The sequence below is a fragment of the Ensifer adhaerens genome (assembly GCF_001270265.1).
GTDB lineage: Bacteria > Pseudomonadota > Alphaproteobacteria > Rhizobiales > Rhizobiaceae > Ensifer > Ensifer adhaerens_B.
Map to the genome: position 1 here is coordinate 168,100 of NZ_LGAP01000001.1, position 56,603 is coordinate 224,702.

Sequence of the window (56,603 nt, forward strand, 5' to 3'; positions counted from 1 at the left end):
CTCTTGATCGCGATCGCAGTCGTCGTCGGTATCGAGCTTCGGCAGTTGTCTGGCCATCCCGTCGCCTCCAGTGCGCGCCGTATCGGCGGGCGCATTACGCCGCTGTTGCTGGCGACACTCGGCATCGTGCTGGCGATCATGCTGGTTCTGTCCAGCGTCACGCCGACGCCGGATGAAAATCTTGCTTTCCTCGAGGGGCTGCTGCCGCTGCCGATCGTCGAGGGCGCGCATTTTCTGGCAAGCCTGCTCGGCCTCGCTCTCGTCATCGTCTCGCGCGGCCTGGCGCAGCGTCTCGATGGTGCCTGGTGGGCGTCGGTTGCAATTGCCATTGCGGCACTGCTGCTTTCGCTGATCAAGGCGATCGCCCTGGTCGAGGCCGGTATGCTCGCCTTCTTCCTCGTCGGTCTCGTCGTCAGCCGCCGCCTGTTCGTGCGGCCGGCTTCCCTCTTCGGCCAGGCGCTGACGCTGCCATGGTTGACGGCGCTCGGCGTCATCTGCCTGGGCGGGCTCGTCGTCCTGCTGTTCGTCTATCGCGACGTCGAATACAGCCATGAACTCTGGTGGCAGTTCGAATTCTCCGCCGAGGCGCCCCGCGGCCTACGTGCGCTTCTGGGCGTCACGATCGGCGCCAGCGCTCTTGCCATCTGGAGCCTGATGCGCCCGGCGGCGTCGGGCGCAGAGCCGGCAACCGACGATGCGATGGAACGGGCATTGGCAATCGTCGAGGCGCAGGACATGTCCGACGCCAATCTGGTGCGCATGGGCGACAAGAGCCTGCTGTTCTCCGCCGATGGCCGCGCCTTCATCATGTATGGCCAGCGCGCCCGCTCATGGATCGCGCTGTTCGATCCGGTAGGGCCGGTCGATGCTTGGCCGGAACTGATCTGGCAGTTCATCGAGAAGGCCCGCGCCAGCGGCTGCCGGGCCGTGTTCTACCAGGTTTCGCCGCTTGGGCTCGCCTATTATGCCGATGCGGGGCTGCGTGCTTTCAGGCTCGGCGAGCTCGCCCATGTCGATCTCACGCGTTTCGAGATGAAGGGCGGCAAATGGGCCAATCTGCGCCAGCAGGTCAGTCGCGCCCAACGGGACGGGCTGGCGTTCAAGATGGTGGCGCCAGTCGACGTTCCGGCGATCATGGGCGAGCTGACGGCGATTTCCGATGCATGGCTTGCCCATCACAACGCCAAGGAAAAGGGTTTCTCCCTCGGCGCCTTCGACCCCGACTATCTGGCCGAGCAGCCGGTGGCGGTCCTGACCTACGAAGGGCGGATCGTTGCCTTTGCCAATATTCTGGTGACGGCGACCAGACAGGAAGGCACTGTCGACCTGATGCGTTTCTCGCCGGACGCCCCAAAGGGAGCGATGGATTTTCTCTTCGCCCAGGTGATGGAATATCTGAAGGCTGAGGGATACCGTACCTTCAATCTTGGCATGGCGCCGCTGTCGGGCATGTCCTCGCGCCAGATCGCACCGGTCTGGGACCGGGCAGGACGAACCTTCTTCGAACACGGCGAACGCTTCTACAACTTCAAGGGCCTTCGTGCCTTCAAGTCGAAGTTCCACCCGCATTGGCAGCCGCGCTATCTCGTGGCGAGCGGCGGCATCAATCCGATCCTTGCCTTGATGGATGCGACATTCCTCATCGGCGGCGGCCTCAAGGGAGTGATGAAGAAATGATGCGGATCTTAAACATCTGGAAGCCCGTGGCGGGAGCCGTCCTTCTGGCGACGGCGGCGCTTGCGCCGGCTTTGGCGCAGGAGAAGCCAGCAACCTACGACACGGGCATGATCCCGGCGCCGCATATCCTCATCCCGAGGGACACGGCATCCGCCCTTGTTGTCCTTTTGTCCGGTGCGGATGGCTGGAGCGACAAGGAGGACGCGGTCGCCCGCACGCTCGTCGACGACAAGGCGGTCGTCATCGGCATCGATCTCAAGGCCTATCTGGCCGCTCTTGCCAAGGACGACGGCGACTGCATCTACACGGTCTCGGATATCGAGGCGCTGAGCCAGCAGGTTCAGCGCGCCCTCAAGAGCGATGCCTATCTCCCGCCAATTGTCGCCGGTGTTGGGGCGGGCGGGGCAATGGCGCGGGCGTTTGCGGCTCAGCCCCCCGCCGCAACCATCGGCCAGACGCTCGCGGTCGACCCGGAAGAAGGCATTGCACTGATGAAGCAGCTCTGCACGCCGGCGGACAAAACCCGGAAGGGCGACCGCATGGTCTACGGCCTGACGGACGGCGCCCTGCCGGATCCGATCTCCGTCGTCTTTACGCCGACGGCATCCGACGAGGGCAGAAACCATGTGGCCGCGCTCACCGAAAAACACCCTGATATCACGCAGGAAGAGAGCGACGACGAAGCCTACGCGGCGCTGACCGGCCATCTGACGGATCTGATCGACAGCGAGGCCGCGGCCGACAATCCGTTCGGCTTGCCCCTGACCGTGCTCGACGCCAAGCCGACGCGCGACACCATGGCGGTGATCTATTCGGGTGATGGCGGCTGGCGCGATATCGACAAGCAGGTCGGCGATGTCTTGCAGCAACAGGGGGTTCCTGTCGTCGGCATCGATTCTCTGCGCTATTTCTGGTCCGAGCGCGATCCGCAGGCGACGGCCGATGATCTCGCCAAGGTGATGGACTACTATCGCAAGCGCTGGAACGTGCGCAATGTTCTGCTGATCGGCTATTCCTTCGGCGCCGACATCCTGCCGCGCACCTTCAATTTGCTTCCGCCCGGTGAACGCGCTCGCGTGCGGCAGGTCACGCTGATGGCGCTGTCGCATCAGGTCGACTACAAGATTTCGGTGCTTGGCTGGCTCGGCGCGGCGGGGCAGGGCGATGGCGGCGACCCGCTCGACGACATCAAGCGCATCGATCCAGCTCTGGTGCAATGCATCCACGGCACGGAGGAAGAAGACGACGCCTGCCCTGACCTGAAGGGGACCGGTGTCGATGTCGTCGCGATCGAAGGCGGGCACCATTTCGACGAGGACTATCCGGCGCTGACCCGGCGCGTGCTCGACGCACTCGACCGGCGGCTGGCTTCGGCTAAGTAATCTGGTCTTAGGCCGCCGGCGAGATCAGGGTCGACGATGCGGGCGCGGGGCCGATATCTTGCGTGACGACCCGCCCGCCTTCCATCCGGACCTTGCCTTCCGCCAGCAGCCGGAGCGCCATAGGATAGGTCCGGTGCTCGACCGTCAGCACACGGGCGGCAAGTGTGTCGGCCGTGTCGCCGTCGACAACCGGTACGACCGCCTGCGCGACGATCGGCCCGTCGTCCATGCCCTCGGTGACGAAATGCACGGTGCATCCCGCCACTTTCACGCCGGCGTCGATGGCGCGCTGATGGGTGTGGAGGCCGGGAAAGAGCGGCAGAAGCGACGGGTGAATGTTGATGATCCGACCTTCATGGCGCTGGATGAAGGTCGCCGACAGCAGCCGCATGTAGCCGGCAAGGCAGATGATATCAGGAGACAGTCGCTCGAGTTCGGCAAGGATCGCCGCCTCGTGCGCGTCCTTGCTGGCGAAATCCTTGCGCAGGAACGCATAGGTCGGGATGCCGAGCGCCGCAGCCTTGGCAAGCCCCCCGGCATCGGCCTTGTCGGCGATTACTGCGACGATCTCGGCCGGAAAACCAGGCTCGGCCGCGGCCTTGGCCAGCGAGAGCATGTTGGAGCCGCCGCCCGAGATGAAGACGACGACTTTTTTCCTGCCTGCCGTCACGTCGTTCATCATAGGGCGAGGCTGCCCTTGTAGATCGTGCCATGAGCACCCTCGGCACGGGCGACCATGCGGCCGAGCGTGAAGACGGTTTCGCCCTCGGCCTCGAGCACGGATGCAACTTCCTGCGCCTTTTCCGCCGGCACGACGGCGATCATGCCGACGCCACAGTTGAAGGTGCGCAGCATTTCATTGGCCGCGACGCCACCGGTCTGGGCAAGCCAGGAGAAGACCTTCGGCGCCTTGATGGCGTCAAGATCGATCTCGGCTGCAAGATGCTTCGGCAGAACGCGCGGAATGTTCTCGGGGAAGCCGCCGCCGGTGATATGCGCCAGCGCCTTGATCGAGCCGGTTTCGCGGATCGCCTTCAGGAGCGGCTTCACATAGATGCGGGTCGGCGTCATCAGCAGGTCCGCCAGCGTGCCTTCGCCAAAGGGGGCCGGGGCATCCCAGGCGAGACCCGACAGCGCGACGATCTTGCGCACGAGAGAATAGCCGTTGGAGTGCACGCCCGACGAGGCAAGGCCGAGGATGACGTCGCCTTCGCCGATGTCGCCGGCCGGAAGCAGTTGGCCGCGTTCGGCCGCGCCGACGGCGAAGCCGGCAAGGTCGTAGTCGCCGCCGGAATACATGCCAGGCATTTCCGCGGTTTCGCCGCCGATCAGCGCGCAGCCGGATTGACGGCAACCGTCGGCAATACCCGCAACGATGGCCGCACCCTGATCAGGATCGAGCTTGCCGGTGGCGAAATAGTCGAGGAAGAATAGCGGTTCGGCACCCTGGACAACCAGGTCGTTGACGCACATCGCAACGAGGTCGATACCAACAGTGTCGTGCTTGTTGGCGTCGATGGCGATCTTGAGCTTGGTGCCGACACCGTCATTGGCGGCGACGAGCACCGGGTCGGTGAAGCCGGCGGCCTTCAGGTCGAACAGGCCGCCGAAGCCGCCGATCTCGCCGTCGGCGCCCGGGCGCCGGGTCGAGCGCACGTGAGGCTTGATTTTCTCCACCATCAGATTGCCGGCATCGATATCCACGCCTGCGTCACTATAGGTGAGGCCGTTCTTTCCCGACTGGCTCATGCTGGTTCTCCAAGGCTGGTCGCGCGACAGGTATTTTGCGGATGCGAATTGCACGGCGGGCAAGGGAGTGCAAGCCGACAGCCTGCCTTCTCGGCCATTTTTCACCATTTTGCCCATATCCCACGGGCAAGAAACGGATCGAGCGTCCAATTTACCGGGCCGGGAAGCGCGCAGACTTGACCGGTGCGCGGCGAGCCCCCTATCTCCTCAAACAGATTATGATGCGGCAAAGGCATGCTTGGCGTGTTACGGGGAACACCATGGACATAAAAGTCAGCGGTTCGGGACTTCAGCGCCAGGTTATTTTCTGGCTGCTGGTGCTTGCGGCCTTTATCGCCTTTCTGATGGTTTTCAGCTCGATCCTGCTTCCTTTCCTGGCGGGCATGGCGCTTGCGTACTTCCTCGACCCGGTCGCCGACCGCCTCGAGCGGCTCGGCCTCAGCCGGCTGATGGCGACGGTGGTGATCCTCATCGGCTTCGTGGTGATCTTTGCCCTGTCGCTGATGATCATCATCCCGGTGATCTTTACCCAGGCCGCCGACTTCATTCAGAAGATGCCCGGCTATATCGCCAAGCTGCAGGCGCTGTTGACCGACAGCCAGTCGACACTGTTACCGGATTGGCTCGCCGATCAGATGACGGCGATTAAGCAGAATTCGGCCAAGCTGCTGGAGCAGGGCGCCAGCTTCCTCGGCACGCTGTTCCAGCAGCTCTGGAACTCCGGCATGGCGTTGCTCGACATTCTGTCGTTGTTCATCATCACGCCGGTCGTCGCCTTCTACCTGCTGCTCGACTGGGACCGGATGGTCGACAGGGTCGATAGCTGGGTTCCGCGCGATTATGTCGGTGTCGTCCGCCAGATCGCCCGCGACATGAACACGACGATCGCCGGCTTCGTTCGCGGCCAGGGCTCCCTCTGCCTCATTCTCGGCCTTTACTATGGCATCGGCCTGTCGCTCGTCGGTCTGAATTTCGGCCTGCTGATCGGCCTCTTTGCCGGCATGATCAGCTTCATCCCCTATGTCGGGTCGATGGTCGGTCTGGTCCTGGCTGTCGGTGTCGCACTTGTGCAGTTCTGGCCCGACTATCTCTGGATCGGGCTTGTCGCCGCCATCTTCTTCAGCGGCCAGTTCCTCGAAGGCAACATCCTGCAGCCCAAGCTTGTGGGCAAGAGTGTCGGCCTGCACCCGGTCTGGCTCATGTTCGCGCTGCTTGCCTTCGGCGCCCTCTTCGGTTTCGTCGGGCTTCTGGTTGCCGTTCCGGCGGCTGCTGCCATCGGCGTGCTTGTTCGCTTCGGCATCCAGCGATACCTTGATAGCGATCTCTACCATGGACATGGAAAGGTCGCGGCGAAGAAGGCAAAGGGCGATCAGCCCGGCTGATAGTCCCATCCTTGTCCCGAGTACAGCATGACAAAACGTCCCTTCGAACAACTGCCTCTGGCATTCGACCACGACCCGGCGACGGGTCGTGAGGATCTGCTCGTTTCCGATCGGCTGAGCGCGGCGATCGCGATCGTCGATCACTGGCCCGACTGGCCGTCGCCCGTCGTCATCATCGCCGGCCCGGTCGGCTCCGGAAAGTCGCATCTCGCCAGCATCTGGAAGGAGAGGGCGGGCGCGCGGACGATCCACCCGGTTGCGGACTCGAACGCCGCACTGATCGCCGCCGAAGGCCCGGTCCTGTTCGAGGATGCCGACCGCCAGGGGTTTGACGACACCACACTGTTTCATGTCATCAACAGCGTTCGTGAGCACGGCACCGGCCTGTTGATGACCTCGCGGCTCTGGCCGATGTCGTGGCCGGTCGTGCTTCCGGACCTGCGCTCGCGCCTCAAGGCAGCAACCGTCGTCGAGATCGGCGAACCCGACGACGAACTGTTGACGCAGGTGCTGATCAAGCTCTTTGCCGATCGCCAGCTTTTCATCGATGAAAGGCTCGTTGGCTACATCGTCCAGCGCATGGAGCGCTCGCTTGAGGCCGCCCAGACGATCGTCGAGCGCATCGACCGGCTGGCGCTTGCCCGTAGCGTCAAGCTGACCCGGTCGCTTGCCGCCGAAGTCCTGGAAGAGCTTGGAAATCAACGCCATTCCGATTGACTGTCACAGTTCCGTCGTCAAACTGTTATAGTTCCTGCATGCGGCGAAATGGGGTCTGATCAGCAATGGATAATGCGACGTCTGCGGTGAACGAGAACAAACAGGCGGCGGAGGAGGTGGATCTGCTCTCCAGCCCCGAGCGGTTCATCAATCGCGAATTCTCGTGGCTGCAGTTCAATCGCCGCGTGCTTGAGGAAACGCTTAACACGGCGCATCCGCTACTGGAGCGGGTCCGTTTCCTGTCGATCTCAGCCGCCAACCTTGATGAGTTTTTCATGGTGCGCGTCGCCGGCCTCGAGGGCCAGGTACGCCAGGGACTGGCCATGCGGTCGCCGGACGGCAAGACGCCGGTCGAGCAGCTCGAAGACATCCTCAAGGAAATCGACAACCTGCAGATGGAACAGCAGGCGTCGCTTGCTGTGCTGCAGCAATACCTCGCCAAAGAAGATATCCTGATCGTCCGTCCGGCATCACTGTCGGCGCAGGACAAGAGCTGGCTTGCCAACGAATTCGACCAGTTGATCTTTCCGGTGTTGACGCCGCTGTCGATCGATCCGGCGCACCCGTTCCCGTTCATCCCGAACCTCGGCTTCTCGATGGGCCTGCAGCTCGTCAGCAAGACCGGCCGCGAGCCGATGACGGCGCTCTTGCGCCTTCCGGTGGCGCTCGACCGCTTCATCCGCCTGCCCGATGTCAAGAACGTCATCCGGTACATCACGCTCGAAGACATGGTCAGCCAGTTCATAGACCGGCTGTTCCCGGGCTACGAGGTCAAGGGCTCCGGCACGTTCCGCATCATTCGAGACAGCGATATCGAAGTCGAGGAAGAAGCCGAAGACCTGGTGCGCTTCTTCGAGACGGCGCTGAAGCGCCGCCGCCGCGGCTCGGTGATCCGCATCGAGCTCGATTCGGAAATGCCCGCGTCGTTGCGCCAGTTCGTGGTTCAGGAGCTCAGTGTTCCGGAAAACCGCGTTGCCGTTCTGCCGGGGCTGCTGGCGCTGAACACGCTGTCGGAGATCACCAAGGCGCCGCGCGACGATCTGCGTTTCGAGCCGTACAATCCGCGCTTCCCCGAGCGCGTGCGTGAACACGCCGGCGATTGTTTTGCCGCGATCCGCGAAAAGGACATGGTGGTCCACCATCCCTACGAATCCTTCGATGTCGTGGTGCAGTTCCTGCTGCAGGCAGCGCACGATCCCGAAGTGGTCGCCATCAAGCAGACCCTCTACCGGACCTCGAACGACAGCCCGATCGTGCGCGCGCTTGTCGATGCGGCTGAAGCCGGAAAGTCCGTGACGGCGCTGGTCGAGCTGAAGGCCCGCTTCGATGAGGAAGCCAACATCCGCTGGGCGCGCGACCTGGAACGTGCCGGCGTGCAGGTGGTCTTCGGCTTCATCGAACTCAAGACCCATGCCAAGATGTCGATGGTGGTGCGCCGCGAGGAGGGCCGGTTGCGCACCTATTGCCACCTCGGCACCGGCAACTACCACCCGGTCACGGCGAAGATCTACACCGACCTGTCGTTCTTCACCTGCAACCCGGTCATCGCCCACGACATGGCGAACATCTTCAATTTCATCACCGGCTATGGCGAGCCGGAAGCCGGCATGAAGCTGGCGGTTTCGCCGCACACGCTGCGCCCCCGCATCCTCAAGCATATTGAAGAGGAGATCGCGCACGCCAAGGCCGGCCGGCCCGCGGCGATCTGGATGAAGATGAACTCGCTCGTCGATCCGGAAATCATCGACGCGCTCTACAAGGCGAGCCGTGCCGGAGCCGAAGTCGACCTCGTGGTGCGCGGCATCTGCTGCTTGAGGCCGCAGGTGCCGGGCCTTTCCGACAATATCCGTGTCAAGTCCATCGTCGGCAGATTCCTCGAACATTCCCGCATATTCTGCTTCGGCAACGGTCACGGCCTCCCATCGGAAAATGCGCTTGTCTATATCGGTTCGGCGGATATGATGCCGCGCAATCTGGACCGGCGGGTTGAGACGCTTGTGCCTCTTATCAACCGGACTGTGCACGAACAGGTACTTTCGCAGATCATGCTGGGCAATCTCATCGACAACCAGCAGAGCTACGAAATCCTTCCCGACGGCACGTCTCGCCGGATGGAAGTCGGCAAGGATGCCGAGCCTTTCAACGCGCAGCATTATTTCATGACCAACCCCAGCCTCTCCGGCCGGGGTGAAGCCCTGAAGTCCAGCGCACCGAAGCTGATTGCCGGCTGGAAGAGCAGCTGGCACAAGTAAACTGGAATTGCATGGTCGAATCTGAAGCGCAGGGGCGTCTGCCCGGCATCCGCCCGGTCTCCGTTGTGGATATCGGCTCGAACTCCATTCGCCTTGTCGTCTACGAAGGCCTGAGCCGTGCTCCGGCCATGCTGTTCAACGAGAAGGTTATGTGCGGTCTGGGCAAGGGCATCGATGCCACCGGACGCATGGACGAGGAGAGCGTCGAGCGTGCTCTGCGGGCGCTGCACCGCTTTCATGCCCTGTCGCAGCAGGCGCGTGCGACCTCCATGTATGTTTTGGCGACCGCAGCCGCCCGCGAGGCGAGCAACGGACCGGCCTTCATCCAGAAGGCCGAGGCCATCCTCGGCCACAAGGTCCGCATCCTTACCGGCGAAGAGGAAGCCTATTTCTCCGCCATGGGCATCGTCAGCGGCTACCACGATCCCGATGGGGTGGTCGGTGACCTTGGCGGTGGCTCGCTGGAGCTGGTCGAGGTGAACGGCAAGAAGATCGGCAAGGGCATCACGCTGCCGCTCGGGGGTATCCGCCTCTTCGAGCACAGTGGCGGTTCGCTGCCGAAAGCCCGCACCTGGGTGCGCAAATTCATGAAAAGCTCGCCGGTGCTGAAGACCGGTACCGGCCGCACCTTTTATGCCGTCGGCGGCACCTGGCGCTCGATCGCCAAGCTGCACATGGAAATCCGAAATTATCCGCTGCACATGATGCAGGGCTACGAGATTTCCTATGACGAGGCGATGACGCTGCTGCCGGAGGTAATCGAGCCGAAGAACATCAAGCCGTCAGCCTATGCGACGATCTCCAAGAGCCGCCGCAGCCTGCTTCCCTTCGGCGCCATTGCGATGCAGGAGGCACTGTCGATTATGGAGCCGGAGCGGATTTCGTTCTCGGCGCTCGGCGTGCGCGAAGGCTATCTCTTCTCGCTCTTGAACGAGAACGAGCGTGCGCAGGACCCGCTGCTGACCGCTGCCGGCGAAATTGCCATTCTGCGGGCGCGGTCACCCGAGCATGCTCGCGAGCTTGCCGACTGGACCGGCCGCATGGTGCCGTTCTTCGGCGTCGAGGAAACCGAAGAGGAAAGCCGTTATCGCCAGGCCGCCTGCCTGCTTGCCGATATCAGCTGGCGCGCGCATCCGGATTATCGCGGCCTGCAGGCGCTGAACATCATCGCCCACTCGACCTTCTCCGGCATCACCCATGCCGGGCGGGCCTATATCGCGCTTGCCAATTACTATCGCTTCGAGGGCTTGAGCGATGACGGTGCGACCGGCGCGCTGACCGGCATTACCACGCCACGACTACTGGAACTGGCGAAATTGCTCGGCGGCCTGCTGCGCGTCGCCTATCTGTTCTCGGCCTCGATGCCGGGTGTGGCAAAGAATTTGACCTTCCGCAAATCGTCTCTGCCGGATGTCGACCTGGAGATCGTCGTGCCTGCGGCCTATTCGGAATTTGCCGGCGAACGCCTCGACGGGCGTCTGCAGCAGTTGGGCAAGCTGACGGGCAGGAGACTGGCATTCCACTTCCAGGGCTGAATGCATCTTGATCTTTGAAGAAGGGCGCGCGGACAAGAATCCGCGCGCCCTTTTTGATTATTCCGCCTTCAGGAATTCGCCGACTTCGAGCAGAACGAACTCGTTGTCGTCGGCCTTATCAAGCGCACGGCCGGCCGAGAACGGCAGGTTGTTGTCGTTGCCGACGATGATGTGCGTGTCATCGACGCGATCGACGTTTTCGATCGTCACGAACGGCATGTCGTAGTAACCGTCGCCGCCGCCCTGGCGCTTCTTGTTATCCGGGTCGGCGATCTTCAGGAGATCGATATAACCGATCTTGCGCACGGCCTTGCCGACATTGCTGTCGTCGAAAGCAATCTTGTAGACACGCTTCACCTTCGAGCCGACGGCAAAGCAATCCGGCTTCGGATCTTTCGGGTCTGCGCAGGCCTCGTCGAGCGTGCCGGCCCCATTGTCGCGCTCGATCACCAGAGCGGTCTTGTCGTCGAGCATGTTGAAGTCGCCGATCGCCTCACCGCCTTCGGCCAGCGGATAGAGCCAGCTGCGGCCCGTCCAGGCCTTGCTGGCGACATCGAGTTCGATGACGCGCAGCGCCGGGCGGCCATCGGCCTGTTCGACGGTTTCGCTGTCGGTCCAGATCGGGCCCTCGAGCAGACCGTAGAGCTTGGTGCCGTCCTTCGACAGTGCCATGCCTTCATAGCCGCCGGAACGCTTCAGGTTGAAGGCGGGCGTCTTCTTCGACGGGTCGCCCTGCAGCGTCAGGGTCGGGTTGTCGGGCGACATCACCGGCTTGCCGTCAACAGCAGTCGCGATGACGTCGGTCAGCTTGCCGTCAACATCGAATTTCAGGATGTAGGGGCCAAATTCCTCGCCGACCCAGAAGCCGTCGGCGACCGGCTGGATGGATTCGACATCGAAGTCTGCGCCGGTCAGGTAGCGCTTGTCGGAACCTTCCATGACGATCGGGAAGGGGGCCTTGCGGTCCGGATCGGTGAGGAACAGGGTCTTCAGCGCTTCGACCTTGCCGGCGTCCCAATCCATCTTCACATGGTGCAGCATCAGCATCGCATCGGTCGAGTTCAGCTTGCTGCCGAAGCCGTTGTCGGAAAGGCTCCAGAAGGTACCGTCTGCCATCGCCTTGATGCCGGAAAAACCCTGCATCGGCTGGCCGTTGAAGGGCAGCGAAAGGCCGGTCGGGCGGACGCCATCCTTGCCCGGCACGGTGCCGATCGCGTCAGCGCGCTTGCGGTCGGCGGGGGTGAACTTGCCGGGTGTCTTCCGGTGTTCCGGCGCGTCGGACGGCGCTGCCAGGATCGTGTTTGCCGGCAGGATCGCATGTGCCTTCAGCGTTGCAGGAAAGGCCTTTTCCTCAGCCAGGACGGTCGTCGTCATCAAAAGTGTGAGCGCCGCGGTGGCGAGAAGCGTTTTGGTCATGAAAGTCACCATGGGTTGGATGCCAAAGTACGCGAACCCGATAGGCGGCTTTGATGACGGTTGGGTGATGTTTGGCTTACAGGCCGGTGAAGCTTTGATGACAGGCGAATTGCGCAGCGCGCCAGGCGGGAATTGGCCGGGTGCAAATTGCTGTGAGCACCCCGGACGCTGACGTCAGCGCCGTGGCGACGCGGCGGCGCCGATGGTTCAGCCGGCGAGGGCCAGGCTTGCCCACCGTCCGGGCGTCACACCATAGGCACGCTTGAAGTGGCGGGGGGAATGGGCCGGGTCGGCAAAGCCGGTTTCCAGCGCCGCCCCCCCCAGGCTGTGGCCGGTGGCAATCATCCGGCGCGCCTGCTCCAGCCGCCGCATCAGGAGGTAGCGGTGCGGGCTGGTTCCGAGAACCTTGCGGAATTGGCGGGCGAGCGTGAAGCGATCAAGGCCGCTGACCGCTTCGAGTTCCTGCGAACCAACCGGGCGATCAAGGTTGGCTCTGAGATAGTCCGTCGCTTCGAACACTGCCCGTTTCGCCGACCTACCGGCAGGCTTGCTCGTCGTCCCAGCATGGCGGCACAATCCCTCGGCAATGCGTGTGAGTATGTCGTCGAGGGCCAGTTCGTCTATGCCGCCGTCGAGATCCATGAGAGCCTCGCCGATCGCCTGACGCAGGGCGACGTCGCCGACAACCGGAGCGGCGATAAATGGCAAGGCGCCACCGTTGTCGCCAAGGGCGGCGATCAATCGCTCCGGCTGCAGGTACATCATCCGGTAGCGAAGGCCCGCTTCGGTTCCCGCACCACCGTCGTGCACCTCGTCGGGGTGAATGATGATAATGCTCCCGGGTGTGCTGTAGCGGCTCTCGCCGCGATACTGGAAGGTCTGGATGCCGCCCAGCGTTACGCCGAGCGCATAGGTGTCGTGGCGATGCGGCTCGAAGACCTTACCGTGCAGTCGCGCCTCGATGCGCTCGATGCCGTCGACCGGTGCGGCGACGCGGATCCCATCGCCCGGCGATCCGCACAATCGTTCAAGATTGATGGCCGCTTCCTCGGCTATGGCCTCCTTGGGCACGCCCTGATGTCCTGATATGGAGATACCCGTCATGTTCGACACCAAGTTCGCGATCGTGTTGCGCGAGGATCTGGCCACCTGGCAGAAGCTGAACGTCACCGCATTTCTGGCAACCGGCATCGCCGGGCAGAAACCGGCGATCATCGGGGAAGCCTATCGCGATGGCGCCGGCAACGTCTACAATGCTCTGAGCGTTCAGCCGATCATCGTGTTATCGGCAGATGGTGCGACGCTCGGCAATATTCAACGCCGCGCGATCGAAAGAGAGATAAGAACCTCGATCTATGTCGATGCCATGTTTTCGACCGACCACGACAGCGCCAACCGCGCGGTCTTTGCCGAAACACAGCCCGACGAAGCGAAGGTTGCCGGCATCGCCATCCATGCCGACAAGAAGCTGGTCGACAAGGTCACCAAGGGGGCGAAGCTGCACGGTTGAAAGTTAGCTGGACGCCAGCTGCGGCGCTGGCGTACCCCCAGCCCGAAGCGCCAGCACGCCGAGCTTCTGCCCGCGTCCTTTGACGGCGTGCTCACCGAGATCCTCGACCCGGACGTAGTGCGGCAGGCGCATCTTGCGGGCAAGGTCGGTGGAGATCAGTACCTGGTGGCCGAGCGTCTTGCAGAAGCCTTCGAGGCGAGCGGTGGTGTTCACCGTATCGCCGAAATAGGTGATCTTGTGCCTGTCGAGGCCGATCTCGGCAGCGACGATGGTTCCGCCGTGAAGGGCCGCACGCAGGCGCGGAACCTCGCCGAATTCCTTCTGCCAGCGGTGCGCTTCCGCGTCGATAATTTCGAGAATATCGAAGACGCAATGGATGCAGGTCGCGTTATTGGTGGCCCGGTCGAAGGGCCAGGTGATGACGGCGGCATCGCCAACATAGTCGTCGATCGACCCGCGATAGCGCAGCACGGGGTCTGCAATCGTCGCGAACAGCTTGCCGAGATATTCCTGCATCCGGAGGTCGCCGTTGCGCTCGGCATAGGAGGTCGAACCGGCGAGATCGATGAACAGAAAGACGCGCTCTTCCTGGATCGGCTTGCGGTAGCGCCCGGTCAGAAGGCTCAGGAAGACATCGCGCCCCAGCAATTCGCGGACTCTGAGAATGAAGACGAGCGATCCCGAAATGGCGAGTGCAAAGAGCAGAACCGTTTTGGACGGCATCATCGCCTCCATCCAGTTATCCCCCATAACACCGCTCACCCGCATGATCAGGCCGGCGGCCGCATAGCCGATGTCGAGAAGCACGAAATAGACCGCGAGCGAGGCGACGAAGAAGACCGGCGTTGAGAAGGAATGGATCCGTCGATTGAGGCGCCGGAAGATGATGCGACGTTCGAAGGCGACGATCGGCATACACATGAAGACTGCGTAGGTCGCGCCGATCAGGCCGCCCGTCCCATAGACAACCCATGCGTAAACAGCTCCGGCACCCGCAACGACCAGCAGCAGGAGAAGTCCTTCGAACGTGGAGAAACGCCAGCGCATGCGGAAAGCCTCAGTCCCGGGAGAAGCGGGCGAACGTGTTAACCGGCAGGGGTGCGCCACATCACGTCGACGTCGTTTTCACGTCGTTTGCCACGATGGTGATTCTATCCCGCCGGCCCTTCAGCTAGAGCCGGATTCGGGCGGAAAGTTGTTTCCGCCCGCCGTTTTCAATCGCCGATTTCCATCGCTTCGATCTTCTTGTCGACGAAGCGCAGAGCCACTTCACCATTGATCAATTTCAGTGCCGTATCGCCGAACAGCTCGCGCCGCCAGCCCTTGAGTGCGCCGACATCGGCGTTTTCGCCCTCGGCGGCGATCTTGTCGAGATCGTCGCTGTTGGCGATGATCTTGGCGGCCACGCCTTGCTTCTCGGCGATCAGCTTCAAGAGCACCTTCAGCATTTCGGTGGCAGCGGCTGCACCTTCGGGCGTGTGGTTCTGCCGCGGCAGCCGCGGCAGGTCGGTCTTGGGGATGGCAAGCGCTTCGTTGACCACCTCGATCAGCGCAGTTCCGGCGCTCGAGCGTTCCCAGCCCTTCGGGATGGTTCGCAGCCGTGCCATCGCCTCGGAGTCCTTCGGCTGCTGTTGCGCGACTTCGTAGATCGCATCGTCCTTGAGGATGCGCCCGCGGGGGACGTTGCGATTGCGCGCCTCGCGTTCCCGCCAGGCAGCGACCTTCTGCAGCACTGCGAGTTCGATCGGCTTCTTGACGCGCATCTTCAGGCGCTGCCAGGCATCGTCCGGGTGCAGGTCGTAGGTGTCGCGAGCCTCGAGAATCGCCATCTCCTCGGAAAGCCACAGCGAGCGGCCCTCGCGCTCGAGCTGCGCATTCAGGTACTGATAGATGTCGCGCAGATGCGTGACGTCGGCCAGCGCGTAGTCGAGCTGTTTCTCGGTCAACGGCCGGCGGCTCCAATCGGTGAAGCGCGAGGATTTGTCGATCTGCTCACCCTTGATGCGATTGACGAGCTGGTCATAGGAGACGCTGTCGCCGAAGCCGCAGACCATGGCCGCGACTTGCGTGTCGAAAATCGGGTGCGGGATCAGATTGCCGAGATGGAAAATGATCTCGATATCCTGACGCGCTGCGTGGAAGACCTTGACCACGTCGGGGTTGGCCATCAGCGCAAAGAACGGCGCGAGATCGATGCCCTTGGCCATCGGGTCGACGATGACGGCCATATCCGGGTTCGCCATCTGGATCAGGCAAAGCTCCGGCCAGAAGGTGGTCTCACGCAGGAATTCCGTGTCGATCGTAATATAACTTGAGCGGGCCAGCTGCTGGCAGGCGGCCTCTAGATCTGCTGTTGTTTCAATCATCGGACTTAAATCACTGTGGCAAAAATGCGGCTATGTTTTTCGTGTAGCCCTTCGTGCCATCCGTCACAATCGAAATTCTCAAACCACCCTGAAATAACCGGTCATGCCGGTCTTCTGGTGCTCGATGATGTGGCAATGGAACACCCAATCACCTGGATTGTCGGCAACGAGCGCGATTTCCGCCTGTTCGTCGGGCAAGAGCAGGATGGTGTCCGTCGGCGGCGGCAGGAAGGTCCGCCTGTTCGAGTTGAGAATGCGGAAGCTCATGCCGTGCAGGTGGATCGGATGGGCATGCGGCGTCCGATTGGCGATCTGCAGGACATAACTCTTGCCGAGCTTCATTTCCTCGATCGGTGCGATCGGATCCGGCGTGTCACCCGGCCACGGCACCTTGTTGATGGCCCAGAAGGTGTAGCCGAGAGAGCCGCAGATCGAAGGCGTCGCCTTGTGTTCGGCGGTGGCCGTCAGGTCGATCGGGATGCGGGTGGCCACCGACAGGTCCGCCTCGGCGATCGGATTGGCGGGAAGGGGAGCGACATCGCGGATATCGCGTTTCAAGGATTGGCCCGTTGCCCGGAAACTTGCGATCGTCCAGGGATGCGAGCCACGCAGATTGCCGAGCTTCACCGTGGCGCCCTCGCTGTCGGGCATCCGCACGACGAGGTCGATGCGCTGGCCCGGGCCGACGTCGCAGCGATCGAGCGGGAAGGGTTTGTCGACCGGGTTTGCGTCAAGCGCCACGACCATGGCGTCTGCCCCCTCCAGCCCGACCGTATAGATCCGCGTGACATCCGTGGCCGCGATGCGGACCCGCACGAGACCGCCGGCGGGCGCGTCGTAGCTCGGCGCCTGCTGCCAGTTCGCGGTGCGAACCGTGCCATAGGTGCCGCCGCGCGCGGCATCCCTCGGCTTGAACGGGTCGATGAAGGCGCCGCCCTTGCCGAGCCGCCAGTCGCGCAGGTTCAGCACGATCTCGGCGTCGAATACCGGATCAACCGGGTTTTCGACGACGATGACGCCGGTCAGCCCGCTTCCCATCTGCGTCAGCGTGTTGCAGTGGGGGTGATACCAGAAGGTGCCGGCATCCGGCGGCGTGAAGACATAGTCGAAGGGGTCGCCCGGATAGACATAGGGCTGCGTCATCTCCGGCACGCCGTCCATGGCATTGGGTATCCGAAGTCCGTGCCAGTGGACGGTCGTCGGCTCGTCGAGCCGGTTGATCAGCCGTGCGGCATAGGTCTCGCCCATGCGCATCCGCAAGACAGGCGGCATGCCGTTGCTGGCGGTATCCCCCAGCCCATAGGTCATGACCTTGGGTGTCACGCCATCGGCGGCGATCTGTGCCTCAGTCAGTTGTGCCGTCAGGATCTGCGGATCCGGCGCGGCGCCGGCGCGCGCCGCCATGCCGGCGCCGAAGGCGAAAGCGCCGCCCAAAGCGGCGGAGCCCTGGAGGAATGTGCGGCGGCTGATCAGGGGCATTTTTGCAATCTCGGCAACTGGATAGGGCGATGGGCCCGGTTCTAAACCTGATCGCCGCAATCAGCAATTATCTCGCGCAGGCACATCTTGCCGCAGGCGTTTCAGTCGTCCTTGCGGGTGTGGTTGCCGCCCGCGAGCTTGTTGAAGAAGGACGAGGTCCGCAGCAGGTTGCGGAAGGGCATGGCGCGCGCTTCTGCGGGAACGCCGCCACGCGCCGTCATGCGTCTCAACGTATAGAGCATGAAGAGGAAGAGGACCGCGGCAGTATAGATGAACAGCGCCTGCGGACCGAAGATTTCGAGCAGAAAGGAGGCAAACAGCGGGCCGATGATCGCACCGAGCGACCAGAAGAACAGCATCCCCGCGGAGACCAGCGCGTGCTGTCCTTCCGCAGCGTGATCGTTGGCATGTGCCGAGCAGAGCGAGTAGAGCGGCATGGCGAAGGCGCCGAAAAGGAAGATGCCGGCGAAATTGAGCCACTCGTCGTTGCCGGCGCCAAAGGCGAGGAAAAGTCCGGCGAGCAGCGACCCGAAGGTGGCGATCAGGATGATCAACCGCCGGTCGATCTGATCGGAATAGTGACCGAGCGGATATTGCAGCACGACGCCGCCGATGATGCCGGCGCTCATGAAGGTGGCAATCGCCGTCACCGAGAGACCGATCCCCTGCGCGTAGATGGGACCCAGCGAGCGGAAGGCGGCGTTGGTGAGGCCGACGACGATGCAGCCGACGGTCGCAAGCGGCGAGATGTTCCACAGCGCCTTGACGTCGAAGCGGATCGCTTCCGGCGCCACCGGGCTCGACCGATCGGCAAAGGAGATCGGCACGAGTGACAATGTGAGCGCCATCGAGATGATCGCGAAGAGTTCGAAACCGCCGATGCCGACGCCGGGAATGACGTATTGCGCCGCGGTGACCGAGCCAAGATCTACCAGACGATAGACGGAAAGCGTGCGCGCGCGATTCGTATTGGTGACGCTGGCATTCAGCCAACTCTCGACGGTGGCGAAAAGGCAGGCGAAGCAGATGCCGGCGACAAGCCGCATCAGGAACCACATCAGCGGGTTGATGACGAGCACCATGGCGATCGCCGCCGCCGACGCGATGGCCGCCATCGCCGAGAAGGTGCGGATGTGGCCGATGGCACGCAGGATGCGGGTCACATACACGCAGCCGAGCGCGAAGCCGATGTTGTAGCCGGTGCCGATGACGCCGATCAATGACGTCGAGAAACCTTCTTCGAGTGCCCGCAGCGAGATGAACGTGCCCTGCAGTCCGTTGCCACCGATGAGGATGCCTGCGGTGACGAGAAGCGGAATGAGCGGACGAATTTGCGACATGGGGCAGGCGACTTCCGAAAGATGCTCGCGAGTCGGGATGAAGGCGGACCCATTATGTGTAGCGACGCATTCCCGTGGCGCACAGTCGCGAATTGTGACGATAATCGTTCTTTTCGCGCCGTTCGGGTGAATGCTTTGTCTCAAGCCGACGAATGGGGTCGAATTTGCGTGGTATCAGCGGCGCTTCCCTCGGGGAGCGCGGAGGTCTCGGCTTGACAAAGCCGGCGCATCATGCGCTTTTCCGCCCGATTTTGATCATGTTGCCGCGCGCCGTTCCGGCGAGCCTGCGCGGCGCTTTGCAATTCCGGGATAACACGATGCACCGCTACCGCAGCCACACCTGTGCCGCCCTCCGCAAGTCGGATGTCGGCTCCACCGTTCGCCTTTCCGGCTGGGTCCACCGCGTCCGCGACCATGGCGGCCTGCTCTTCATCGACCTGCGCGATCACTACGGCATCACCCAGGTCGTCGCCGATCCCGATAGCCCCGCCTTCAAGGCCGCCGAGACTGTCCGCGGTGAATGGGTTGTCCGTATCGACGGCCTCGTCAAGGCACGCATGGACGACACCGTCAACAAGGGCATGCCGACTGGTGAAATCGAGCTCTATGCCCAGGAGATCGAAGTTCTCTCGGCCGCCAAGGAACTGCCGCTGCCGGTATTCGGCGAGCCGGACTATCCGGAAGACGTTCGCCTGAAGTACCGCTTCCTCGACCTGCGTCGCGACACGCTGCACAAGAACATCGTCAAGCGCACGCAGATCATCTCGTCGATGCGCCGCCACATGGGCGATGTCGGCTTCACCGAATACACGACCCCGATCCTGACGGCTTCGTCGCCGGAAGGCGCACGCGACTTCCTGGTGCCGTCGCGCATCCACCCCGGCAGCTTCTACGCCCTGCCGCAGGCGCCGCAGCAGTATAAGCAGCTTCTGATGGTTGCCGGCTTCGACCGCTACTTCCAGATCGCGCCGTGCTTCCGCGACGAAGACCCGCGCGCCGACCGCCTGCCGGGTGAATTCTACCAGCTCGACCTCGAGATGAGCTTCGTCGAGCAGGAAGACGTCTGGTCGACGATGGAGCCGGTGATCCGCGAGATCTTCGTCGAGTTTGCAGATGGCAAGCCGGTGACGGAAAAGTTCCCGCGCATTCCTTATGATACGGCAATCCGCAAGTACGGCTCCGACAAGCCGGACCTGCGCAACCCGATCGAGATGCAGGCGGTTACCGAGCACTTTGACGGTTCCGGCTTCAAGGTCTTCGCCAACATGATCGCTTCGAACCCGAAGGTCGAAGTCTGGGCAATCCCGGCTAAGACCGGTGGTTCGCGCGCGTTCTGCGACCGCATGAACGCCTGGGCCCAGAGCCAGGGCCAGCCGGGTCTCGGCTACATCTTCTGGCGCAAGGAAGGCGAAAAGCTCGAGGGCGCCGGTCCGCTTGCCAAGAACATTGGCGAGGAGCGCACCGACGCGATCCGCACCCAGCTCGGCCTCGACGACGGCGACGCCTGCTTCTTCGTCGCCGGCGATCCCTCGAAGTTCTACAAGTTCGCAGGCGAAGCCCGCACACGGGCAGGCGAGGAACTGAACCTCGTCGACCGCGACCGCTATGAATTCTGCTGGATCGTCGACTTCCCGTTCTACGAATGGCTGGAAGACGAAAAGAAGATCGACTTCGCCCACAACCCGTTCTCGATGCCGCAGGGCGGTATGGAAGCGCTGAACGGCGAAGATCCGCTGTCGATCAAGGCCTACCAGTACGACATGGTCTGCAATGGCTTCGAAATCGCGTCCGGCTCGATCCGCAACCAGCTGCCGGAAGTCATGGTCAAGGCGTTCGAGCTGACCGGCAAGTCGCAGCAGGAAGTGGAAGAGCAGTTCGGCGGCCTTTACCGCGCCTTCCAGTACGGCGCACCGCCGCATGGCGGCATGGCCTTCGGCATCGACCGTGTCGTCATGCTGCTGGTCGGTGCGAAGAACCTGCGCGAGATCTCGATCTTCCCGATGAACCAGCAGGCCGTCGATCTGCTGATGGGTGCGCCATCCGAGGCGACGTCGGCCCAGCTGCGCGAGCTGGCGCTTCGCCCGATCCCGCAGAAGAAGGACTAAGGTCCGAAAAGACCGAAGAAACAAAAAACCCGGCGGTGCTACCGTCGGGTTTTTGCATTTTTGACCAGCCGATCGGGTCAGGGCTTGGCGTAGACGGCGTCGCGCACATCTCGGGTAAACTGTCCCCACATGCCTTCGAACGCCGTGTTGGTCAGCGCCACGACGGTGATGTTCTTGACCGGATCGACGAACCAGTTGTGGCCATAGGTGCCGCCCCACTGGATCGTGCCCTTCGACTGCGGCGTGCCGGCCGCGGAGGGATCGACGAGTACGGCCCAGCCGGAGCCGAAGCCCCAACCCGGACCCTGCGTCTCCGCCTTGGGGCCTGTCTGATCCTGCATCATCGTCTTCACCGTCTCGGGCGAGAGCAACGGGCCGCCGCCCTTGCGGATCGTTTCCAGGAACGTCAGCAGATCGTTTGCCGTGCCGGCCATGCCGGCGCCGCCCGATGGAAATGCTTTATCGTCGAGGATGCGGTCTGGCGAAAAGGTCAGCTTGCCTTCGCCGATCGGCACGGAGGCGTCACCTTGCATGCGCACGGGGGCGGGCGAGCCGTCGAAGTAGGCTGCGGTCAACCTGTCCGTCGGCTTCACGGAAAAGCCGGTGTCGGCCAAAGCCAAGGGCGTCACGACCAGTTCATCGACGGCCTTGTCCAGCGTCTTGCCGCTTGCCTTCTCGATAACGCCGCCGAGTACGTCGATCGCGACGGAGTAGCGCCAGGTCTCACCGGGTCGCGAAACAAGCGGAACGGTGGCGATACGCTTCAGGTTCTCGTCGAGGGTGATATTGGAGAGATCGAGCCCATCGGAAACGCCGGCCCTTGCGTAGGAACCACCCGGCGGCTGGAAGAAGCCGTATTCCAGCCCGGCGGTATGGTTGAGGAGGTGGCGCACCAGGATCGGCGCCTCCTTGCCTTCGAAGCTGGGGCGGAAATCCGGCAGCCATTTGCTGACCGGCTCGTCGAGCTTGATGCGCCCCTGTTCGACGAGCCGCATCGCCGCCACGGTCACCAACGGCTTCGTCACCGAGGCAAAACGGAAGATGTCGTCCTGGCGCGCAGTGCGGTTTGCCTCCCGGTCGGCAAGGCCTGCGGCTCTGGCGTAAACAAGCTCGCCGTCGCGGGCGACGAGGACGACGGTGCCGACAATGCGCTGTTCAGCGATCGCGCGGTCGATCACCGGATCGAGCTGGGCTTTCAGCGCCGATTGGCCATGATCATCCGCAAGTACGGGAAAGGCGAGCAGCGCCGACAGCAGGGCAGCGTTTTTGAGGTGGAGACTCATCGTGGAAAACCTCTTATAATCACAGTGACCGTTCCTGAATACGTCAGGTGCGAACATAATTCTAGAGTGACCATTGTGGAAAATAGCAATTCCTTAGAATCTCCAACTCGTCGGCGCGGCCGGCCACGGGCCTTCGACCGGGATATTGCGCTTGCCGCCGCCGGCGAAACCTTCTGGCGGCTCGGTTATGAAGGGGCGTCGATCGCCGACCTCACCGCAGCCATGGGCATCACGCCGCAGAGCCTCTATGCGGCCTTCGTGTCGAAGGCGGACCTCTATCGCGAGGCGCTTGAGCGCTACCGGCAGCAGGAGGGGGCCGCGGCCGGCCGAAGCCTGAACGGGGAGGGGCATGTTATCGATGTCGTTGCCAAGCTGCTTCGGGTTTCCGCACACGAGTTTTCGGTGCCCGGTCGGCCGAAAGGCTGCATGATCTCGACCGCCGTCTTGACCTGCGCCGTCGAAAATGACGTGATCGCCCGCCACGTGACGGCCCTTCGCAACCAGACGCTCTCCGCCCTGGAGACGCGGCTTCGTCGCGGGATCGAAGAAGGGGAGTTGCGCGAGCATACGGACGCGGCTGGACTTGCCCGCTTCATCGGCGCGATCCTGCAAGGAATGACCGTGCAGGCGCAGGACGGAGCCGGCGAGGCGGATCTGCTGTCGATTGCCGAGCTTGCCATCGCCGAGGTCGCGCGCCACCGGCATCCTGCCGCCTGAGCCGAACGCCGCCGGCTCTTGGGCCTGTTCCGCGCCAGATGGCAGCCTATTGCGCCTGTCGGCTCGCCTTGGAAATTCAGAAGTCCATGCCGGGGCCGGTTGGTGGTTGTGCGGCACCATCCTTCTTCGGCTTTTCGGCGATCATCGCCTCTGTCGTCACCAGGAGCCCGGCGACGGAGGCGGCGTCCTGCAGAGCGGCGCGCACGACCTTGGCCGGATCGATGACGCCCATCTTGAACAGATCGCCATATTCGCCCGTCTGGGCATTCCAGCCATAGGCGAAGTCGGTTTTCTCGCGCAGCTTGCCGACGATGATCGAGCCCTCTGCACCGGAGTTCTCGGCGATCTGGCGCACCGGCATCTCCACTGCGCGCCTGACGATCTCGACGCCGACGCGCTGTTCGGCATTGGCGGTCTTGATGCCGTCGAGCGCATTGACGACCCGAAGCAGCGCGACGCCGCCGCCAGGCAATATGCCTTCCTCGACAGCTGCACGTGTGGCATGCAGCGCGTCATCGACCCGGTCCTTCTTTTCCTTCACCTCGACCTCGGTCGAGCCGCCGACACGGATCACGGCAACGCCGCCGGAGAGCTTGGCAAGCCGTTCCTGCAGTTTCTCCCGGTCGTAGTCGGAGGTGCTTTCCTCGATCTGCGCCTTGAGTTGGCTGACGCGACCGCCGATGTCGGCTTTGGTGCCGGCGCCATCGACGATGGTGGTGTTGTCCTTTTCGATCATCACGCGTTTGGCGCGACCCAGCGTTTCCAATGTCACATTCTCAAGCTTGATGCCGACGTCTTCGGAAACCACCGTGCCGCCGGTCAGGACCGCGATGTCCTCGAGGATCGCCTTGCGGCGGTCGCCGAAACCCGGCGCCTTGACGGCAGCGATCTTGAGGCCGCCACGAAGCTTGTTGACGACAAGTGTTGCCAGTGCCTCGCCTTCGACGTCCTCAGCGATGATCAGCAGCGGGCGGCTCGCCTGGATGACCGATTCGAGGATCGGGATCATTGCCTGCAGGTTCGAGAGTTTCTTTTCGTGGATGAGGATGTAGGGATCTTCGAACTCGACCCGCATCTTTTCCTGGTCGGTGATGAAATAGGGCGAGAGATAGCCGCGATCGAATTGCATACCCTCGACGATTTCGAGCTCGATCTCGGCGGTCTTGGCCTCCTCGACCGTGATCACGCCTTCGTTGCCGACTTTTTCCATTGCCTTGGCGAGATATCGTCCGATCTCCGTGTCGCCATTGGCAGAGATGGTGCCGACCTGCGCGATCTCCTCGTTGTTGGCGATCTTGCGGGCGCGGACCTTGAGTTCTGCGACGATGGCGTCCACCGCGAGGTCTATGCCGCGCTTGAGGTCCATGGGGTTCATGCCGGAGGCGATCGCCTTGACGCCTTCCTTGACGATCGCCTGTGCGAGCACGGTTGCCGTCGTGGTGCCGTCGCCGGCGACATCGCTGGTGCGCGATGCCACCACGCGCAGCATCTGTGCGCCCATGTTTTCGAACTTGTCTTCGAGTTCGATTTCCTTGGCAACGGAAACGCCGTCTTTGGTGATGCGCGGGGCGCCAAAGGATCTTTCGATGACGACGTTCCGCCCCTTCGGGCCGAGCGTCACTTTCACGGCATTGGCAAGGATATCCACGCCGCGCAGCATGCGGTCGCGGGCGTCGCTACTGAACTTGACTTCCTTGGCTGTCATTGTCGGCCTCCCTCAACACAAAACTCGCAGTCACGTGGCCCGCCATCGCGAAATGGCCCTGACGTTACCGATGGTCATCACACCTGTCTCTTCGGACGCTCCAGCGCCCAAAAGGCTATTCTTCGCCGTCGTCGGGCGTCAGGATGTCGATCAATGCGGCGACGCGCCCGGCCGGCAGATGTCGTCCTTCGCCGATCAGCGCTTCGTCGTTGTTGACCCAAGCGATCGCTTCCGCGAGTTCGGCTGCCGTCGCCCCGGTGGCCAGCAGCTCGGCCATCAGCGTTTCGTCGACCGGGCCAAGAATGGCGGTGATATCCGCATGTTTCAGTCCCATGGCGTTCTCCTTCCGTGTGATCGGTCAGGAATGCGGGATGGAGTCTTTCCTCCAGACAAACCTAGATAGGCGACAGCTCGCGGGCATCAAGCGGATGCGATCATAACATGGAACGCGTGCGGGCGAAAAAACCAGACGGAGGTCGTGCGGCCCGCCATGGTCCAAGTCGGATCACTTTGGTCGAAGGGAATTGTCGAGGAAAAACCACTGGTCGAGGTTCGCCCGGACTATCGGTTCGATGGCGTTGTTCAACATCAAGATATCGTCGAGCTGCCGCGCGCCTGGACGCTCCTCGGGCGGAAGCCGAATGGGCGTCAGCGCGCGACATTCGAAGCGGAAACCTTTGGTGCGTAGGTTGTACCACGGGCAGATGGTGGCACCGGTGATGCGCGCCAGACGAATGGCAATGGCAAGGTTGCCTTCCAGATGCGGCTTGCGATCGAAGAACGGTCCCCGGATGAAGCCGCCAAAACCTTCGTCGCAAAAGGTGCTGACGACGCCGCCGCTCTTTAGGATCTTGATTGCCGGCCGGATGCCTTCGGCGCCGGGCGGAAGGAACCGCAACCCGGCCTTGCTGCGAACGCGCTTGGCGATCCAGGCTTTGGCGCGGCCCTTGGGTGGCAGATAGAAGGCATAGGGGCGGACGTTGATGCGCTGCAGAGCAGTCGGGCCGACTTCCCAATTGCCCAAATGCATGCCGACGATGATGACGGGTCCGGCCTTGGCCGCTTCACCGATGATATCGAGGTCGTGGAATTTCAGCCGATCGCGATGGTTGTGCAACCGGTTCATAACGGAGAATTCGGTCATCAGCCGGCCCTGTGCCCGGCAGTTCTCGCGAAAGAGCGCCTCCTGTTCAGTCTCGCTGAGATCAGGTCTCAGTGCGCGGATCGTTTCTCGCGCGCGCCGCGACGCCACCTTGTGAAAGCGCGGCATGGCAAACAGACCGAGCGCTGCACCAAGGTTGGAGCAGGCATCCATCGGCAGCAGCTTCATTCCGAAATGTCCGGCGAGGTGCGCGAGATTCCAGAGATTGTCTGTCACCCAATAGCGCCAGAAGGTGCTGAAGCCCTCGCGGCCGGAAAGGGCATCTGCGAAGGAGGGCCGCCCTTCGCTGGCGAAGGTCCACGCCTTGCGTTTGGCAATTTTCTCAGCCTGGCGCGGCTCTTCAGCGGTCATGCGATGGTCTCTGCCGTCGATGGAGAGTGACCGGAAGACCGCCCTTTGGTCGCAGTGTGAGGCGGCAGATGGGCTCCACCTTGTGACCGTCGACGACGGCCACGCGGAATTGCTGCGCGATGATCGCCAGGCACAGGATTGCTTCCGTCAGGCCGAAATGCAAGCCCGGGCATACGCGTGGTCCGCTTGCGAACGGAATGAAACTATAGGGCGTCGGGCGACGCCCGCCCATGAAACGGTCGGGGCGGAAATGATGCGGGTCCTCGAACAGGCTTTCGGTTCGGTGGAGAAGCCACGGAACGATCAGAACGAGCGAACCGCGTTCGGCGGCGATATCGCCGATCATTTCCGCCTGGCGCGCTTGCCGCGCGAGAATGGGGACGGGCGGGTAGAGGCGAAGCGTCTCCTCGATGATGGCCTTGCACAATTCGAGTTGCGGCACGTCGTCAATCGTTGGAACGCGATCGCCGCAGACGCGGCTGATCTCGTCGTGAAGCGCCTTTTCCACCCATTTAGCGCGAGACAAGAGATACCAGGCCCAGGTCAGTGTGGCGGCCGTCGTCTCGTGGCCGGCCATGAAGATGGTGGCCGCTTCGTTGCGGAGGGCAACCAGGTCGAGCTTCAGTTCCGGATTTCGCTGCTGCCGACGGATCAACAGCTCCACCATCGAATTGTGGTCGCCGCGGCCTTCGAGGTGATCCTCGACCACCTTGTCGATGATCCGGTGAATCCGCTTGACCGAGCGGCGAAGCGTCGGCGTCCGCAAGACCGGCAGACCGTCGTCAAAGCCGAGGAAATAGCCGAGATTGATCGAATCCACCAGCGATTGGTAGCTCGTAAACCCCTCGGTGACGGCCGCCGCGCTGTCGTCGCCGAGCTGGTTTCCGAAGACGCTTCGCGCAATGATCTCGGCGGTCAGTCCAGCCATCTCGTGCAGGACGTTGACTTGCGCACCATCCGGCATCCCATTCCAGCGCTCGACCAGTTCGCTGGTCGTGCGCTCCATGACCGGACCGAAGGCCGGGACCCTTTTGGCATGCACGATGTCGGCAACCAAGGGACGCCGCTGTTTCCAGGTGTCGCCATCCGAGATGAAGAGGCCATCGCCCAGCAGGAACTCAAGCGCCCGACGCATCTGCGGGCTCTTGCGTTCGAAGTTCTCATGACGCTTGACGACGACCTGGCGGATGAGGTCGGGGGAGTTGACCAGAATGACCTGCCGACCGATCAGTCGGATCTGGGAGACTTTCTCGGTAAAGTCGTCGTTTCGCCAGATGGATAGGAAATCCGTTCTCGCCTGAAGCAGAAGTCGGAGCGGCTTGCCCGGCGGCCCCGCATAGTAGTCGGCGCGCGCTGGCTGAAACTTTTCTTCCGACAGTTCTTCTCTGAATTTTACGGGTTGGTGGAACCATCCAGCCATTGACGTCCGATCTGTCAAAAAAAAGAGAAATGAATACTTTTGCGTTTGGTCTTCAGTTCAGCAGGTTGTTCGCAAGAAGGTGTCTTGCGAAATATGAGTCCTGCCGCATCTCTTCTTGGCTGTTCTCCCCAAGTCGCAGTTTTCGATATCTTCGAGGTGAGATATGTTCTCCGGTCGGTATCGGTATGTGGTTGAAAAAACCGCGCAGTACGGGATGGCCAGACAAAATCTGGTTCAAGTCTCATGGTTGTTCGTCATGCTGAAAAAAGATGCAGTCGCTCGTGAGAGACGTGCGAGTAGTAGTGGCCGCGTAGACTTGGGGACGCAAGGCAGGTGAAACAAATCGGCCCATAGAAAGGCAGGTTTTCAACCGAAATGACCGGGCGACAAGAACCTGACACTTGCACGGCCATGTATTTCAACATGGGAGTGTCGGCTTGATCGTCGGTTCAACCGGCGAGGCCGACACCGAGCGCCGATACGAAAACGCCGGCGACTTCGAGGACAACAAGGTCTTGCGAAGTCGCCGGCGCTGATTGTCAGGCCAGGGCTTTAACGATCAATCGTTTGCAGTCACCTTGACGCCGAGCACCGACGGGATGGTGTTCGGTGCGCCCATTGCCGCGCCCATGATCATCGGGAACGGAACTGGCTTTTCCGGTGCGGCGCTGATCGTCAGGCTCTTCGGGCCGTCGAGGTAGGTGTTGACCGCGGACGACACCTGGTTCTGCAGTTCCGGCACGTTGAGCTGGGCCATCATCAGCGGCACGAGGCCCTTCAGCGACTGCGCCAGCTGGTCGCCGGTAACGCCCTGCTGCGAACCGGCGTAGTCGAGCGCCTTCTTGGTGATCGAGGCGTCGTCGAAGCGGATCTCGGCACTGTTGAAGGTCAGTTGCTGCATCAGCCCCATCATCGCCAGGCCCATCGCCTGGTTGGCCTCTTCCTTGTTCGGGTTGGCTTCGGCGGTCTTCATGGCTTCCTGAAGCGACTTCATGAAGGCGAGCGTGTAGCCGGAGATGTCGACGGCGAGGTTCAGGCGGCCGACATTCTTGAAGTCGAAGGCATATTCCTCGAGCGCGACATTGCCGCTTTCGAGCTCCCAGCTGCCCTTCATCGTCACGGCGCCGTCGAGCTTGGTCAGGCCGAGCTTTTCGATCGCGTCCTTGGTCTTGGGGTCTTCGACTTCGGAAAGGTCGGCCTTGAGGCCCGCCGCGGTTGCGTCGAAGTCAAAGCCGGCGTCGTTTTCCTGGCGGGCGAGGTTTGCTTCGGTGCTTTCCAGCGAGAAGACTTCCTTGCCCTTTGCGCTGACCGTGATCGGGCCGGTGCTGGCGCTTTCGTAAAGCAGGATATCGTCGAGCGTGCCACCGGCCGGATTGGCGGGAATGGACAGGCCCGAAATGAGAATGTCCTTGGCGGCAAAGCTGCCCTGGTCCTGCGTGACGTTGACGTCGGGGAAGGAAACCGTTTCGGCGTAGTAGCCGCCGCCTTCGGTTTCCTCGACGCCTTCGAAGGTAATGTCGCCGATCTTCAGCGCATCGCCGGGTTGGCCGGCGAGCTTGATCTGGACGCCCGAGGCAGTGACCGTGTCGCCGCTGACTTCGGCCTTGTCGAAGGTAAGCGTGGTGCCGTTCGAGCTGGTCGCCGCATCAAGCTTCTTCATCAGGTCCGCGCCGTCCAGCGCGAAGGCCGGACCGGTGAGGGTCAGGAGTGCGGCGCTGGCCATCATCAGGCGGATCTTGCGCGTATGCATCATTGTGGAGTTCCTTCGTGAAAATATCTGATTGTTTAGCTGTCTCGAAGATGCGGCGTCGCTAATCTGGTTCATATCGGCAAGCTGCGTCAACTGAGGCGGACAGCCGTGTCGGCCGGCGAAATATGCCATGCCTGCGGCCCCATCCTTCCGTCAGTTCGCGTCCCGCAATAGCCCCCTCGCAAATCATCCAAATCAACAGCAGCCGAACCTAATACGAAACAGGGCGAAATTATATTCGCACGGTGAAATCACACGAGCTTCCGCGCCCGGATGCTTTCCAGGACATTACCGACGCCGATCGCTCACTCATGGCATAACCGTTTAAGCGTTGCACGAACATTGCAGCGCCGGGTCTGCGCCGTTCAATAGCGCGTCGCCGCCCCCAAGCGGTTCTCCACAGCGCGATCCCCTGAAATCCTTGATGTTCCGGGTTTGTTGCGCTAGCAAGAAGATATGGGACAAAGCCTTACTCCCCCGTCTGGCGGGGATGATCATATTCAGCCGGTTGACCTGAAGGCGGCGCTGGAAGAGCGTTACCTCGCCTATGCCTTGTCGACCATCATGCATCGTGCGCTTCCCGACGTTCGCGACGGCCTGAAGCCGGTACATCGGCGCATCGTTCATGCCATGAGCGAGATGGGGCTCAGGCCCAACACCTCGTTCAAGAAATGCGCCCGCATCGTCGGCGACGTCATGGGTAAGTTCCACCCGCACGGCGACGCCTCGATCTACGACGCGTTGGTGCGCCTGTCCCAGGAGTTCGCGATCCGGTATCCGCTCGTGGACGGGCAGGGCAACTTCGGCAATATCGACGGCGATAACGCCGCCGCCATGCGTTACACCGAAGCGAAGATGACCGACGTCGCCTCGCTGCTGCTGGAAGGTATCGATCAGGACGCGGTGGATTTCCGCCCCACCTATAACGAGGAAGACCAGGAGCCGACCGTGCTTCCCGGCGCCTTCCCGAACCTGCTCGCCAACGGCGCGACCGGCATTGCCGTCGGCATGGCGACATCGATCCCGCCGCACAACGCTCATGAGTTGTGCGACGCGGCGCTGCATCTGATCCGTCATCCCGAGGCAACCGTCGAGGATCTTCTCTACGATCCCGCCAACCCGCAAAAGGGCGGTATCGAAGGGCCGGATTTTCCGACCGGCGGCATCATCGTCGAGAGCCGTGCGAGCATGGCCGAGTCCTATCGCACCGGTCGCGGCGGCTTTCGCGTAAGGGCGCGCTGGGCGTCCGAGGAGCTTGGTCGCGGCGGCTATCAGATCGTCATCACCGAGATCCCCTATCAGGTCCAGAAGTCGCGGCTAATCGAGAAGATCGCCGAGCTGCTCGTCGCGCGCAAACTACCACTGCTGGAGGATATCCGGGACGAGTCGGCGGAAGATATCCGCGTCGTACTGGTGCCGAAGAGTCGTTCCGTCGATGCCGGCATCCTGATGGAATCGCTCTTCAAGCTCACCGAGCTTGAAAGCCGCATCCCGCTCAACATGAACGTGCTGTCGATGGGGCGTGTGCCGCGCGTCATGGCGCTCAACGAAGTGCTGACGGAGTGGCTCGCCCACCGCCGCGATGTGCTGCAACGTCGCTCGCGCCACCGCCTGGCTGCGATCGAGCGCCGCCTGGAAATCCTTGGCGGTTACCTCATCGCCTATCTCAATATCGACGAGGTCATTCGCATCATCCGCGAGGACGATGAGCCGAAGGCCGTGATGATGGAGCGGTTTTCGCTCACGGACCTCCAGGCCGAGTCGATCCTCAACATGCGGCTGCGCTCCTTGCGCAAGCTGGAAGAATTCGAGATCCGCACCGAGTTCGATGCGCTGTCGAAGGAAAAGGCCGAAATCGAGGCACTGCTCGCCTCCGAGGAGAAGCAGTGGCAGACTGTCGCATGGGAAATCGGCGAAGTGAAGAAGAAATTCGCCAAGGCGACCGAGATCGGCAAGCGGCGCAGCACCTTTGCCGATGCGCCGGACGCCGACATTGAAGCCATCCAGCAGGCGATGATCGAGAAGGAACCGATCACTGTCGTCATCTCGGAAAAGGGCTGGATCCGTGCGCTGAAGGGCCACATCTCCGATACCTCGACGCTGCAGTTCAAGGAAGGGGATGCGCTGAAGGTCGCGTTTCCGGCCCAGACGACCGACAAGATCCTCGTCTTCACGACCGGCGGCAAGGTCTACACGCTCGGCGGCGACAAGCTGCCCGGCGGTCGCGGTCATGGCGAACCCTTGCGAATTATCGTCGACATGGAGAACGACCAGGACGTGCTGACGGCGTTCGTGCACGATCCGGCGAGAAAGCTCATCGTTTCGTCGGCGGCGGGCAATGGCTTCGTCGTTGCCGAGGGTGATATCGTTGCCAATACCCGCAAGGGCAAGCAGGTGATGAACGTCGCCATGCCCGACGAGGCCAAGCTGGTCGTGCCGGTCAAGGGCGACCACGTCGCGGTGGTCGGGGAAAACCGCAAGATGCTGGTCTTCCCGCTGGTGCAGATTCCGGAAATGGCGCGCGGCAAGGGTGTCCGACTGCAACGCTACAAGGATGGCGGCATCTCCGACATCCGCTGCTTTGCGATTGCGGACGGTCTCGTCTGGGAGGACAGCGCTGGCCGCGTCTTTACCAAGAGCAAGGACGAACTGATCGAGTGGCTGGCCGATCGTGCCTCTGCCGGTCGCGTCGTGCCGAAGGGCTTCCCGCGCAGCGGCAAGTTCAGCGGCTGATTCATCGCTCCCTGCGCGGCTCGGCTGCGCAGGCTTGTTACCCGGCTCCTGCTTAACCGATCGGAAAATTAGTGGAATGCCCCGTTTTCGGCGCTTGAAAGCAACGTGCGGTCGTGGATCAATAATCATCCCAACAGGATGAAGACGATGCCGAATTCTGCTGCCCTTGACGACATTCTCCTCGCGCTCGCAAATCCGGTTCGCCGGCGGATATTCGAAATCTTGCTCGGCGGTGAGACGCGGGTCGTCGAGGTGGCCGCCGCCGTCGCTGTGACGCCTGATGCGCTCGAGCAGCATCTGCGCATCCTTGAGGAGGCGTGCCTGGTTTCGCGGCTGCCTGCGCGCGATGGGGAGGCCGTATGTGGCAATCCCGCGCCTCTTGATGTCGCTGCCGCATGGATCGACATGAACCGCGCGCTCTGGTCGATGCACAGCCAGGTTTCGAATTCTTCGGAGGCCGACAGAACGTCAGCCTGACGACATCGCTCTGCGGATATCTTTGCCGCCCCGAGGCGGTCGAGATCTATTCGGGGCAGGGTAACGCTGCGCGCGCGGCCCGGCTGCGCATCTGCCAGAGAGAGTGGCCTATAAGGGCGAAGATCAGGATTGCGCCACCGGCAAGCGTCTGCGTCGTCGGGCTTTCGGCAAAGACAAGCCAGACCCAGATCGGCGCCAGAATGGTTTCCAGCAGATAGAACATGCCCACTTCCGGGGCCGACAGGAACCGAGGTCCCGTCGCCAGGCAGAAGAATGCAAGCGGGATCATCACCAGGCCGTTGAACAGGATGTATTGCGGAGCCGCGATCGAGAAGCCGCCGGCCGGCAGGAACAGAAGTGCGACTGCCGCCGGGAAAATGGCGGTCACCAGCGGCACCAGGGCCATGTCGCGGCCGTTGGCCCGGCTGATGGTGATGGCGCTGGCAAGCAGGAAGGCCGAACTCGCCGCCATCGCATCACCGAAGAGATGTCCGCTCTCAAGGCCATCCTGCACGATCAGCCCGACGCCGATCACCATGGCCGCCATTGTCACGAGCGTTGCGTTGGAGGGACGCTCCTTCAGGAATATCCAGGAGAGCAGCGCGGCGAACATCGATGTGAAGGCAAGGATGAAGACGACGTTTGCCGTCGACGTGTTGAAGACGGCCAGGAGGAACGTGCACGAATTGATGCCGTAGAACAGGCCGACGACGAGCCCGGCCTTGCCCGGAATGAGCGAGATCTTGCGGCCAAGCAGCCGATTGATCACGAACCATGCCAAAAGCCCGATGAAGAAGGTCGAAAGGCTTCGCACGGCGAGCAGCGACCAGACCTCTCCGCCGGCGGAGCGGATGAGCGGAATGTCGAAGGAGAGAGCAAGGCCGCCAAGGCCGGTGATGGCAAGGCCGCGCCGGTGCAGCTCGGCATCAGTGGAAGGGCTCAATTTTCAATCCGTTTCCGTGGAAGGCACTTCTGAAGGTGCGTCAGGACCATCGTAACGCTCCCAGCCGCGCGGCATAAGGTGCTCCTGCGGCAAAAATTTCGTCTTGTAGCCCATCTTGCGCGAACCCTTGACCCAATAGCCGAGGTAGACGTGCGGGAGGCCGCGCTCCCTGGCGCGCCGAATATGATCGAGAATCATGAAGGTGCCGAGCGAGCGGTCTTCATGTGCCGGGTCGAAGAAGGAGTAAACCATCGAAAGCCCATCGCCCATACGGTCGGTCAGCGCCGTCGCAATCAGCGGCCCGCGGGCCTTCTCGCTGATGCCGTCGCCTTCGACCCTTAAGCGATACTCGATGATCTTCGTGTGCACATGCGTGTCCTCGACCATCATCGCATAGTCGAGAACCGACATGTCGGACATGCCGCCTTTTTGATGCCGTCGGTCGAGGTAGCGGCGGAAGAGGTTGTACTGTTCGCTCGATGGTTCGGCCGGATATTCCGACGAGATGACATCGCTGTTGGTCGCGAGCACGCGGCGCATCGATCGGCTCGGCGAGAACTCGGTGGCGGGAATGCGCACGGAAATGCAGGCCCGGCAGGTCTCGCAGGCGGGCCGATAGGCGATGTTCTGCGAGCGGCGGAAACCGCCCTGGGTCAGGAGGTCGTTAAGTTCCGGTGCGCGCTCGCCCACCATGTGGGTAAACACCTTTCGCTCCATCTCGTTCGGCAGATAAGGGCAGGCTGCCGGCGCAGTGAGATAGAATTGCGGAGACGGTGTGGTCTGTGTGTTCATCGAGTGCGGCGGTCACTCTTCGCGCGGTTGTTCATGACAGTAGCATGGCGGAAGAATGGAAAACGTCAACTCACACGTTTGGGGCGGTTGCCCCTTGCGAGCGGATTGTTCGTTGTCGATTGGCTTCGGCGGTGATCAGTAGGTATCGCGACGGACCGTTACGGTGCCGATCAGCAAATCGTGCAGCAGACGGCTGCGATCCGTAAACAGGCCGATCAGCAGAATCAGCGGCGTCAACAGCGCGTTGGCGATCCAGAAGATGACGAGATGCACGATTGCCGTCAGGAAATCCATCGGTCGCCCATCCGTGCGCGCAATTGCCAGGTCCATCATCCGCATGCCGGGCGATGCCTGCTCGCGGCCGCCAACGGTCAGGCCGAAATAGATCATCGCCACCAGTGCGAAAAGCACGGGGTAGAGCAGGAAACCGAGGCCGAGCGTCAGGATGCCGAGGAAAAACACGACAACGGCGGCCGGGATCCACAACAGGGCGATGATGACGTAATCGAGAATGAAGGCGAACACCCGTCGCGACAGCACACCCTGATAGGCGCGCCAGTCATTGCTCGGCAGCCGCAGTTCTTCGTTGTGCATGGTCATCTCGTAGGGTCTCGCATGGTTGCAAGTTCGATATGGGATGCCATTGCGTGCAAAACAAGGATTTCCCGTCGTCGGCCTGCTTGCAAATGCGGGGCGTTACCGCCCCTTGGCCAGGATCTTTGCGACTTCGATGGCGAAGTAGCTGAGAATGCCATCGCAGCCGGCGCGCTTGAAGGCGAGCAGCGTTTCGAGCATCACCTTCTCGCCGTCGATCCAGCCGTTAGCGGCCGCCGCCTTGACCTGCGAATATTCGCCGGACACCTGATAGGCGAAAACCGGCAGGCCGAAGGCCTCTTTCATGCGCCAGCAGATGTCGAGATAGGGCAGGCCCGGCTTGACCATCAGCATGTCTGCGCCTTCTTCGACGTCGAGAGCGGCGTCGCGGATGGCCTCGGTGCCGTTGGCTGGGTCGATGTAATAGGTCTTCTTGTCGCCCTTCAGCAGGCCACCGGTACCGATCGCCTCGCGGTAGGGGCCATAGAAGCCGGAGGCGAATTTGGTCGCATAGGCCATGATGCCGACATTCTGGTGGCCCGCGGCGTCGAGCGCCTGGCGGATCGCCCCGATGCGGCCATCCATCATCTCCGAAGGCGCGATGATGTCGGCGCCGGCGTCGGCCTGGCCGACGGCGGCTCTCGAGATCATTTCCACCGTCTCGTCGTTGACGATTTCACCGTTGCGCAGGATGCCGTCATGACCATGGCTGGTGAACGGGTCGAGCGCCACGTCGGTGATGACGCCGATGTTTGGCACGGCCTTCTTGAAGGCGCGTGTCGCCTGATTGATGAGATTATCGGCGGCGAGGCTGTTGGAGCCGGTTTCGTCGCGCAGCGACAAATCTATATTGGGGAAGGTGGCGATTGCCGGGATGCCGAGATCGGCAGCTTCCTTCACCGCTTCCACCGCCTTGTCGATGCTCATGCGGTTGACGCCCGGCATGGCGTCGATCGGTTGCACGATGTTGGTGCCCGGCACGATGAAGATCGGCCAGATCAGGTCGTCGACCGTCAGGCGGTTCTCCTGCACGAGCCGGCGCGTCCAGTCGGCCTTGCGGTTGCGGCGCATGCGGCGGTGGCCGGTAATCCTGTCCCCAAGATTCGTCCTGTCGTTCATCGCGCCACGCCTTTCCCTGGAAACTGTGAATAGGCATGCGCTTTATCATGTACGGGCCGCGCTTGGGAACCGCGCCGCGCACAACCGGGCTGCGGCATTTCTTCCTTTTGCCGAGCCACGGCGGGGGAGGGGGCGTCCTTCGTGCTGGCGGATGGCGCCGACCCGCCCTATCTTGCCGCCTATGCTTCATGATTCTGCCCATGTGCCGAAACCATCGCTGACCGAGATCCTTTTCGGTCTGTTCCTGCGGCTGGTGTCTGCCTCGTGCTTCTGGTTCGCACTGAACTATTGGGCGATGCTGATCGGCTTCTCCCATGGGGGTGCCGGCCGTTTCGATCTGCTGACGCCGGAGTGGCGGGCGGCGGCTACGGCACTTGCCGTGGTTTACCCGGTCGCGGCTCTCGGGCTGTGGCTGCTGGTGTCCTGGGGGCCGGTGGTCTGGGTGGGGGCGGCAGCGATCGAGATCGCGATGTACGAGTTCTATCCCGTCAGTTTCGGCACCCGTCCGCTGCTCGTTGCGCTGCACGTTGCCGTCGCCGTTACCTTCGTTCTTTTCAGGGCCGTGCTGCTCTATCAACGCGTCCGACGGGCGAGACAGGTAAGAGTTGATTCACCCTGAGACAGGGACGCCGATTGGTAAGCTCATGTTAAGGCTGCGGTTTAAGTAGAATTTTAGACGTATTCGATAGGGTCTCACTCAAGGCGGGAAGACAAACAGACACCGCCAAACAAAACAGTGAGGCAGTCAAATGAACACGAAGATGAAGCCGCAGGTCGCTGCGCCCCGAGACCCTCAGGAAGAAACCATCCGCGGTCTCTACATGGAATCCCTCCACCTCGTCGAGCGTCTGCACCGCCGCCTGCTCGACGTCATCAAGGACGAGTTCGACCGCCAGGGTCGCGACGACGTCAACGCCGTCCAGGCTCTGTTGCTCTTCAACATCGGCAACTCCGAACTGACCGCCGGTGAGCTTCGCTCCCGCGGCTACTACCTCGGCTCGAACGTCTCCTATAACGTCAAGAAGCTCGTCGATCTCGGCCTCATCAACCACCAGCGCTCGCGCGTCGACCGTCGTTCGGTCCGCATCAGCCTGACGGAAGACGGCCAGGAAATCGCCGAAACCGTCGCCAAGCTCTATGAGCGCCACATCGGCTCGATCCAGAAGGTCGGCGGCATCGGTTCGGACGAATTCACCCAGATGAACAAGCTGCTGCAGCGGCTCGATCGCTTCTGGAACGACAGCATCATGTACCGCCTGTAATCGTACTAGCATACCTCCAGTTCAAGGGCCGGACGCAATCCCTGCGTGTCCGGCCTTTGCCGTTTTTCGGCCGCGACGATGTTGCCGAAAGGCCGCAGCGGCCTAAAGCAAGAGGCGTGCCACACCGCTTTGGCTGGGGCCGGAGACACGAATCGGCCATATTGCTGTGACAGCGACGAGGGTATGCGGTAGGTGCGGCCACGTGTTTTCATCGACGTGGATTCGTTTCGCGTTCGCCTGCCGGATGAGGGTCCTCGCTCGCGGTATCGTGAAATCATGTGAGGGCAGGGTGGCTCGTTGGTTGACCTTTGTTAACCACGATCGTGTTAGGGCTCCGGCAACATGCGTGCCTGCGCATAGGGCGCGTGCCAACGCAGTGGGATGGTAGGAATATGTCGAAAAAGAATGGAATTGATGCATTCTCGCGCCGTGCATTTCTGCGCTCGGCCGCAACCTTCGGTGCCGTCGCTTGGGCGGGAGCCGCAAGCGCGCAGGACGCCCTGAACGAGATCATCAATTCGCCACGCCGCGGTTCTTGGGACGACCAGTATGACGCCAAGGCGTCGCGCACGGCGACCACGGTCGTTTCCAATACGCCGGTCTTCGGCCCGGAGACGATCAACCATGTCCAGCAGGCGATCTTCGATTATCAGAACATCGTTTCGTCGGGCGGTTGGCCGATGGTGGCAACCAGCGTCAAGCTCGAGCTCGGCGTCACCGATCCTTCGGTGCAGCAGTTGCGCCAGCGCCTGATGGTTTCCGGCGACCTGCCTCAGTCGGCCGGTATCTCGTCGTCCTTCGATTCCTACGTCGACGGCGCAGTCAAGCGCTTCCAGGCCCGCCACGGCCTGCCGGCGGACGGCGTCATCGGCGAATACACGCTGAAGGCCATCAACGTTCCCGCGACCACCCGTCTCGGCCAGTTGCAGACCAACCTTGTGCGCCTGCAGTCGATGTCCGGCGATCTCGGCCGCCGCTATGTGATGGTCAACATTCCGGCCGCCTATATCGAAGCTGTGGAGAACGGCCGCGTCGCGCTGCGTCACACCGCCATCGTCGGTAAGATCGACCGTCAGTCGCCGATCCTCAACTCCAAGATCTACGAGGTCATCCTCAACCCCTATTGGACCGCGCCGCGCTCGATCATCCAGAAGGATATCATGCCGCTGATGCGCAAGGATCCGACCTACCTGAAGCGCAACGCCATTCGCCTGTTCGACGGCAGTGGTGGCGAAGTGTCGCCGGAGACGGTCGACTGGAATGCCGAGAAGGCACCGAACCTGATGTTCCGTCAGGATCCGGGCAAGATCAACGCGATGTCGTCGACGAAGATCAACTTCCACAACGAGCACCAGGTCTACATGCACGACACGCCGCAGCAGGGTCTGTTCAACAAGCTGATGCGTTTCGAATCGTCCGGCTGCGTCCGCGTCCAGAACGTTCGCGACCTCTCGAGCTGGCTTTTGAAGGAAACGCCCGGCTGGTCGCGCCAGCAGATGGAAGCGACGATCAAGACCGGCGTCAACACGCCGATCACGCTGGCCGAAGAGGTCCCGGTCTTCTTCACCTACATCACCGCCTGGTCGTCGACGGACGGCGTCGTCCAGTTCCGCGACGACATTTATCAGCGCGACGGCGCTACCGAACTGGCACTGCAGACGCCCTACGGCGTCGAGCAGTCTTCCAGTTCGGTCGAGCAGGACGCCTTGCCGCAATAAGCAAAGTCGGGACGATAATCTGAAAAAGCCGCGCTTCCCTTGGCAGCGCGGCTTTTTCGTTGGTCCTTGGCTGCGATGTTTAGGCGCGGCAGATGGGGGAAATGACGCAAACCGCACAGCGGATATTGCTCTCGCCGTGCGAGGAAGCTAAAGAACTGCCACCTTTGAGAGGAGCCTCGCGCCGATGCTTGCACAGAACAATGATGCCTTCTTCACCCGCTCTCTCGCCGACAGCGATCCGGAAATCTTCGGCTCGATCGAAAAGGAGCTGGGTCGTCAGCGCCACGAGATCGAACTGATCGCCTCCGAGAACATCGTTTCGCGCGCCGTGCTCGAAGCCCAGGGCTCGATCATGACCAACAAGTATGCCGAGGGCTATCCGGGCAAGCGCTACTATGGCGGCTGCCAGTTCGTTGATATCGCCGAGGAATTGGCGATCGAACGCGCCAAGAAGCTCTTCGGCGCCAAGTTCGTCAACGTGCAGCCGAACTCCGGCTCGCAGATGAACCAGGCTGTCTTCCTCGCGCTCCTGCAGCCGGGCGACACCTTCATGGGTCTCGATCTCAATTCGGGCGGTCACCTGACGCACGGGTCGCCGGTCAACATGTCCGGCAAGTGGTTCAACGTGGTTTCCTACGGCGTTCGCGAGAGCGATCACCTGCTCGACATGGACGATGTCGCCGAGAAGGCACGCCACCATAAGCCGAAGCTGATCATCGCCGGTGGTACCGCCTATTCCCGCATCTGGGACTGGAAGCGCTTCCGTGAGATCGCCGACGAAATCGGCGCCTATCTGATGGTCGACATGGCGCACATTGCCGGCCTCGTTGCCGGCGACCAGCATCCATCGCCGGTTCCCCATTGCCACGTTGCCACGACCACCACGCACAAGTCGTTGCGCGGTCCGCGCGGCGGCATGATCCTGACCAATGACGAGGATATCGCCAAGAAGATCAACTCGGCGGTCTTCCCGGGTCTCCAGGGCGGCCCGTTGATGCACGTCATCGCTGCCAAGGCGGTTGCCTTTGGCGAAGCGCTGCAGCCTTCCTTCAAGGACTATGCGGCCCAGGTCGTCAAGAACGCCCGCACGCTTGCCGAGACGCTCAAGGCGAACGGTCTCGACATCGTGTCCGGCGGCACCGACAACCACCTGATGCTGGTCGACCTGCGCAAGAAAAACGCGACCGGCAAGCGCGCCGAGGCAGCCCTCGGCCGCGCCTATGTCACCTGCAACAAGAACGGCATCCCGTTCGACCCGGAAAAGCCGTTCGTCACGTCGGGCGTCCGTCTCGGCACGCCGGCCGGCACAACCCGCGGCTTCAGGGAAGCCGAATTCAAGGAAATCGGTGAGCTGATCGTCGAAGTGCTCGACGGCCTCAAGGTCGCCAACTCCGACGAAGGTAATGCTGCCGTCGAAGCGGGTGTGCGCGAGAAGGTGATGAAGCTCACCGGCCGCTTCCCGATGTACGGCTACATGTGATCGGCTCATCATGCGCTGCCCCTATTGCGGTTCCGAAGACAGCCAGGTGAAGGACAGCCGTCCGGCAGAGGACGGTAATGCCATTCGCCGTCGCCGTATCTGCCCGGATTGCGGCGGTCGCTTCACGACCTTCGAGCGGGTGCAGCTGCGTGAGCTGATGATCATCAAGAAGACCGGTCGGAAGGTGCCTTTCGACCGGGATAAGTTGCTGCGGTCTTTCGAGATCGCACTGAGAAAGCGCCCGGTCGACCGCGACCGCATCGAGCGGGCGGTTTCCGGCATCGTGCGGCGGCTCGAAAGCTCCGGCGAGACCGAAATCCCTTCGGAAGAGATCGGCCTGCAGGTGCTTGAAGCGCTGAAGAGCCTCGACGACGTTGCGTTCGTGCGTTACGCATCGGTCTATCGGGATTTCTCCCACGCCGAAGATTTCGAGAAGGTCATCGCCGAGATCAGCGCCAAGATTGCGCGCGACCCCGGCGAATAGGAAAGCGTGCGGATCGCCATGGCCAACCCCACCCGAAAGGACGAGAGGTTCATGGCGGCGGCGCTGCGGCTGGCACGCCATCATATCGGACAGACATCCACGAACCCTTCCGTCGCCTGCCTGATCGTTCAGGACGGTATTGTCGTCGGACGTGCCGTGACCGCCAGAAGCGGTCGCCCGCATGCGGAGGCGCAGGCGCTCGCCGAAGCCGGCGAGCGGGCACGGGGCGCGACTGCCTATGTCACGCTCGAACCCTGTTCGCACCACGGCAAGACGCCGCCCTGCGCCGATGCGCTGGTTACCTCCGGCGTTGCCCGCGTGGTTATTTCGATTCTCGATCCGGACAAACGCGTTGCCGGCCGCGGCGTCGTGCGTTTGCGTGATGCCGGAATCACGGTCGATATTGGTGTTCTGCAGGAGGAGGGGCATCGCGCGCTCGAAGCCTATCTCATGCGGCAGGTCAGCAAGCGCCCGCATGTGACTCTCAAACTTGCGGTTTCCGCCGACGGCATGATCGGACGTATGGGCGCCGGGCAGGTTCGCATCACCGGCCCGATTTCGAGGGCGCAGGTCCAGATCCTCAGGGCGCAAACCGATGCGATCCTGGTGGGCATAGGTACGGCGACTGCCGATGACCCGGAACTGACCGTGCGTCTGCCTGGACTGGAGGACCGCTCGCCCATCCGCATCGTCCTCGATCGGCGGCTGGACCTTTCGCCCAGATCAAAGCTCGCGCAGTCGGCACGCCAGGTCTCGGTGATTGTCGTGTCAGGCGAGCCGTCGGCGCAATCGGAATTGGAGCCGGCCGGCGACCGGGCCGCCCGCCGCGCGGCGCTTGAGGCTGCCGGTGTCGAGGTGTTGGAAACCGGAACGGTTGCCGATCTGCTCACGGCGCTCGGCTCGCGCGGTATTTCCTCGCTGCTTGTCGAGGGTGGTGCGGTTACCGCGCGTGCCTTCCTGGAGGCTGGGCTCGTCGATCGCATTCAGATCTACACCGGCCCCGGAAGCATTGGCGAAAACGGCATCGCATCCCCATTTGACCGGAAGTCCGTGCCCGCCGGCTTCACGCTCGTCAATTCCGCGCGATACGGCGACGACCTTTTCGAAGAATACGAAAGAGAGAACTGATGTTCACAGGCATTGTCACTGATATCGGTACCGTTGATGCGGTTACGCCGCTGAAGGAAGGCGTGAAGCTGCGCGTCGCCACCAATTACGACCCGACGACCATCGACATGGGTGCCTCCATTGCCCATTCCGGCGTTTGCCTGACGGTCACGGCTTTGCCGGACGGCGGCAGCAACGAGCGCTGGTTCGAGGTCGAGGCGTGGGAGGAGGCGCTGCGGCTGACGACCATCGCCGGCTGGAAAAAGGGCACGCGCATCAACCTCGAACGGTCGCTGAAGATCGGCGATGAACTCGGCGGCCATCTCGTTTCCGGCCATATCGACGACAAGGCGGAGATTCTCTCGGTCGAATCCGAAGGGGACGCGGTGCGGTTCCGTCTGCGCGCGCCGACACATCTGGCAAAGTTCGTTGCGCCGAAGGGATCCGTCGCGCTCGACGGCACTTCTCTGACGGTCAACAAGGTCGACGGCGCCGAGTTCGACGTGCTCTTGATCCGGCATTCGCTTGAGGTCACGACCTGGGGCGAGCGCCAGGCTGGTGATTTCGTCAACTTCGAAGTCGATACGATGGCGCGCTACGCCGCTCGCCTTGCGGAGTTTCCGGCCCCGAAGGCCGAATAGACGGCCGCCGCCGCCAGAAGCCGACTAAGTGCACCATCTCCGGTGTGGAGATGGTGCGCTTCTTATTCGCTGACTACGCGCGTATTCAACGCATGTAGATGGTGAGGCTTCCGTCGGCACCCTGCTGAGCGCCTCCTATATTACCCATTTCGATGTTCTTGGCCTTTAGCTGCGCGGCCAGTTCCGCGTTGCTGTTGACCGCAGCTTGCAGGGCTGCGCGTTGCTCGGCCGAAGCACGCTCGACCCACAGGCGGGTCTGATCTTGCTCGCTCAGCGTGGAAATATCGACGATGGTGAACTTGTCCCCCTTGAAGTCGCGCACCGTCTTCTCGATTTCAGCCGGCCATTCCATTTTGGCGTCCTGAGCGTGCGGTATAGCTGCGAAGGCGAGGGACGAGAGCGCAGCAATGACTGATAGCTTTGCAATGCGATTCATGATCAAGCTCCTTGGTTGTCTGCGGCGCAGTGACCAGTAACCTGATACCCGAACACAATACGCGATGCGGGTTTCCGGGAGGCCTGCTGAGATGCGTGTCGCAGTCGTCAGCAGGCTGCATTACGGGCGACTTACCCGCAGCAAAATGTGTTGGATTCCCTTGTCTGATCGGGTGGTGTTGCCTGTCGTAATTCGCCTACACCCGATGTCAGGCAATTTTGCCTGCAATCTAGACGTTTCGATGGCGTTTTCATCAAAACGACAATTGAGGATTGTTTACGTCTCCAAATGCGCGGGCATTGGCGCCTTACGGGCCGTGGCACTAGCCGGCGTTCGCTGCCGTTCAAACATGATCACATGCGTGCCGTGATAGCTCGTGCGCCAGAATTCCTTGAAGCCCTGCTTTTCGGCCACACGGACCGATGCACGGTTGCCGACATCGATGATGCAGGTTTTCCGCAGCTTGGGAAACTGCCGATCGGCCCATTCGAGCGCGGCGCTGACTGCCTCGGTTGCAAGCCCGCGGCCATGCGCTTTGGGGGAAAGCGCCCAGCCGGTCTCCATCGTTCCTTCGAGCGACGGTGTGATCAGCCGATGCACGTCGTGAAAGCCTGCTTCTCCAAGAAAGGTGCCGGTCGCACGATCCTGGATGGCGAAGAAGCCGAAGCCGAAATAATGCCACATGCCGACCTGGCGCAGGAAACGCGTCCACGATTGCTCACGCGTATAGGGAACGCCGCCGACGAAACGTGTTACCTCGCTGTCGGCAAACAGGGCAGCATAGGCAGAGAAGTCGTCGCGTCGATAGGGGCGCAGGACCAGGCGTTCGGTCTCGATGATAGGAACACTGTGCATCTTTTATCCGCTGCTATTGTTTGGAAGATGGGATGATCAGATACCGGGCTCGCCGTCCCAGTAGTCGACGGCACTCTCGGTCCGCCCGACGAACCGGAAGCGTCTTTCGCCCGGGGCCGTGCGTGTCTTTGCGAGAAATTTGCCGGAATCCGGATATTCGCAGATCTCGGTCGCGGCCATCGTCGAGATCGAGATGTATTTGAGCGGCACGGTCCCGGTATTGATCAGGTGATGGGCCGTCTCCGGCCCGCCCGCTGGCGCACCCAGAATGTCGCCCGGCCCAACGGCGTAACGCTCCGACCCGAACCGATAGGTGCCTTCACCTTCGAGGATGATGAACAGCTCTTCTTCGACATGGTGATTGTGGAAGGGGCAACCGGACTTTCCCGGTGGCACTTCGCCATATCCGACGCCGAGATCTTTCAGGCCGAGCTGTCCGCCGAAAGAGGTGTCGCATGACTCAAAGAATGAGCCTTCGGACCAATGGTCGAGAGCGAGGTCCCTTGGGTTGACGATGGGTTTGTTGGTGTTCGCCATGTATTCCTCCCTGGCGCTATCGTCGTCGCACGGAGCGACCTTTGCTGGTCATCCGTGTCGCGCGATTGATTTTTGGTCAACCGACAATCGGTCAGGTGTCGGGCGGCGGCCATCCATTCCCGGGGGCGTTGTTGCATTCGATTGATGGGTCAAGGCGCATGACAATGCGGCCGTCAGGCAGGGGCATGGGCGCCTCGCGAATGGTGTAGGAGGGCGTGGCGTACCTCGCCGAGGTGGCTGGCGACGCTGACGCAAAGAGCGCGGATCTCCTCGGTTGCCACGAGCAGATCCGGCACCATGATCGTCATCATGCCCGCCGATGATGCCGAGCGCACGCCGTTATGGCTGTCCTCAAGCGCCAGGCACAGCGCAGGCGCGATATCGAGCCGCCGGGCAGCAGTCAGGAAAGGCTCGGGATGCGGCTTGCCCAGTTGATAGTCGCCGTGGGCGACGACGACAGGGAAGCGGTCGAGCAATCCATGGAGGCCGAGGTTTCGCTCGACATCGTGATGCCGGGACGATGTCGCGATCGCAAAGGGAATGTCGAGGTCTTCCAGTGAGCCGATGAGTTCGACCACGCCGGGTTTCAACCGCAGTTCGGTCGTTGCCAGAATATGAAAGGTGGCCGCCGCCTGTTCCCAGAACCGGTCGAGATCGAAGTCTGTTCCGAAGTGCTTGCTCAGAGATTGTCGCGTTGCTTCCCCTGGAAGACCTATCGTCGCGAGATAAAGCGACAGCGGCATGGTCTGCCCGAGCACCTTTGCAGTCGCAAGTATCGCGTCGCGATAGAGTGCCTCGGTATCGAACAACAGGCCGTCCATGTCGAAGACGACGGCCTGAGGCATGCGGGGCAGGCGTATAGATATCGACGGATCGACATCATGCATCAGGGACAACCTTCGCTTGATTTCCATTGTCCGGGCCGGCTTTCTCTCCGACCAGGCGTTGTACGCGACTTGATTATTGTCATTGTCGGCAACGCCTGGCTACCCCCTCAAGCGTGACACAAGCGTTCCACGCCGCCTGGAGCGAGTAGGGTGCAAAGGGTGCCTCACGCGGCAAAAGGGCGCCAACAGCGGAATTTGCTTGCCATTCGACGCCGGTCATGGTTTGACCGCCGCCTCAGCCGGTCGCACCGGCGCGGAAATCTCAAGACAGGTGATCCATGGCGAAGACCAAGGCTGCCCACATCCTGATTGTGGAAGCACGCTTCTATGACGATATGGCCGACGCATTGCTCGATGGCGCCAAACATGCGCTGGATGCAGCCGGAGCGACCTATGATATCGTGACGGTTCCCGGTGCCCTCGAAATCCCGCCGGCAATCGCCATGGCGCTCGATGGCGCGGACGATGGCGGCACCGCGTATGACGGCTTCGTCGCGCTCGGCATGGTCATTCGCGGCGAGACCTATCATTTCGATATCGTCGCGAACGAATCCTCGCGCGCGATCATGGACCTCGCCGTCAGTGAAAGCCTTGCCATCGGCAACGGCATCTTGACGGTCGAAAACGACGATCAGGCCTGGGCGCGTGCGCGTCGGGCGGAAGGCGACAAGGGCGGCTTTGCAGCGCGCGCTGCGCTGACCATGATAGAACTGAAGAAGAAATTGGGCACGGAACAGTGACGAACACCCCCTCGGATCAGCCGTTGAAGCAGGTCAACCAACGCGGCGCGGCGCGCCTTGCTGCCGTGCAGGCGCTTTACCAGATGGATATCGGCGGCACCGGCGTGCTGGAAGTCGTCGCTGAATACGAGGCACACCGCCTCGGCCAGGAACTGGACGGCGACACCTACCTGAAGGCCGATGCCTCCTGGTTCCGCTCGATCGTGGCAGGCGTCGTGCGCGATCAACGCAAGCTCGACCCGCTGATCGGCTCGGCGCTTCAGGACGACTGGGCACTCTCGCGGCTCGATTCCACCGTTCGCGCCATCCTGCGCGCCGGTACCTTCGAGATGCTGGAGCGCAAGGACGTGCCTGTTCCGGTGATCGTCACGGAATATGTCGAAATCGCCAAGGCTTTCTTCGGAGACGACGAGCCGAAGCTGGTCAATGCCGTTCTTGATCGGATTGCCCGGCAGGTTCGCGGCGAACCGAAGAAGTAGCGCGGCCATGGTTGCGGCTGCCGTCGATGACATGGGCTCTGCCCTTGGCGAAGCACGCCGCAACGTCTTCCTTCTGACGGCGGCGCAGGCGATCCTTGGCGTCGTCGGCCCGATCTGTTTTGCCGTCGGCGGTGTTGCCGGCTATCAGCTGCTTGCAGACGACAAGTCGCTGGCGACCGCGCCGCTGACCGCCTACAACGTCGGCATGGCGCTCGGCGTCATCCTCGTGGCGACGCTCTCGCGTTTGATTGGTCGCCGCTTTGCCTTCATGGTCGGTACCGGGATTGCCGCGGTCGGCGCTGCGATCGCCGCAGTCGCGCTCTTTCGCGAAAGCTTCTGGCTCTTTGCCTTCGGTCTTTCCGTGCTCGGCTCCTCCAACGGTTTTACCCAAAAGCTGCGCTTCGCGGCCGCTGACGCCTCGCCATCCTTCTACAAGCCGAAGGCGATATCGTGGATCCTGGGCGGGGGCATCGTTTCTGCGGTGCTCGGCCCGCAGATCGTCATTTTCGCCGGTGATCTGTTCGCGCCGGTTGCCTTTGTCGGCGCCTTCATCGCCTTGCTGCCGATCTGCCTGCTGGCCGCATTCTTCTTCGCGCCGTTGCGTCTGCCGGAGCAGGGGGTGGTGGCCAGCGAGCATCACGGTCAGGCCGCCCGGTCGCTCGGTGAGATCGTTCGCAGCCAACGCTTCATCACCGGCATGGTCTGCGGCATATCGAGCTACGCGCTGATGACATTCATGATGACCGGTGCGCCGGTCGCCATGGTCGTCGGCTGCGGCTTTTCCACCGAGCTTGCGACGCTCGGCATCCAGTGGCACGTGCTCGCAATGTTCGCGCCAAGCTTCTTTACAGGGTGGCTGATCACGCGCTTCGGCGCGGAGCGCATCGTCGCCTGCGGGCTGCTGCTGCTCATGGCATGCGCCGCTGTTGCACACATGGGCCTGGAACTCTGGAACTTCTGGGGCGCCCTGGTGCTTCTCGGTCTGGGTTGGAATTTCGGCTTCATCGGTTCGACCGCTATCGTTGCCGGTAGCTACCGCCCTCAGGAGGCCGACAAGGTTCAGGCCTTCCACGACATCATCCTGTTTACCACTGTCGCGCTGTCGTCCTTTGCCTCGGGCAAGGTTCTCTCGGTCTATGGCTGGGACATGCTGAACGCGGTCGTCTGGCCGGTGACGACCGTCTGCCTTGTCCTGCTCTTTTCCCTGATGCGTCGCCGCCCCCGCACTGCGGGCTGAACGGCCGCTGCTGCCAAAATCCTCCACCCGTAAAGGCCCGCCGGTAGCTAGTTTTCCGGGGCTTGACGATCTTTCGTTGCAACCGCACTCTGGCCGCGCCGTGAGGGGTGCTGCTTGAGGAGGTGGTGCGTGATTCGCGGATTGAGGGGCCTGCGGCCGGGAGTGAGTCCGCGGGTTGAAACGGAGGGTAATGCGAAATGACCATTTTGTTGGGCGTTATCGCATGCGGGTTGCTCGCGGTGGCTTATGCCATCTGGGCAACACAGTCGGTGCTGGCCGCCGACCAGGGGAACGCCCGCATGCAAGAAATCGCAGGCTACATTCGTGAAGGGGCGCAGGCCTATCTCACGCGTCAATACAGAACCATTGCCATCGTCGGCGTCGTCGTTTTCATCGGTGCCTGGGTTCTTCTTTCTTCCGCAGCCGCTTTCGGCTTTCTCGTCGGTGCCGTGCTTTCGGGTGCAGCAGGGTTCATCGGCATGCACGTTTCCGTTCGCGCGAACGTGCGCACTGCGCAGGCCGCTTCGGTCAGCCTGGCATCCGGTCTCGATATCGCCTTCAAATCCGGCGCGATCACCGGCCTTCTCGTCGCGGGCCTCGCCCTGCTCGGCGTGTCGGTCTACTACTTGTTCCTGACAGCGGGGCTGGGGCACGAGCCCGGTTCGCGTGAAGTGATCGACGCGCTGGTGGCGCTCGGCTTCGGCGCATCGCTGATCTCGATCTTCGCCCGTCTCGGCGGCGGCATCTTCACCAAGGGTGCTGACGTCGGTGGCGACCTTGTCGGCAAGGTGGAAGCCGGGATTCCGGAAGACGATCCGCGCAACCCCGCGACCATCGCCGACAACGTTGGCGACAACGTCGGCGACTGCGCCGGCATGGCGGCCGACCTGTTCGAAACCTACGCCGTCTCGGTGGTCGCAACCATGGTGCTGGCCGCGATCTTCTTTGCCGGCACGCCAGTGCTCTCGACCGTCATGGCCTATCCCCTGGCGATTTGCGCGACCTGCATCATCACCTCGATCATCGGCACCTTCTTCGTCAAGCTCGGCAGCAACAACTCGATCATGGGTGCACTCTACCGAGGCCTGATCGTCACCGGTGTGCTGTCGATCTTCGGGCTGGGTGCTGCCACATCGTTGACGATCGGCTGGGGCTCGATCGGCACGGTCGCGGGCCAGGACGTCACCGGCTGGAACCTGTTCCTGTGCGGTATTCTCGGCCTGGTGGTCACGGCACTGATCGTGGTCATCACCGAATATTACACCGGCACCAACAAGCGCCCGGTGAATTCCATCGCGCAGGCGTCGGTCACCGGTCACGGCACGAACGTGATCCAGGGGCTTGCTGTCTCGCTGGAGTCGACGGCGCTGCCGGCAATCGTCATCGTCGGCGGTATCATTGCGACCTATCAGCTCGCCGGCCTGTTCGGCACGGGTATAGCCGTGACCGCGATGCTCGGCCTTGCCGGCATGATTGTGGCACTCGACGCCTTCGGTCCGGTGACGGATAATGCCGGCGGCATCGCAGAGATGTCGCACCTGCCACCGGAAGTGCGCAAGTCGACCGATGCGCTCGATGCCGTCGGCAACACGACGAAGGCCGTGACCAAGGGCTATGCCATCGGCTCGGCCGGCCTCGGCGCACTGGTTCTGTTTGCAGCCTACGCCAACGACCTCCGCTACTTCGCCGCCAATGGCGACAAGTATCCGTACTTCGCCGATGTCGGTCAGATCTCTTTCGATCTGTCGAACCCTTATGTCGTTGCCGGACTGATCTTCGGTGGCCTCATTCCGTATCTCTTCGGCGGCATCGCGATGACGGCCGTCGGCCGTGCGGCAGGGTCGATCGTCGAAGAAGTGCGTCGCCAGTTTCGCGAAAAGCCCGGCATCATGGCAGGCACGGAGAAGCCTGACTACGGTCGCGCCGTCGACCTGCTCACCAAGGCGGCGATCCGTGAGATGATTGTCCCTTCGCTGCTGCCGGTTTTGGCGCCGCTCGTCGTCTATTTCGGCGTGCTGCTGCTGTCCGGCTCCAAGGCATCCGCCTTCGCGGCACTGGGCGCGTCGTTGCTCGGCGTCATCGTCAACGGCCTGTTCGTGGCGATCTCGATGACCTCGGGCGGCGGTGCCTGGGACAACGCCAAAAAGAGCTTCGAAGATGGTTTCGTCGACAAGAACGGCAGCCGGCATCTCAAGGGCTCCGATGCCCACAAGGCGTCGGTGACCGGCGACACCGTCGGCGATCCCTACAAGGATACGGCCGGCCCCGCGGTGAACCCGGCGATCAAGATCACCAACATCGTGGCGCTGCTGCTTCTGGCCGTCCTCGCCTGATCTTTATCCCCGAAACGCAGAAGGCCCGCGGAACATCGTTCCGCGGGCCTTCTCTTTGCGATGGGGTGAATTTAGTTGCCGAAGTCCTTGAACAGGCTTCGCGCTGCAGCCTGCCCAGCGCCGGGGCCGGTCAGCAACTGGCCAAGGAAGCTCGTTTCCTTGCCGCCAGTCGGCGTCGTGCGGGTCAGCATGTCAAAGACCTTGCCGTCCTTCAGCGTATAGTGCGCGAGCTGGCTGACCGTGCCTTCCTTGTCGAAATAGACGGCAAGGATCGACTGGTCGACGAGCTGCGGCTTCATGAACGCCACGGGCCGTTTGCGGGTCTGCGATATGTAGTAGAATACCTCGTTGTCGAAGGTCGCGGTCGTCGACGGCGTGCCGAGCGAAAGCATGACCTGTTCACGGCTGGAGCCGACCGGAACGAGATTTAGCGTTTCCTGATCAACCACATAACCCTGGTGGAGAACTTCACCGACATTAGCGGACTGGCAGGCGGAGAGAGCAATGGTGCTAACAGTCGCTACGGCCGCAGCTCGGCCAAGGACCTTCAAATTTGTTCTGAAAAACCGCTTCGTCAACGACAGCTCCCTTTGGAGTAACGATGGCAGATCCGCCATTGCAATTCGTGCATGCTTCGGTAAACCAGCTTCGGCTATCATGCAACAACGTCATGGGCGCTTGCGCGCATTTCGAGAAAGCCAAAGCTGGGCTTTGTGATGATTTTTGGACTGTTCAAAAGAAAAAGCGGCAATATTGCGATTGTCGAACGGCAATATGCATTGTTGACCTCGGCGGCGCGTCAGCCGTACCTCTACACCGACCTCGACGTGCCCGACACGGTGATGGGGCGTTTCGAGATGCTGTCGGCCGTGCTGATCCTTTATTTCCGGCGCACGCGCGGATCGGCGCGCGCTGGCCAGGAGATCGCCCAGGAGATTGTCGATGCCTTCTTCGAGGATGTCGACCATTCGATCCGCGAGCTCGGCGTCGGTGACGCGGGCGTGCCGAAGAAGATGAAGAAGCTCGCCGGCATGTTCTACGGCCGGCTTGAATCCTATGCGGCGGCGCTCGAAAGCAGGGACGCGGCCGCACTTGCTGCGGCGCTGAAGCGTAACTTCTATCCGAAGGGCGATGGCGGGGAGCCGGCGATGGATGGCCTGGCGACCTATCTCCTCTCCGTTGAGGAACGGCTCGCGGCTGAACCGGAAGACGTTGTCGAAACGGGCCAGTTGCGCATCCCCGCCGCCGGAGAGTAATAGACGGCCATCGATGCCGCGCGCGTGCCAACCCGGCGCGCGGACTATCCGCGAAGAGCGCGCCGTCAGCGGCGCCCGCGCGAGGAAGGATCTGATCATGAAAGACGAAAGCCGGCCGGCATTCTCCTACCCGGTGAAGGTCGGGCATATCTCCGCCAATGCCGTGACCGTGCATCTCTCGGCAAACGAGAGCGAGCGGCGAGCGCTCGCCGAACTGTGGGATGTGCGCGAAGTCGTTTCGCTTTCAGCGGATCTGCAGATCGCGCGCTGGAAGAAGGATGGTGTCAAGATCAAGGGCGACGTTACCGCCCGGATCGTACAGTCCTGCGTCGTGACCCTCGAGCCCGTCGAGGCGGATATCCGAGAGCCTGTCGACGCTATCTTCGTACCGGAGGGATCGAGGCTCGCCCGCCAGGCCAGCAACGATGGCGGCGAGATGATTCTCAGCCCCGACGGCCCCGATATCCCCGATACCTTTATCGGCGACACGATCGATGCCGGTGTCGTCGTCAGCGAGCATGTGGCGCTGGCGATCGAGCCCTATCCGCGTAAACCGGGCGTGACTTTCGGTGCGCGCATCGAAAGCACGGCGGCGGACGACGAGAAGCCGAACCCGTTTGCAGCGCTGAAGGACTGGAAAAAGGACTGAGGCGGCCAAAGCCTCCCCTACAATTCGGTTGTCACGCGGACGAAAAGCAGTATTTTGGCCCGACTCCGGCCAAATGAGCCGCCGCAGCGATCTGCCGCGCGCCTGGCTCAAGCGTCAGAAGCAATATGTATCGCCGTTGCGTTCGAATGCGTGCGCCACGGCAGCACGTGTTGTGTGGCAGGAAAAAAGGATAAGACACGCGTGGTCAGAATTTCTCTTGACGTGATGGGCGGCGACTATGGTCCTGAAGTCGTCATCCCGGGCGCCGCAAGGGCGCTTGAACGTCATCCGGACATAAGGTTTGTCCTGTTCGGCATAGAAGCGCAGTGCGCTGATATCTTGGCCAAACATCCCAAGCTCAAGGCCAACAGCACTTTCCACGATTGCGAGATCGCCGTCGGCATGGATGAGAAGCCGAGCCAGGCGCTGAGGCGCGGCCGCGGCAAGTCGAGCATGTGGCGGGCGATCGATGCGATCAACGCCGGCGAAGCCGACGTCGTCGTGTCGGCCGGCAATACCGGCGCGCTGATGGCCATGTCGGTCTTCTGTCTGCGCACGATGCAGGGCATCCAGCGCCCGGCGATCGCCGCGATCTGGCCGACGCTGAAGGGCGAGAGCATCGTGCTTGATGTCGGCGCCACCATCGGTGCCGATGCGCAGCAGCTTATGGATTTTGCGTTGATGGGCGGCGCCATGGCGCGAGCGCTGTTCGAGATCGAACGCCCGACCGTCGGCTTGCTCAATGTCGGCGTCGAAGAGATCAAGGGCCAGGAGGAAGTCAAGGAAGCCGGGCGTCTCATCCGGGACGCCAATATCGAAGGCTTCGACTATTACGGCTTCGTTGAAGGTGACGATATCGGGCGCGGCACCGTCGATGTGGTGGTCACCGAGGGCTTCTCCGGCAACATAGCGCTCAAGGCCGCCGAAGGAACGGCGCGACAGATTGCCGAATATCTCCGCGCGGCCATGTCGCGTACGCTGATGGCCAAGATCGGCTACATCCTGGCCAAGGGTGCCTTCGATCGCCTGCGCGAAAAGATGGACCCGCGCAAGGTCAATGGTGGTGTCTTTCTCGGCCTCAATGGTGTCGTGATCAAGAGCCATGGTGGCGCCGATGGCGAGGGCTTTGCGGCCGCGATCGACGTCGGCTACGACATGGTGAAAAATGGCCTGAAGGCGAAGATCGAAATCGATCTGGCGAAGTACCACGGCGCCGAGCCGCCGAGCGCGCTTCCCGCCGGCATGAATGATGAGGTTTGAATAAATGATCCGTTCTGTCGTCCGCGGCTTCGGCGCAGCGTTGCCGAAGCGCGTTGTCACCAATCAGGAGCTGGAATCCAAGGTCGATACGTCAGACGAGTGGATCGTGCAGCGCACCGGCATCCGTCAGCGCCACATCGCCGGCGAAGGCGAAACGACGGCCTCGCTCGGCGAAGCTGCCGCACGCGCAGCACTCGACAGTGCCGGCCTGACAGCCGCTGATCTCGACCTGATCATCCTGGCGACGTCGACCCCTGACAACACGTTTCCGGCAACCGCTGTCAACATTCAGAACCGGCTCGGCATGCACCACGGCGCTGCCTTCGATTTGCAGGCCGTCTGTTCCGGCTTCATCTATGCGGTGACGACGGCGGACGCCTATATCCGCGGTGGCCTGGCAAGACGTGTGCTGGTGATCGGCGCTGAGACCTTCTCGCGTATTCTCGATTGGTCTGATCGGACGACCTGCGTCCTCTTCGGCGATGGCGCCGGCGCGATCATCCTGGAAGCGCAGGAAGGCGAGGGCACGATTGCCGATCGGGGCGTGCTCACCGCCAAGCTGCGCTCCGATGGTGCGCATCGCGAAAAACTCTATGTCGATGGCGGACCGTCGACGACGGGCACTGTCGGCCATCTCAAGATGGAGGGCCGCGAGGTTTTCAAGCACGCAGTCGGCATGATCACCGACGTGATCGAGGCGGCCTTCGAGGCAACGGGAACGACGGCCGAGGACATCGATTGGTTGGTGCCGCACCAGGCCAACCGTCGAATCATCGATGGCTCGGCCAAGAAACTCGGCATCCCGCTCGATAAGGTTGTGGTAACCGTCGATCTCCATGGCAACACCTCTGCCGCCTCCATTCCGCTGGCCCTGAACTCCGCGGCAGCCGATGGCCGGATCAAGAAAGGCGATCTCGTTCTGCTCGAGGCCATGGGGGGTGGCTTCACTTGGGGCTCCGTTCTGATACGCTGGTAAAAAATGCTGAAGCAACGCAGGCGCTTGACCGGAATTGACAAGGGCAATAGTCTTCGGTCGCTGATCGGCGTGCCAGACATCGGTGGGGGAAGATGAGCGGAAAAACAGTAACACGAGCAGACTTGGCTGAGTCGGTTTTTCGCAAGGTGGGTCTGTCGCGCACAGAGTCTGCCGAGCTGGTGGAAACCGTCATTGACGAAATATGCAACGCAATCGTGCGTGGCGAGAGTGTGAAGTTGTCTTCCTTCGCGACCTTTCAGGTTCGCGACAAGAACGAGCGCATCGGCCGCAACCCGAAGACCGGCGAGGAAGTACCGATTTCGCCGCGGCGGGTCATGACCTTCAAGGCGGCCAACGTCCTGAAGCAGCGCGTGCTGAAATCGCATCTGAGCCGCAAGGCCAAGCATAAGCCGGCCTCTCCCGTATCGTAAGTGGAGGCCGGCAACCACAATGTGGTTGAAAACCCATCCATAAGCCGTTGAAATGGAGCCGATTCGTGCGATCATCGCGCGACATCGGTTCATTGCGGCCGAGGCTTGTCCTGAGTCGCGTGTATGGAATGGGAACGAAATGGAAAAAAGCCCAGACGCTTTTCGCACCATCAGCGAGGTCGCCGACGATCTCGACCTGCCGCAGCATGTCCTGCGTTTCTGGGAAACACGTTTCCAGCAGATCAAGCCGATGAAGCGCGGCGGGGGGCGGCGCTATTATCGCCCCGAGGATGTCGACCTGCTGAAAGGCATCCGCCACCTGCTCTATGACCACGGCTACACCATCAAGGGCGTGCAGAAGCTGCTGAAGGCCAACGGCAACAAGTTCGTTGCGGCGATCGCCAGCGGCGACCTGGCCACTGTCGAGGCATTGGCGGCTTCGAGCAACGAGGAACCACCGCCGCCGAAGGCGGGTCTCTCCGAAGAGGACCAAATCGTCGGCCGTGCGAAGGCACCCGCCAGCCGCCGCTTCTTCTCTTTCGGCGGCGGCAACGACGACGTTCCGGAAATCTCGCTTGGCAAGTCGTCCTCGGTTGGCAAGGAAGACCGGGCGCTGCTTCAGGAAGCGCTTTACGACCTGCTCGAATGCAAGCGCCTGCTCGATCAGGTGCGGTAATCGGCGGTTTTTGTTTCCACGGTGAAGGTTCGACGCCTGCAGGCGGGAGCTATCGGTTTCAAAAAAAATAGCGTTTCGGTGATCCGCAGGCTTCACCATGGCGTGGTCGCAGCCAACGTCGGGCGCCGCCAACCGCAAATGGTCTCAATCGCAATCTATATCCGACCGCCGCTTTACTGGATGGCTGTCCGTTAGCGTTCGCCTGAAAACGACGGTAAGCGACTGGCATAGGGAGCGGCGGGTTGGCTGCGCCAGTCCCTGGTGTCCGCAGAAGATCGGCGGCCATGACAAGCCGCTTCGCATGTCAAGCGGCGTTTAGATCGGCAATCTCGCCAAACTGAACGAGCAGGCGAGGGCTGCTCATGTCGCCGCTTTCCTCGTCGACCTGAACCGCATAGGCGGCGACGCCGATATGCCTGGGTGCCATGGCCGCTGCAACCTTCTCTGCGCCGGCCGCGGTCGAGGCCGCGCGCATCTCGCCGGGCGCCAATCCACCGCGAACGCGCTTGAAGGGCATGACGATAAATTTCTCTGACATGATGCGAACTCCGATCTGTTCTACAAATGTTCCGATGGCGGCGAGAAGTCAACGTCTTAATTCCGGCGTAAGCCGATTGGTCTTTTGCGGTGCGGCCCGATGCGCCCCTCGCATAAGGCGGCCGGTTTTGCGAAGAGAATCACAAGGGCGTTCTGCGCCGACCGCTGTCCGACATCGACGGCTGTGTTCAGGTGGAGCGCGAGCTCCAGTTCGGCGAACTCGAAACATCCCGAGGAGGTTCGCGGGATTATTCGTTCCACTCCCTGCTTATCCACGCCGTTTGATCCTTTTTCGTGTTGAGGTCGAAATTCCCGCTTGCGCTCTAAGCGTCGAGACTATAGGGGTTTCCTCGGTCCGGAGCGTAGCGCAGCCCGGTAGCGCACTTGACTGGGGGTCAAGGGGTCGTGGGTTCGAATCCCGCCGCTCCGACCATTTTTCCCTTTGAGCGCAATGATTTAGGTCTCTAAGTCGTTGCACCCCCAAGCGTCGAACCGGAACAAAAGACGCTCAATTTGCGCAGTTCGGCGCAGATAGTCCCGAAAAAACCCAGAAGAACCCCGGTCATTTGTTCTTCCTTTGTGCCTTCCGATTCCTCGAAAGCGATTCGAGATCCCTAGTCGCATCCTCATCATGGACATGTGCATAGTCCGTCGTGGCGAAGTCGG

Annotated in this window: 52 protein-coding genes and 1 tRNA gene (1 of these 53 running past the window's edge); 29 read left to right on the plus strand and 24 right to left on the minus strand. The window is 62.0% G+C overall.

Annotated features, from left to right (window positions below; genetic code table 11):
- Together mprF and AC244_RS00785 are read left to right on the plus strand one after the other, a co-directional pair.
- A protein-coding gene (gene mprF / locus AC244_RS00780; protein ID WP_053246960.1) for a bifunctional lysylphosphatidylglycerol flippase/synthetase MprF crosses the window boundary here: on the plus strand, nt 1–1,677 show its 3' portion. 933 nt of this gene lie to the left of the window's left edge; only the last 1,677 of its 2,610 coding nucleotides appear in the window; its start codon lies off the left edge, out of view; the stop codon is at nt 1,675–1,677.
- Complete coding sequence (locus tag AC244_RS00785; protein ID WP_053246961.1) at nt 1,674–3,059, plus strand: virulence factor family protein; 1,386 nt, start codon at nt 1,674–1,676, stop codon at nt 3,057–3,059. Before mprF ends, AC244_RS00785 begins: the two co-directional genes overlap by 4 nt.
- 7 nt (nt 3,060–3,066) lie before the next feature.
- Here AC244_RS00785 and purN read toward each other — a convergent pair whose 3' ends face one another.
- Entirely contained in the window at nt 3,067–3,738 is a 672-nt protein-coding gene (purN, locus tag AC244_RS00790) for a phosphoribosylglycinamide formyltransferase (RefSeq protein ID WP_082366723.1), read from the minus strand.
- Nucleotides 3,738–4,808, minus strand: coding sequence for a phosphoribosylformylglycinamidine cyclo-ligase (purM, locus tag AC244_RS00795; RefSeq protein WP_053246962.1), 1,071 nt, complete (start codon nt 4,806–4,808; stop codon nt 3,738–3,740). Before purM ends, purN begins: the two co-directional genes overlap by 1 nt.
- Nucleotides 4,809–5,068: 260 nt before the next feature.
- Here purM and AC244_RS00800 point away from each other — a divergent pair, with 260 nt between their 5' ends.
- The 4 genes from AC244_RS00800 (at nt 5,069) to ppx (ending at nt 10,694) form a co-directional block, all read left to right on the plus strand.
- Nucleotides 5,069–6,190, plus strand: a complete 1,122-nt coding sequence (locus tag AC244_RS00800) for an AI-2E family transporter (RefSeq protein WP_053246963.1) — start codon at nt 5,069–5,071, stop codon at nt 6,188–6,190.
- A 27-nt stretch (nt 6,191–6,217) separates the two neighbouring features.
- Nucleotides 6,218–6,907 carry a DnaA regulatory inactivator HdaA gene (gene hdaA / locus AC244_RS00805; RefSeq protein ID WP_053246964.1) on the plus strand — a complete coding sequence of 230 codons (690 nt, stop codon included), beginning with the start codon at nt 6,218–6,220 and terminating at the stop codon, nt 6,905–6,907.
- Nucleotides 6,908–6,972: 65 nt separating this feature from the next.
- On the plus strand, nt 6,973–9,159 hold the full coding sequence (locus tag AC244_RS00810) for an RNA degradosome polyphosphate kinase (protein WP_053246965.1): 2,187 nt from the start codon (nt 6,973–6,975) through the stop codon (nt 9,157–9,159).
- An 11-nt stretch (nt 9,160–9,170) separates the two neighbouring features.
- Nucleotides 9,171–10,694 carry an exopolyphosphatase gene (gene ppx / locus AC244_RS00815; RefSeq protein ID WP_053246966.1) on the plus strand — a complete coding sequence of 508 codons (1,524 nt, stop codon included), beginning with the start codon at nt 9,171–9,173 and terminating at the stop codon, nt 10,692–10,694.
- 57 nt (nt 10,695–10,751) lie between these two features.
- Here the strand turns inward: ppx and AC244_RS00820 are convergent, their stop codons facing one another.
- Nucleotides 10,752–12,110 (minus strand): esterase-like activity of phytase family protein, encoded by a 1,359-nt coding sequence (locus AC244_RS00820; protein ID WP_053247621.1) that lies wholly within the window; start codon nt 12,108–12,110, stop codon nt 10,752–10,754.
- A 207-nt stretch (nt 12,111–12,317) separates the two neighbouring features.
- Nucleotides 12,318–13,214: an AraC family transcriptional regulator gene (locus tag AC244_RS00825; RefSeq protein WP_082366696.1), complete on the minus strand. Its 897-nt coding sequence runs from the start codon at nt 13,212–13,214 to the stop codon at nt 12,318–12,320.
- Here AC244_RS00825 and AC244_RS00830 point away from each other — a divergent pair.
- Complete coding sequence (locus tag AC244_RS00830) at nt 13,213–13,620, plus strand: DUF2000 family protein (protein ID WP_053246967.1); 408 nt, start codon at nt 13,213–13,215, stop codon at nt 13,618–13,620. The two genes, AC244_RS00825 and AC244_RS00830, sit on opposite strands and share 2 nt — an antisense overlap.
- 3 nt (nt 13,621–13,623) lie before the next feature.
- On the opposite strand, the gene AC244_RS00835 is transcribed toward AC244_RS00830, so the two are convergent.
- From AC244_RS00835 to AC244_RS00850, 4 genes are all read right to left on the minus strand, one after another.
- Nucleotides 13,624–14,667, minus strand: a complete 1,044-nt coding sequence (locus AC244_RS00835) for an adenylate/guanylate cyclase domain-containing protein (RefSeq protein ID WP_053246968.1) — start codon at nt 14,665–14,667, stop codon at nt 13,624–13,626.
- 167 nt (nt 14,668–14,834) lie between these two features.
- A complete protein-coding gene (gene rnd / locus AC244_RS00840) occupies nt 14,835–15,986 on the minus strand; it encodes a ribonuclease D (RefSeq protein WP_053246969.1) in 1,152 nt (383 codons plus the stop codon).
- A gap of 78 nt (nt 15,987–16,064) precedes the next feature.
- Nucleotides 16,065–17,465 carry a multicopper oxidase family protein gene (locus tag AC244_RS00845; RefSeq protein ID WP_053246970.1) on the minus strand — a complete coding sequence of 467 codons (1,401 nt, stop codon included), beginning with the start codon at nt 17,463–17,465 and terminating at the stop codon, nt 16,065–16,067.
- 101 nt (nt 17,466–17,566) lie between these two features.
- Nucleotides 17,567–18,805, minus strand: a complete 1,239-nt coding sequence (locus tag AC244_RS00850) for an MFS transporter (RefSeq protein ID WP_053246971.1) — start codon at nt 18,803–18,805, stop codon at nt 17,567–17,569.
- 317 nt (nt 18,806–19,122) lie between these two features.
- On the opposite strand from AC244_RS00850, the gene aspS reads away from it, so the two are divergent.
- Nucleotides 19,123–20,910, plus strand: a complete 1,788-nt coding sequence (gene aspS, locus AC244_RS00855) for an aspartate--tRNA ligase (protein WP_053247623.1) — start codon at nt 19,123–19,125, stop codon at nt 20,908–20,910.
- A gap of 77 nt (nt 20,911–20,987) precedes the next feature.
- On the opposite strand, the gene AC244_RS00860 is transcribed toward aspS, so the two are convergent.
- Complete coding sequence (locus AC244_RS00860) at nt 20,988–22,193, minus strand: serine hydrolase domain-containing protein (RefSeq protein ID WP_082366697.1); 1,206 nt, start codon at nt 22,191–22,193, stop codon at nt 20,988–20,990.
- A 66-nt stretch (nt 22,194–22,259) separates the two neighbouring features.
- Here AC244_RS00860 and AC244_RS00865 point away from each other — a divergent pair, with 66 nt between their 5' ends.
- On the plus strand, nt 22,260–22,910 hold the full coding sequence (locus AC244_RS00865) for a TetR/AcrR family transcriptional regulator (RefSeq protein WP_053246972.1): 651 nt from the start codon (nt 22,260–22,262) through the stop codon (nt 22,908–22,910).
- 76 nt (nt 22,911–22,986) lie between these two features.
- Here the strand turns inward: AC244_RS00865 and groL are convergent, their stop codons facing one another.
- The 5 genes from groL to AC244_RS00890 form a co-directional block, all read right to left on the minus strand.
- Nucleotides 22,987–24,615, minus strand: a complete 1,629-nt coding sequence (groL, locus tag AC244_RS00870) for a chaperonin GroEL (protein ID WP_053246973.1) — start codon at nt 24,613–24,615, stop codon at nt 22,987–22,989.
- 115 nt (nt 24,616–24,730) lie between these two features.
- The gene (locus tag AC244_RS00875; protein WP_053246974.1) at nt 24,731–24,949 is read right to left on the minus strand and encodes a hypothetical protein; all 219 of its coding nucleotides are present in this window, start codon (nt 24,947–24,949) and stop codon (nt 24,731–24,733) included.
- A gap of 171 nt (nt 24,950–25,120) precedes the next feature.
- Entirely contained in the window at nt 25,121–26,128 is a 1,008-nt protein-coding gene (locus tag AC244_RS00880; protein ID WP_053246975.1) for a lysophospholipid acyltransferase family protein, read from the minus strand.
- Nucleotides 26,118–27,548, minus strand: coding sequence for a cytochrome P450 (locus tag AC244_RS00885; RefSeq protein ID WP_053246976.1), 1,431 nt, complete (start codon nt 27,546–27,548; stop codon nt 26,118–26,120). Before AC244_RS00885 ends, AC244_RS00880 begins: the two co-directional genes overlap by 11 nt.
- Nucleotides 27,549–28,107: 559 nt before the next feature.
- Nucleotides 28,108–29,301 carry a hypothetical protein gene (locus AC244_RS00890; RefSeq protein ID WP_053246977.1) on the minus strand — a complete coding sequence of 398 codons (1,194 nt, stop codon included), beginning with the start codon at nt 29,299–29,301 and terminating at the stop codon, nt 28,108–28,110.
- Between the two features lie 453 nt (nt 29,302–29,754).
- Here AC244_RS00890 and parC point away from each other — a divergent pair, with 453 nt between their 5' ends.
- Together parC and AC244_RS00900 are read left to right on the plus strand one after the other, a co-directional pair.
- Nucleotides 29,755–32,031, plus strand: a complete 2,277-nt coding sequence (gene parC / locus AC244_RS00895) for a DNA topoisomerase IV subunit A (protein ID WP_053246978.1) — start codon at nt 29,755–29,757, stop codon at nt 32,029–32,031.
- A gap of 147 nt (nt 32,032–32,178) precedes the next feature.
- Complete coding sequence (locus AC244_RS00900; RefSeq protein ID WP_414735865.1) at nt 32,179–32,508, plus strand: helix-turn-helix domain-containing protein; 330 nt, start codon at nt 32,179–32,181, stop codon at nt 32,506–32,508.
- A gap of 46 nt (nt 32,509–32,554) precedes the next feature.
- Here the strand turns inward: AC244_RS00900 and AC244_RS00905 are convergent, their stop codons facing one another.
- The 4 genes from AC244_RS00905 to hemB form a co-directional block, all read right to left on the minus strand.
- The gene (locus AC244_RS00905; RefSeq protein ID WP_053246980.1) at nt 32,555–33,451 is read right to left on the minus strand and encodes a DMT family transporter; all 897 of its coding nucleotides are present in this window, start codon (nt 33,449–33,451) and stop codon (nt 32,555–32,557) included.
- A gap of 3 nt (nt 33,452–33,454) precedes the next feature.
- Nucleotides 33,455–34,243: an arginyltransferase gene (locus AC244_RS00910; RefSeq protein ID WP_053246981.1), complete on the minus strand. Its 789-nt coding sequence runs from the start codon at nt 34,241–34,243 to the stop codon at nt 33,455–33,457.
- 135 nt (nt 34,244–34,378) lie between these two features.
- Nucleotides 34,379–34,843, minus strand: a complete 465-nt coding sequence (locus tag AC244_RS00915) for an RDD family protein (RefSeq protein WP_053246982.1) — start codon at nt 34,841–34,843, stop codon at nt 34,379–34,381.
- Between the two features lie 96 nt (nt 34,844–34,939).
- The gene (hemB, locus tag AC244_RS00920; protein WP_053246983.1) at nt 34,940–35,956 is read right to left on the minus strand and encodes a porphobilinogen synthase; all 1,017 of its coding nucleotides are present in this window, start codon (nt 35,954–35,956) and stop codon (nt 34,940–34,942) included.
- A gap of 181 nt (nt 35,957–36,137) precedes the next feature.
- Between hemB and AC244_RS00925 the strand changes: the two genes are divergently transcribed.
- The 7 genes from AC244_RS00925 to AC244_RS00955 all read left to right on the plus strand — a co-directional run bounded on the left by AC244_RS00925 (nt 36,138) and on the right by AC244_RS00955 (nt 42,648).
- A complete protein-coding gene (locus AC244_RS00925) occupies nt 36,138–36,575 on the plus strand; it encodes a DUF6163 family protein (protein WP_053246984.1) in 438 nt (145 codons plus the stop codon).
- A 130-nt stretch (nt 36,576–36,705) separates the two neighbouring features.
- The gene (ldtR, locus tag AC244_RS00930; protein ID WP_025426518.1) at nt 36,706–37,218 is read left to right on the plus strand and encodes a transcriptional regulator LdtR; all 513 of its coding nucleotides are present in this window, start codon (nt 36,706–36,708) and stop codon (nt 37,216–37,218) included.
- 392 nt (nt 37,219–37,610) lie between these two features.
- Nucleotides 37,611–38,936, plus strand: coding sequence for a L,D-transpeptidase family protein (locus AC244_RS00935; protein ID WP_053246985.1), 1,326 nt, complete (start codon nt 37,611–37,613; stop codon nt 38,934–38,936).
- Between the two features lie 184 nt (nt 38,937–39,120).
- On the plus strand, nt 39,121–40,416 hold the full coding sequence (gene glyA / locus AC244_RS00940; protein ID WP_053246986.1) for a serine hydroxymethyltransferase: 1,296 nt from the start codon (nt 39,121–39,123) through the stop codon (nt 40,414–40,416).
- 10 nt (nt 40,417–40,426) lie between these two features.
- A complete protein-coding gene (gene nrdR, locus AC244_RS00945; RefSeq protein WP_003529310.1) occupies nt 40,427–40,900 on the plus strand; it encodes a transcriptional regulator NrdR in 474 nt (157 codons plus the stop codon).
- Between the two features lie 18 nt (nt 40,901–40,918).
- A complete protein-coding gene (gene ribD, locus AC244_RS00950) occupies nt 40,919–42,028 on the plus strand; it encodes a bifunctional diaminohydroxyphosphoribosylaminopyrimidine deaminase/5-amino-6-(5-phosphoribosylamino)uracil reductase RibD (RefSeq protein ID WP_053246987.1) in 1,110 nt (369 codons plus the stop codon).
- Nucleotides 42,028–42,648 (plus strand): riboflavin synthase, encoded by a 621-nt coding sequence (locus tag AC244_RS00955; protein ID WP_053246988.1) that lies wholly within the window; start codon nt 42,028–42,030, stop codon nt 42,646–42,648. The genes ribD and AC244_RS00955 overlap by 1 nt, the downstream gene beginning before the upstream one ends.
- Before the next feature lie 85 nt (nt 42,649–42,733).
- On the opposite strand, the gene AC244_RS00960 is transcribed toward AC244_RS00955, so the two are convergent.
- The 4 genes from AC244_RS00960 to AC244_RS00975 all read right to left on the minus strand — a co-directional run bounded on the left by AC244_RS00960 (nt 42,734) and on the right by AC244_RS00975 (nt 45,363).
- A complete protein-coding gene (locus tag AC244_RS00960) occupies nt 42,734–43,084 on the minus strand; it encodes a hypothetical protein (protein ID WP_053246989.1) in 351 nt (116 codons plus the stop codon).
- 276 nt (nt 43,085–43,360) lie between these two features.
- On the minus strand, nt 43,361–43,939 hold the full coding sequence (locus AC244_RS00965) for a GNAT family N-acetyltransferase (RefSeq protein WP_053246990.1): 579 nt from the start codon (nt 43,937–43,939) through the stop codon (nt 43,361–43,363).
- Between the two features lie 36 nt (nt 43,940–43,975).
- A complete protein-coding gene (locus tag AC244_RS00970) occupies nt 43,976–44,476 on the minus strand; it encodes a cupin domain-containing protein (protein ID WP_053246991.1) in 501 nt (166 codons plus the stop codon).
- A gap of 173 nt (nt 44,477–44,649) precedes the next feature.
- Nucleotides 44,650–45,363, minus strand: a complete 714-nt coding sequence (locus AC244_RS00975; RefSeq protein WP_053247625.1) for an HAD family hydrolase — start codon at nt 45,361–45,363, stop codon at nt 44,650–44,652.
- 278 nt (nt 45,364–45,641) lie between these two features.
- On the opposite strand from AC244_RS00975, the gene ribH reads away from it, so the two are divergent.
- The 4 genes from ribH to AC244_RS00995 all read left to right on the plus strand — a co-directional run bounded on the left by ribH (nt 45,642) and on the right by AC244_RS00995 (nt 50,152).
- Nucleotides 45,642–46,103, plus strand: a complete 462-nt coding sequence (gene ribH, locus AC244_RS00980; protein ID WP_053246992.1) for a 6,7-dimethyl-8-ribityllumazine synthase — start codon at nt 45,642–45,644, stop codon at nt 46,101–46,103.
- On the plus strand, nt 46,100–46,582 hold the full coding sequence (gene nusB / locus AC244_RS00985) for a transcription antitermination factor NusB (protein WP_053246993.1): 483 nt from the start codon (nt 46,100–46,102) through the stop codon (nt 46,580–46,582). The genes ribH and nusB overlap by 4 nt, the downstream gene beginning before the upstream one ends.
- 7 nt (nt 46,583–46,589) lie before the next feature.
- Nucleotides 46,590–47,819 (plus strand): MFS transporter, encoded by a 1,230-nt coding sequence (locus AC244_RS00990; protein ID WP_053246994.1) that lies wholly within the window; start codon nt 46,590–46,592, stop codon nt 47,817–47,819.
- A 197-nt stretch (nt 47,820–48,016) separates the two neighbouring features.
- Entirely contained in the window at nt 48,017–50,152 is a 2,136-nt protein-coding gene (locus AC244_RS00995; protein ID WP_053246995.1) for a sodium-translocating pyrophosphatase, read from the plus strand.
- Between the two features lie 71 nt (nt 50,153–50,223).
- On the opposite strand, the gene AC244_RS01000 is transcribed toward AC244_RS00995, so the two are convergent.
- Nucleotides 50,224–50,730: an outer membrane protein assembly factor BamE gene (locus AC244_RS01000; RefSeq protein ID WP_082366698.1), complete on the minus strand. Its 507-nt coding sequence runs from the start codon at nt 50,728–50,730 to the stop codon at nt 50,224–50,226.
- 138 nt (nt 50,731–50,868) lie between these two features.
- Between AC244_RS01000 and AC244_RS01005 the strand changes: the two genes are divergently transcribed.
- The 6 genes from AC244_RS01005 (at nt 50,869) to AC244_RS01030 (ending at nt 55,400) form a co-directional block, all read left to right on the plus strand.
- Complete coding sequence (locus AC244_RS01005; protein WP_053246996.1) at nt 50,869–51,408, plus strand: ubiquinol-cytochrome C chaperone family protein; 540 nt, start codon at nt 50,869–50,871, stop codon at nt 51,406–51,408.
- Nucleotides 51,409–51,505: 97 nt separating this feature from the next.
- Entirely contained in the window at nt 51,506–52,057 is a 552-nt protein-coding gene (locus tag AC244_RS01010; protein WP_053247627.1) for a YceD family protein, read from the plus strand.
- A 201-nt stretch (nt 52,058–52,258) separates the two neighbouring features.
- Nucleotides 52,259–53,317, plus strand: coding sequence for a phosphate acyltransferase PlsX (plsX, locus tag AC244_RS01015; RefSeq protein ID WP_053246997.1), 1,059 nt, complete (start codon nt 52,259–52,261; stop codon nt 53,315–53,317).
- A 4-nt stretch (nt 53,318–53,321) separates the two neighbouring features.
- Complete coding sequence (locus AC244_RS01020) at nt 53,322–54,293, plus strand: beta-ketoacyl-ACP synthase III (RefSeq protein ID WP_053246998.1); 972 nt, start codon at nt 53,322–53,324, stop codon at nt 54,291–54,293.
- A 92-nt stretch (nt 54,294–54,385) separates the two neighbouring features.
- A complete protein-coding gene (locus AC244_RS01025) occupies nt 54,386–54,724 on the plus strand; it encodes an integration host factor subunit alpha (protein ID WP_053246999.1) in 339 nt (112 codons plus the stop codon).
- A gap of 139 nt (nt 54,725–54,863) precedes the next feature.
- The gene (locus AC244_RS01030; RefSeq protein WP_053247628.1) at nt 54,864–55,400 is read left to right on the plus strand and encodes a MerR family transcriptional regulator; all 537 of its coding nucleotides are present in this window, start codon (nt 54,864–54,866) and stop codon (nt 55,398–55,400) included.
- Between the two features lie 304 nt (nt 55,401–55,704).
- On the opposite strand, the gene AC244_RS01035 is transcribed toward AC244_RS01030, so the two are convergent.
- Nucleotides 55,705–55,938, minus strand: a complete 234-nt coding sequence (locus AC244_RS01035; protein ID WP_053247000.1) for a hypothetical protein — start codon at nt 55,936–55,938, stop codon at nt 55,705–55,707.
- Between the two features lie 355 nt (nt 55,939–56,293).
- Here AC244_RS01035 and AC244_RS01045 point away from each other — a divergent pair.
- Nucleotides 56,294–56,370 (plus strand) — tRNA-Pro (locus tag AC244_RS01045).
- Nucleotides 56,371–56,603: the final 233 nt, after the last annotated feature.

Bases quoted from the DNA above. Each gene is read 5' to 3' on its own strand.
- AC244_RS00820 (WP_053247621.1), bottom strand. From the start codon at position 12,110: ATGACCAAAACGCTTCTCGCCACCGCGGCGCTCACACTTTTGATGACG.
- parC (WP_053246978.1), top strand. From the start codon at position 29,755: ATGGGACAAAGCCTTACTCCCCCGTCTGGCGGGGATGATCATATTCAG.
- ppx (WP_053246966.1), top strand. From the start codon at position 9,171: ATGGTCGAATCTGAAGCGCAGGGGCGTCTGCCCGGCATCCGCCCGGTC.
- purN (WP_082366723.1), bottom strand. From the start codon at position 3,738: ATGAACGACGTGACGGCAGGCAGGAAAAAAGTCGTCGTCTTCATCTCG.
- aspS (WP_053247623.1), top strand. From the start codon at position 19,123: ATGCACCGCTACCGCAGCCACACCTGTGCCGCCCTCCGCAAGTCGGAT.
- ldtR (WP_025426518.1), top strand. From the start codon at position 36,706: ATGAACACGAAGATGAAGCCGCAGGTCGCTGCGCCCCGAGACCCTCAG.
- AC244_RS00935 (WP_053246985.1), top strand. From the start codon at position 37,611: ATGTCGAAAAAGAATGGAATTGATGCATTCTCGCGCCGTGCATTTCTG.
- AC244_RS00810 (WP_053246965.1), top strand. From the start codon at position 6,973: ATGGATAATGCGACGTCTGCGGTGAACGAGAACAAACAGGCGGCGGAG.
- AC244_RS00835 (WP_053246968.1), bottom strand. From the start codon at position 14,667: ATGCGCTGGCGTTTCTCCACGTTCGAAGGACTTCTCCTGCTGCTGGTC.
- AC244_RS00890 (WP_053246977.1), bottom strand. From the start codon at position 29,301: ATGATGCATACGCGCAAGATCCGCCTGATGATGGCCAGCGCCGCACTC.
- purM (WP_053246962.1), bottom strand. From the start codon at position 4,808: ATGAGCCAGTCGGGAAAGAACGGCCTCACCTATAGTGACGCAGGCGTG.
- AC244_RS00975 (WP_053247625.1), bottom strand. From the start codon at position 45,363: ATGCATGATGTCGATCCGTCGATATCTATACGCCTGCCCCGCATGCCT.
- AC244_RS01030 (WP_053247628.1), top strand. From the start codon at position 54,864: ATGGAAAAAAGCCCAGACGCTTTTCGCACCATCAGCGAGGTCGCCGAC.
- nrdR (WP_003529310.1), top strand. From the start codon at position 40,427: ATGCGCTGCCCCTATTGCGGTTCCGAAGACAGCCAGGTGAAGGACAGC.
- AC244_RS00875 (WP_053246974.1), bottom strand. From the start codon at position 24,949: ATGGGACTGAAACATGCGGATATCACCGCCATTCTTGGCCCGGTCGAC.
- ribH (WP_053246992.1), top strand. From the start codon at position 45,642: ATGGCGAAGACCAAGGCTGCCCACATCCTGATTGTGGAAGCACGCTTC.
- AC244_RS01010 (WP_053247627.1), top strand. From the start codon at position 51,506: ATGAAAGACGAAAGCCGGCCGGCATTCTCCTACCCGGTGAAGGTCGGG.
- glyA (WP_053246986.1), top strand. From the start codon at position 39,121: ATGCTTGCACAGAACAATGATGCCTTCTTCACCCGCTCTCTCGCCGAC.
- AC244_RS00885 (WP_053246976.1), bottom strand. From the start codon at position 27,548: ATGGCTGGATGGTTCCACCAACCCGTAAAATTCAGAGAAGAACTGTCG.
- AC244_RS00970 (WP_053246991.1), bottom strand. From the start codon at position 44,476: ATGGCGAACACCAACAAACCCATCGTCAACCCAAGGGACCTCGCTCTC.
- AC244_RS01020 (WP_053246998.1), top strand. From the start codon at position 53,322: ATGATCCGTTCTGTCGTCCGCGGCTTCGGCGCAGCGTTGCCGAAGCGC.
- rnd (WP_053246969.1), bottom strand. From the start codon at position 15,986: ATGATTGAAACAACAGCAGATCTAGAGGCCGCCTGCCAGCAGCTGGCC.
- AC244_RS00990 (WP_053246994.1), top strand. From the start codon at position 46,590: ATGGTTGCGGCTGCCGTCGATGACATGGGCTCTGCCCTTGGCGAAGCA.
- hemB (WP_053246983.1), bottom strand. From the start codon at position 35,956: ATGAACGACAGGACGAATCTTGGGGACAGGATTACCGGCCACCGCCGC.
- AC244_RS01035 (WP_053247000.1), bottom strand. From the start codon at position 55,938: ATGTCAGAGAAATTTATCGTCATGCCCTTCAAGCGCGTTCGCGGTGGA.
- AC244_RS00860 (WP_082366697.1), bottom strand. From the start codon at position 22,193: ATGAGTCTCCACCTCAAAAACGCTGCCCTGCTGTCGGCGCTGCTCGCC.
- AC244_RS00785 (WP_053246961.1), top strand. From the start codon at position 1,674: ATGATGCGGATCTTAAACATCTGGAAGCCCGTGGCGGGAGCCGTCCTT.
- AC244_RS00845 (WP_053246970.1), bottom strand. From the start codon at position 17,465: ATGCCCCTGATCAGCCGCCGCACATTCCTCCAGGGCTCCGCCGCTTTG.
- AC244_RS01005 (WP_053246996.1), top strand. From the start codon at position 50,869: ATGATTTTTGGACTGTTCAAAAGAAAAAGCGGCAATATTGCGATTGTC.
- AC244_RS00825 (WP_082366696.1), bottom strand. From the start codon at position 13,214: ATGACGGGTATCTCCATATCAGGACATCAGGGCGTGCCCAAGGAGGCC.
- hdaA (WP_053246964.1), top strand. From the start codon at position 6,218: ATGACAAAACGTCCCTTCGAACAACTGCCTCTGGCATTCGACCACGAC.
- AC244_RS00995 (WP_053246995.1), top strand. From the start codon at position 48,017: ATGACCATTTTGTTGGGCGTTATCGCATGCGGGTTGCTCGCGGTGGCT.
- AC244_RS00850 (WP_053246971.1), bottom strand. From the start codon at position 18,805: ATGTCGCAAATTCGTCCGCTCATTCCGCTTCTCGTCACCGCAGGCATC.
- AC244_RS00915 (WP_053246982.1), bottom strand. From the start codon at position 34,843: ATGACCATGCACAACGAAGAACTGCGGCTGCCGAGCAATGACTGGCGC.
- AC244_RS00830 (WP_053246967.1), top strand. From the start codon at position 13,213: ATGTTCGACACCAAGTTCGCGATCGTGTTGCGCGAGGATCTGGCCACC.
- AC244_RS00800 (WP_053246963.1), top strand. From the start codon at position 5,069: ATGGACATAAAAGTCAGCGGTTCGGGACTTCAGCGCCAGGTTATTTTC.
- ribD (WP_053246987.1), top strand. From the start codon at position 40,919: ATGGCCAACCCCACCCGAAAGGACGAGAGGTTCATGGCGGCGGCGCTG.
- AC244_RS00965 (WP_053246990.1), bottom strand. From the start codon at position 43,939: ATGCACAGTGTTCCTATCATCGAGACCGAACGCCTGGTCCTGCGCCCC.
- groL (WP_053246973.1), bottom strand. From the start codon at position 24,615: ATGACAGCCAAGGAAGTCAAGTTCAGTAGCGACGCCCGCGACCGCATG.
- AC244_RS00910 (WP_053246981.1), bottom strand. From the start codon at position 34,243: ATGAACACACAGACCACACCGTCTCCGCAATTCTATCTCACTGCGCCG.
- AC244_RS00960 (WP_053246989.1), bottom strand. From the start codon at position 43,084: ATGAATCGCATTGCAAAGCTATCAGTCATTGCTGCGCTCTCGTCCCTC.
- AC244_RS01025 (WP_053246999.1), top strand. From the start codon at position 54,386: ATGAGCGGAAAAACAGTAACACGAGCAGACTTGGCTGAGTCGGTTTTT.
- AC244_RS00955 (WP_053246988.1), top strand. From the start codon at position 42,028: ATGTTCACAGGCATTGTCACTGATATCGGTACCGTTGATGCGGTTACG.
- AC244_RS00880 (WP_053246975.1), bottom strand. From the start codon at position 26,128: ATGACCGCTGAAGAGCCGCGCCAGGCTGAGAAAATTGCCAAACGCAAG.
- AC244_RS00925 (WP_053246984.1), top strand. From the start codon at position 36,138: ATGCTTCATGATTCTGCCCATGTGCCGAAACCATCGCTGACCGAGATC.
- AC244_RS00900 (WP_414735865.1), top strand. From the start codon at position 32,179: ATGCCGAATTCTGCTGCCCTTGACGACATTCTCCTCGCGCTCGCAAAT.